This is a genomic window from Neobacillus niacini, assembly GCF_031456445.1.
GTDB lineage: Bacteria > Bacillota > Bacilli > Bacillales > Cytobacillaceae > Neobacillus > Neobacillus niacini_I.
In genome coordinates this window covers 57,672-99,304 of record NZ_JAVDUQ010000017.1, presented here as the reverse complement: position 1 = coordinate 99,304, position 41,633 = coordinate 57,672, and the positions used below count along the sequence as shown (strand labels likewise).

Annotated in this window: 41 protein-coding genes and 1 riboswitch (1 of these 42 only partly in view); of the genes, 6 read left to right on the top strand and 35 right to left on the bottom strand. The window is 34.4% G+C overall.

Annotated elements, in window-relative coordinates:
* Positions 1 to 306 precede the first annotated feature (306 nt).
* Positions 307 to 1,902, bottom strand: coding sequence for an acetolactate synthase large subunit (locus tag J2Y67_RS15215; protein ID WP_310175446.1), 1,596 nt, complete (start codon positions 1,900 to 1,902; stop codon positions 307 to 309).
* Positions 1,903 to 2,028: 126 nt separating this feature from the next.
* Here J2Y67_RS15215 and J2Y67_RS15210 point away from each other — a divergent pair, with 126 nt between their 5' ends.
* Entirely contained in the window at positions 2,029 to 2,916 is an 888-nt protein-coding gene (locus J2Y67_RS15210) for a DUF2935 domain-containing protein (protein ID WP_310175445.1), read from the top strand.
* Positions 2,917 to 2,924: 8 nt separating this feature from the next.
* On the opposite strand, the gene J2Y67_RS15205 is transcribed toward J2Y67_RS15210, so the two are convergent.
* From J2Y67_RS15205 to J2Y67_RS15195, 3 genes are all read right to left on the bottom strand, one after another.
* Entirely contained in the window at positions 2,925 to 3,344 is a 420-nt protein-coding gene (locus J2Y67_RS15205; RefSeq protein ID WP_310175443.1) for a disulfide oxidoreductase, read from the bottom strand.
* A gap of 4 nt (positions 3,345 to 3,348) precedes the next feature.
* A complete protein-coding gene (locus J2Y67_RS15200) occupies positions 3,349 to 4,059 on the bottom strand; it encodes a DsbA family protein (RefSeq protein ID WP_310175442.1) in 711 nt (236 codons plus the stop codon).
* A 130-nt stretch (positions 4,060 to 4,189) separates the two neighbouring features.
* Entirely contained in the window at positions 4,190 to 4,957 is a 768-nt protein-coding gene (locus tag J2Y67_RS15195) for a DODA-type extradiol aromatic ring-opening family dioxygenase (RefSeq protein WP_310175440.1), read from the bottom strand.
* Positions 4,958 to 5,080: 123 nt separating this feature from the next.
* On the opposite strand from J2Y67_RS15195, the gene J2Y67_RS15190 reads away from it, so the two are divergent.
* Together J2Y67_RS15190 and J2Y67_RS15185 are read left to right on the top strand one after the other, a co-directional pair.
* Positions 5,081 to 5,401: a winged helix-turn-helix transcriptional regulator gene (locus tag J2Y67_RS15190; protein WP_310175438.1), complete on the top strand. Its 321-nt coding sequence runs from the start codon at positions 5,081 to 5,083 to the stop codon at positions 5,399 to 5,401.
* Positions 5,402 to 5,519: 118 nt separating this feature from the next.
* Positions 5,520 to 6,581 carry a lactonase family protein gene (locus tag J2Y67_RS15185; protein ID WP_310175436.1) on the top strand — a complete coding sequence of 354 codons (1,062 nt, stop codon included), beginning with the start codon at positions 5,520 to 5,522 and terminating at the stop codon, positions 6,579 to 6,581.
* 139 nt (positions 6,582 to 6,720) lie between these two features.
* Here J2Y67_RS15185 and J2Y67_RS15180 read toward each other — a convergent pair whose 3' ends face one another.
* Positions 6,721 to 6,840, bottom strand: coding sequence for an anti-repressor SinI family protein (locus J2Y67_RS15180; RefSeq protein ID WP_310175434.1), 120 nt, complete (start codon positions 6,838 to 6,840; stop codon positions 6,721 to 6,723).
* A 32-nt stretch (positions 6,841 to 6,872) separates the two neighbouring features.
* Positions 6,873 to 6,956, bottom strand: a riboswitch (cyclic di-GMP riboswitch).
* A gap of 273 nt (positions 6,957 to 7,229) precedes the next feature.
* Between J2Y67_RS15180 and J2Y67_RS15175 the strand changes: the two genes are divergently transcribed.
* Complete coding sequence (locus tag J2Y67_RS15175; protein WP_310175433.1) at positions 7,230 to 7,934, top strand: DUF421 domain-containing protein; 705 nt, start codon at positions 7,230 to 7,232, stop codon at positions 7,932 to 7,934.
* Between the two features lie 138 nt (positions 7,935 to 8,072).
* On the opposite strand, the gene J2Y67_RS15170 is transcribed toward J2Y67_RS15175, so the two are convergent.
* From J2Y67_RS15170 to J2Y67_RS15155, 4 genes are all read right to left on the bottom strand, one after another.
* On the bottom strand, positions 8,073 to 9,872 hold the full coding sequence (locus tag J2Y67_RS15170) for an ABC transporter ATP-binding protein (protein WP_310175431.1): 1,800 nt from the start codon (positions 9,870 to 9,872) through the stop codon (positions 8,073 to 8,075).
* A gap of 70 nt (positions 9,873 to 9,942) precedes the next feature.
* Positions 9,943 to 10,884, bottom strand: a complete 942-nt coding sequence (locus J2Y67_RS15165) for an aldolase (protein WP_310175429.1) — start codon at positions 10,882 to 10,884, stop codon at positions 9,943 to 9,945.
* 78 nt (positions 10,885 to 10,962) lie between these two features.
* Positions 10,963 to 11,136 carry a paeninodin family lasso peptide gene (locus tag J2Y67_RS27995; protein WP_396954082.1) on the bottom strand — a complete coding sequence of 58 codons (174 nt, stop codon included), beginning with the start codon at positions 11,134 to 11,136 and terminating at the stop codon, positions 10,963 to 10,965.
* A gap of 15 nt (positions 11,137 to 11,151) precedes the next feature.
* Complete coding sequence (locus tag J2Y67_RS15155; RefSeq protein ID WP_310175458.1) at positions 11,152 to 13,107, bottom strand: asparagine synthase-related protein; 1,956 nt, start codon at positions 13,105 to 13,107, stop codon at positions 11,152 to 11,154.
* Between the two features lie 308 nt (positions 13,108 to 13,415).
* Between J2Y67_RS15155 and J2Y67_RS15150 the strand changes: the two genes are divergently transcribed.
* On the top strand, positions 13,416 to 14,291 hold the full coding sequence (locus J2Y67_RS15150; protein WP_310175427.1) for a metallophosphoesterase: 876 nt from the start codon (positions 13,416 to 13,418) through the stop codon (positions 14,289 to 14,291).
* 21 nt (positions 14,292 to 14,312) lie between these two features.
* On the opposite strand, the gene J2Y67_RS15145 is transcribed toward J2Y67_RS15150, so the two are convergent.
* From J2Y67_RS15145 to J2Y67_RS15120, 6 genes are all read right to left on the bottom strand, one after another.
* Positions 14,313 to 15,377, bottom strand: coding sequence for a nucleotidyltransferase family protein (locus J2Y67_RS15145; protein WP_310175424.1), 1,065 nt, complete (start codon positions 15,375 to 15,377; stop codon positions 14,313 to 14,315).
* An 18-nt stretch (positions 15,378 to 15,395) separates the two neighbouring features.
* Positions 15,396 to 17,198, bottom strand: a complete 1,803-nt coding sequence (locus J2Y67_RS15140) for an ABC transporter ATP-binding protein (protein ID WP_310175423.1) — start codon at positions 17,196 to 17,198, stop codon at positions 15,396 to 15,398.
* A 22-nt stretch (positions 17,199 to 17,220) separates the two neighbouring features.
* A complete protein-coding gene (locus J2Y67_RS15135) occupies positions 17,221 to 17,676 on the bottom strand; it encodes a signal peptidase I (RefSeq protein WP_310175456.1) in 456 nt (151 codons plus the stop codon).
* Positions 17,663 to 17,941, bottom strand: a complete 279-nt coding sequence (locus tag J2Y67_RS15130) for a PqqD family protein (RefSeq protein WP_310175421.1) — start codon at positions 17,939 to 17,941, stop codon at positions 17,663 to 17,665. The genes J2Y67_RS15135 and J2Y67_RS15130 overlap by 14 nt, the downstream gene beginning before the upstream one ends.
* Positions 17,938 to 18,723, bottom strand: coding sequence for a hypothetical protein (locus J2Y67_RS15125; protein ID WP_310175418.1), 786 nt, complete (start codon positions 18,721 to 18,723; stop codon positions 17,938 to 17,940). Before J2Y67_RS15125 ends, J2Y67_RS15130 begins: the two co-directional genes overlap by 4 nt.
* Before the next feature lie 79 nt (positions 18,724 to 18,802).
* Positions 18,803 to 19,060, bottom strand: a complete 258-nt coding sequence (locus J2Y67_RS15120) for a hypothetical protein (RefSeq protein ID WP_310175417.1) — start codon at positions 19,058 to 19,060, stop codon at positions 18,803 to 18,805.
* A 474-nt stretch (positions 19,061 to 19,534) separates the two neighbouring features.
* On the opposite strand from J2Y67_RS15120, the gene J2Y67_RS15115 reads away from it, so the two are divergent.
* Positions 19,535 to 22,204 carry a right-handed parallel beta-helix repeat-containing protein gene (locus J2Y67_RS15115; RefSeq protein ID WP_310175415.1) on the top strand — a complete coding sequence of 890 codons (2,670 nt, stop codon included), beginning with the start codon at positions 19,535 to 19,537 and terminating at the stop codon, positions 22,202 to 22,204.
* 71 nt (positions 22,205 to 22,275) lie between these two features.
* Here the strand turns inward: J2Y67_RS15115 and J2Y67_RS15110 are convergent, their stop codons facing one another.
* The 20 genes from J2Y67_RS15110 to J2Y67_RS15015 form a co-directional block, all read right to left on the bottom strand.
* Complete coding sequence (locus J2Y67_RS15110; protein ID WP_310175413.1) at positions 22,276 to 22,794, bottom strand: metallophosphoesterase family protein; 519 nt, start codon at positions 22,792 to 22,794, stop codon at positions 22,276 to 22,278.
* Between the two features lie 20 nt (positions 22,795 to 22,814).
* A complete protein-coding gene (locus tag J2Y67_RS15105; protein WP_310175411.1) occupies positions 22,815 to 22,991 on the bottom strand; it encodes a metallophosphoesterase family protein in 177 nt (58 codons plus the stop codon).
* Positions 22,992 to 23,046: 55 nt separating this feature from the next.
* Positions 23,047 to 24,123 carry an acyltransferase family protein gene (locus J2Y67_RS15100; RefSeq protein WP_310175409.1) on the bottom strand — a complete coding sequence of 359 codons (1,077 nt, stop codon included), beginning with the start codon at positions 24,121 to 24,123 and terminating at the stop codon, positions 23,047 to 23,049.
* 982 nt (positions 24,124 to 25,105) lie between these two features.
* A complete protein-coding gene (locus J2Y67_RS15095) occupies positions 25,106 to 26,200 on the bottom strand; it encodes an acyltransferase family protein (RefSeq protein ID WP_310175407.1) in 1,095 nt (364 codons plus the stop codon).
* A gap of 54 nt (positions 26,201 to 26,254) precedes the next feature.
* Positions 26,255 to 27,436 (bottom strand): leucine-rich repeat domain-containing protein, encoded by a 1,182-nt coding sequence (locus tag J2Y67_RS15090; protein WP_310175405.1) that lies wholly within the window; start codon positions 27,434 to 27,436, stop codon positions 26,255 to 26,257.
* A gap of 89 nt (positions 27,437 to 27,525) precedes the next feature.
* A complete protein-coding gene (locus J2Y67_RS15085) occupies positions 27,526 to 29,061 on the bottom strand; it encodes an oligosaccharide flippase family protein (RefSeq protein ID WP_310175403.1) in 1,536 nt (511 codons plus the stop codon).
* Positions 29,062 to 29,065: 4 nt separating this feature from the next.
* Complete coding sequence (locus tag J2Y67_RS15080) at positions 29,066 to 30,259, bottom strand: glycosyltransferase (RefSeq protein WP_310175401.1); 1,194 nt, start codon at positions 30,257 to 30,259, stop codon at positions 29,066 to 29,068.
* A 20-nt stretch (positions 30,260 to 30,279) separates the two neighbouring features.
* Complete coding sequence (locus tag J2Y67_RS15075; RefSeq protein WP_310175399.1) at positions 30,280 to 31,539, bottom strand: glycosyltransferase; 1,260 nt, start codon at positions 31,537 to 31,539, stop codon at positions 30,280 to 30,282.
* Positions 31,487 to 32,482, bottom strand: coding sequence for a glycosyltransferase family 2 protein (locus J2Y67_RS15070; RefSeq protein ID WP_310175397.1), 996 nt, complete (start codon positions 32,480 to 32,482; stop codon positions 31,487 to 31,489). Before J2Y67_RS15070 ends, J2Y67_RS15075 begins: the two co-directional genes overlap by 53 nt.
* Positions 32,483 to 32,485: 3 nt before the next feature.
* Positions 32,486 to 32,908, bottom strand: a complete 423-nt coding sequence (locus J2Y67_RS15065) for an FAD synthase family protein (RefSeq protein ID WP_310175396.1) — start codon at positions 32,906 to 32,908, stop codon at positions 32,486 to 32,488.
* Complete coding sequence (locus J2Y67_RS15060) at positions 32,889 to 34,064, bottom strand: CDP-glycerol glycerophosphotransferase family protein (RefSeq protein WP_310175394.1); 1,176 nt, start codon at positions 34,062 to 34,064, stop codon at positions 32,889 to 32,891. The genes J2Y67_RS15065 and J2Y67_RS15060 overlap by 20 nt, the downstream gene beginning before the upstream one ends.
* 67 nt (positions 34,065 to 34,131) lie before the next feature.
* On the bottom strand, positions 34,132 to 35,163 hold the full coding sequence (locus tag J2Y67_RS15055; protein ID WP_310175392.1) for a glycosyltransferase family 2 protein: 1,032 nt from the start codon (positions 35,161 to 35,163) through the stop codon (positions 34,132 to 34,134).
* Between the two features lie 90 nt (positions 35,164 to 35,253).
* A complete protein-coding gene (locus J2Y67_RS15050) occupies positions 35,254 to 35,592 on the bottom strand; it encodes a helix-turn-helix domain-containing protein (RefSeq protein ID WP_310175390.1) in 339 nt (112 codons plus the stop codon).
* Between the two features lie 59 nt (positions 35,593 to 35,651).
* On the bottom strand, positions 35,652 to 36,767 hold the full coding sequence (locus J2Y67_RS15045; RefSeq protein WP_396954081.1) for a DegT/DnrJ/EryC1/StrS family aminotransferase: 1,116 nt from the start codon (positions 36,765 to 36,767) through the stop codon (positions 35,652 to 35,654).
* Between the two features lie 48 nt (positions 36,768 to 36,815).
* Complete coding sequence (locus tag J2Y67_RS15040) at positions 36,816 to 37,463, bottom strand: acetyltransferase (RefSeq protein WP_310175386.1); 648 nt, start codon at positions 37,461 to 37,463, stop codon at positions 36,816 to 36,818.
* The gene (locus J2Y67_RS15035; RefSeq protein ID WP_310175384.1) at positions 37,460 to 38,074 is read right to left on the bottom strand and encodes a sugar transferase; all 615 of its coding nucleotides are present in this window, start codon (positions 38,072 to 38,074) and stop codon (positions 37,460 to 37,462) included. The genes J2Y67_RS15040 and J2Y67_RS15035 overlap by 4 nt, the downstream gene beginning before the upstream one ends.
* Positions 38,075 to 38,095: 21 nt before the next feature.
* The gene (locus tag J2Y67_RS15030; RefSeq protein WP_310175383.1) at positions 38,096 to 38,239 is read right to left on the bottom strand and encodes a hypothetical protein; all 144 of its coding nucleotides are present in this window, start codon (positions 38,237 to 38,239) and stop codon (positions 38,096 to 38,098) included.
* Between the two features lie 24 nt (positions 38,240 to 38,263).
* On the bottom strand, positions 38,264 to 39,337 hold the full coding sequence (galE, locus tag J2Y67_RS15025) for a UDP-glucose 4-epimerase GalE (protein WP_310175381.1): 1,074 nt from the start codon (positions 39,335 to 39,337) through the stop codon (positions 38,264 to 38,266).
* A 16-nt stretch (positions 39,338 to 39,353) separates the two neighbouring features.
* A complete protein-coding gene (locus tag J2Y67_RS15020) occupies positions 39,354 to 40,556 on the bottom strand; it encodes a glycosyltransferase (protein WP_310175454.1) in 1,203 nt (400 codons plus the stop codon).
* Between the two features lie 30 nt (positions 40,557 to 40,586).
* Positions 40,587 to 41,633, bottom strand: the 3' portion of a protein-coding gene (locus J2Y67_RS15015) for a glycosyltransferase family 1 protein (RefSeq protein ID WP_310175452.1). The gene runs 45 nt beyond the window's last position; the window shows 1,047 of its 1,092 coding nt (coding positions 46-1,092); its start codon lies off the right edge, out of view — the gene reads right to left on this strand; it ends in the stop codon at positions 40,587 to 40,589.

Sequence of the window (41,633 nt, the reverse complement as noted above, 5' to 3'; positions counted from 1 at the left end):
GCCTATGGCCTTTATTGGCGACACTTTTAAGCAGATGCCTCTCTTTTTTGTCGCCTATGGCCTTTATTGGCGACACTTTTAAGACGTAGCCTCTTTATTTTGTCGCCTATGGCCTTTATTGGCGACACTTTTAAGACGTAGCCTCTTCATTCTGTCGCCTATGGCCTTTATTGGCGACACTTTTAAGACGTAGCCTCTCTTTTTTGTCGCCTATGGTCTTTATTGGCGACACTTTTAAGACGTAGCCTCTCTTTTTTGTCGCCTATGGTCTTTATGGGCGACACTTTTAAGACGAAGCCTCTTTATTTAACCTTTTACCTGCATGATCGCATCTATTAAAAAAATTTCATTCGAATCTTTCACTGCCCTTGTAAGAACTTCTTCAAATTCAGCGATATGCCTTGCTCTAATCCCTTTTATCCCGAAGCTTTCAGCCAATTCCACAAAATCAGGATTCGAAAAAGTTACCCCAAAGCTTCCACCAAATGTTTTATTCATCGTCTCTACCTCGAGCTTTAACATAGAATCATTTAATAAAATAATGATAAATGTTAGCCCTAAGCGTTTGGCTGTTTCAAGTTCGGCAAAATTCATTAAAGCTCCCCCATCCCCAGTCAACACAATCACCGTTTTTTCCGGCGCTGCCAGTTTCGCCCCAATCGCTCCAGGAATCGATATTCCCATTGAAGCTAATCCATTGGAAATCACAAGCTGCTTTGCCTGTTTCGGTTGAAAGGTTCTCGCTACTGCAACTTTATGAGATCCTACATCTGAAATAACTACTGTTTGTTCAGATGATAGTTTTTCGATTACATGTAGAATGTTTTCAATTGTTAAATTAGCAGGTTTAGGGCCATTTTCGCTAATAAAGTAGGCGTCTTCGATTCGCTTCTTTAATTCTCCGCCCGGCTGCCAAGGCTTAGGAAAAACCTCTTCTTCTAAAATTAAACGAAGCGTTTCCTTGAGATTTCCTACTAATTCTCCCGCCACTGGGTATCCTTCATCGACCTCAGCAGGTAATGGGTCAATATGAAGAACGGGTACTTGTTTACTGTTCCATTTCGATGGCAGATCTTCGATCAAATCAAAGCCAATTACTACGAGCAAATCAGATTCCTCAATCCCACGAAGGAGATAATCCTTTTCCTTAAAACCAAAAGTATAATAATTTTGCGGATGCTCTTTTGGTAAAACTCCTTTAGCCATAAAACTATTGGCAGCCGGACAGCCTAACCGCTCAATAAATGTCTGTACTTCCTTTACGGCATTTTGCCTAATTACCCCGTTTCCAAGAATAATAAAGGGCTTTTTACATTGATGAAGCAATCGGCCGGCTTCTCTTAAGGGTTCCCCTGCAGGCACACTGATAGGCAATGGGGAAATAGGGAAAGGTTTGGTTGTTGAATTGGCTTTTCCGATATTCTCCGGTAATTCAATTACGACAGCTCCCGGTTTTTCGGATACTGACGTCCGAAATGATTGCCTGATGATTTCAGGGATTGTACCCGCATCCTTTATTTGCACCGACCATTTTGCTGCTGGTTCAAAGACCTTAACTATATCAACGTACTGATGAGCATTTTTATGCTGGACATCCAGGCCTTTTTGACCGGTTATCGCTACCACAGGTGAATGATCTAAATTGGCACTTGAGATTCCAGTTAATAGATTCGTCGCTCCCGGACCAAGTGTTGCTAAACATACACCAGGCTTTCCACTAAGACGGCCGTATACATCCGCCATAAAGGCCGCACCTTGCTCATGCCGAACCGGTATGTATTGTATTTTTTCTGATTTTGATAAAGAATCGGCCAAATTGATGACCTCACTCCCTATAATTCCAAAAATATATTCTACCCCTTCATTTTCTAAGCAGTTTACCAATAAATCCGAGGCTTTCATTTTCTCCCTCCAAAAAAGTTTTACTTACTTTTATTCTTTACCTAAATATATTTTTCAATGAATCATAACAAGAAATTACCACTAATACATATAGAGTGTATGAGTTTGTTTGAAGGGGGACTTATGATGGTAAATCAAGGTTTTATGGATTCAAACAATCAAATGTTAATTGCCCCAGAAACATTTGCCGCACAACCGGAATCATTAACTGAACAACTTTTCATTGAGCGTTCGTTAACCGAAAATAAATTTTGGCTGCGGATTATGAAAGAGCATTCTTATTTCCTAGGCGAAGGCTTTAGCCGCCATGATAAACATCTGATTCAGCAAACAGACCGCTTTTATCATTTTTTTGAGGAACAGGAAAAAAGAGCCTACAATACTCCCAATACTGTAACTGCTGTCCGAAAATTAAACGAAGACTCCATTCAATTGGTATTAGGATTACGGAATTTTAAACGCAATCTCCTCATTATGATCATTAATTGTCAGGTAAGAGGATTTAACTTTCCCCTTCTTGTCGACCATATTGCAAGAGAAGCGGAATATTTTATGAGGACGTTAAAAAAATTTAATGAAGGAATCTTGGATCCGATTCAAGACGCGATTATTAAAGAAAATGTATTTTGGCTCAGAATCATGATGGAGCATTCGCGTTTTATTGCTTCCCTATTAGATCAATCAGAACGAAATTTAGTAAGAGCGGCATTGAAATTTGGTGATGATTTTGAAGTTCTTCTTAATCAGGCAAGAGATGTTGAATCAATGCTCTATAAGAAACAACCAACCTACCCGATTATCGGAAAGTTGAATAAAGACAGCGAAAACGCTGCACAAGAAATTCGCAATTTTAAGCAGGCAGGTTTAGATTTTATTAAGACTTGTCAAATCAAAAACGTCATTGATCCATTATTGGCTGACCATGTCGTGAGAGAGGCAGACCATTTCCTTCATATGGTGCGTGTATTAGAGGAAAGGTTGAAGGTAAAGCAGGCAGAGGCACAGAACCAGTAAAAAAGAGACTAACGAATAGTCTCTTTTTTACTGCCTCGGGCAAGAACCGTTAAGCATATAGTAATAATGGTAAACGCAACAAAAGCCATCATTGGAATTGTAATGAAACCAAGCCAATTTAGATAATCCTTTGAACAAGGAACACCTGTTGTACACATTTCAAACTGCTGCAAGTAGGGAATTTTTTGCAAAACCGTATGATATCCGGAAATAAGCATCCCGATAATCGACAGTGGCAAAACATATCGATAGATAGTGAGATCATTTCGATAGACGGCAATTCCAAGAATTATCACTAATGGGTACATAAAAATTCTTTGGTACCAGCATAGTGTACATGGGATAAAATGACGAACTTCACTAAAGTACAAACTTCCAATTGTGGCGATAATCGCAGCAACCCAAGCAAGTAATAAGGATTTATTCATTTACCTATTTCCCCTTTGCTGCTTTTTCGACCATATCCTTCAAATCATCAAGAGTTTTGCCTTGGAACATCTTTCCATCAACAAATATCGTTGGAGTTCCCGTCACCCCAAGCTGTGTAACATAATCCATATCTTTTTTAAAGGCAGCATCAGCCTTATTTGCATCAAAATAAGCTACTACCTTATTGACATCTTTCTCAGATGCAACCTCTTTAAGCGTGTTCACCAAGAATTTCTTATCATAAACATCCATTTTTTCATATTTAGGATCTTCCGGTTGCTTTTTATATAGAAGTTCATGGAATTTCCAGAAAGTATCATTCCCAAGCTCGTGATATACGGCTTCAGCAAATTTGGCAGCTCGCTTTGAGTCTACATTAATAAAAGAATCATTAAAGAAATACAGTTTTGCCTTCCCAGTATCCACTAACTCTTTTTGAATAACTGGAATCACACTCCCGGCAAAGTTTTTACAGTTTGGACATTTATAATCGCCAAACTCAATAATTGATACAGGTGCTGAGCTTTTTCCAAGAAACGGCTGTCCAGAATAATCAATAGCTACTTTCGATTTGGATGCAGGCTTTTCCACCTTTTTGTTGTGATTTCCTAGAAAAATAAAGCCAAGAATACAAACCGCTATTAAGCCGATTATCCAGAAGGTAAACTTGGATGAATTCCCCTGTTGCTTCGTATTTTTTTTGTTATTTGCCATAAATTAAACTCCTCTTATATTCTCTTTGATAAATTTAATTTTACTAAACTTGTCTCCTTATGGGAAACGGAAAAGGCAATCCTTCACAAATTGTTAATAAAACGGCAAAAGTGCCATCGAAAAATGGCACTTAAAATTCCATACAAAGATAGCTCAGTGTTCCAAATTCATAATCTCGGTAAATTGGTTTTGCTTGGTCCAAACCATTACCGCTGCCCATTGCAATGAAAAAGGGAACAAAGTGTTCTGGTCTTGGTACGGCAACCTTGGCATTCGGTGCAAGTTTTTCATATTGGAAAAGACTAGGTAAATCCTGCTTTTCAATTTTTTCTAAAAGCCAGTCGTCAAATGCGACAGCCCATGGTTCATGTTCTTTTTGTTCCCAATGAACGATTCGTAAATTGTGGACCGTTACACCACTTCCAATAACAAGAATGTCTTCTTGTCCAAGCCCATTTAATGTCTCGCCAATTTTGTATTGCGTCTCAGGAGATAAAAATGGATGAACAGAGACTTGAACAATCGGAATATCCGCATTTGGATACATTTTCGATAACATTGTCCAAGAGCCGTGATCTAACCCCCTCTTAGTATCCAAATTAGAAGGAATCCCCGCTTGAGCAAATCGTTCCTTTAATTGTTGCGCCAGCTTCGTAGAACCTTTTGCGGGATACTTAACTTCATATAGCTCCGGCGGAAAACCATAGAAATCATAGATGGTTTCATACGATTCATCTGAAGAGGAAATGGTTAACGTTTCAGCCTCCCAGTGAGCAGTAAAAATCACTATCGCTTTTGGCTGATATTGCTGTCCTAAATTCTCTAAAAAACGTGTATATTGATTATCTTCAATTGCTAACATAGGTGATCCGTGTGCTAAAAATAAAGATGGAAGCATTTATTACACCCCTTTACTTACTTTATGTAACTAACTATAATATTGTAATATATTTACGTCAAGTAATTAATTGAAAATAGATAATCACAATAGGTATAATGAAGATTATAGAGGTGAAAGAGTATGGATCAATCATCATTATGCCCTAAATTTGAGCAGGCCATGAAATTACTCAGCCAGCGTTGGACTGGCTTTATTATTTATCAACTATTATCTGGACCGCAGCGTTTTTGTACCATTGAATCCTCCCTTCCCATTAGCGGGAGGCTTTTATCAGAAAGACTAAAAGATTTAGAACATGAGGGAATTGTGAAGAGAGAAGTTTATCCGGAAACACCGGTCAGAATTGAGTATTCTTTAACGGAAAAAGGGATGGCGATGGAGCCGATTATAAGGGAAATTGAAAAGTGGTCGGGGGAATGGGTTGAGATTATATCCGATTGAAAAAGCATGCAAAGCTTGTATGTTTTTTTAGTTGAATTAGAATTTAAACCACTAAAATAAATAACCTTTCGTAATTATGATAAAATAAAACGAAAAATCATTCCCAAGGAGTAAAAAAATGCACTCTAACAATAAATACACTGGATACATTGGTACCTATACAAAAGGTGACAGTAAAGGAATTTACACATTTACACTGGATACTAAAAATGCAAAAATTACAGATATTAAAGCGGCTGCTGAACTAGGGAACCCTACTTACCTTAACATAAGTCAGGATAATCGATATCTATATGCCGTTATTAAAAAAGGTGAAGAAGGCGGAGTGGCTTCTTTTTCCATTGATAACGAATCCGGTGAACTTACTCCAATAAATACCCAATTATCACCAGGTTCCTCTCCATGCCATGTCAGTATGAACAGCAAAAATCAATTTTTATTTAGTGCAAATTATCATATGGGAACAGTTGTGTCTTATTTACTTGATTCTGAAACAGGTTTCATTCAGCCCCCTGCTTCCGTTATTCAACATGAAGGAAATGGCCCAGATCCAAGACAGGAAAAGCCCCATACACATTTTGCCGGAGTAACTCCTGATGAAAAATATATTGTTGTCGTTGAATTAGGCACGGATTCCCTTCTTACATATGAAGTAAGCCAGGATGGAACATTAACAGAGGTTAGTCGTTTATCCACTCCTCCCGGCAGCGGTCCAAGACATATTACCTTCCATCCAAATGGAAAATTTGCTTATGTGATGACGGAGTTTAGTTCAGAAGTTATTTTCCTAACCTATCATGCTAAAGATGGCCATTTTACAGCGAACCAATTTATTTCTACCATTCCCGAGGATTTTACGGAAAATAATCAAGGCAGTGCCATCCAAATTTCCGCTGACGGCAGATTTGTCTATGCAGGGAATCGCGGACATAATAGCATTGCGATGTTTAGTGTGGATGAGAGCTCAGGTGAGTTAAGCTTTGTTGAACGTGTTTCATCGGAGGGGGATTGGCCGAGGGATTTTTCAATCGACCCAACAGGTCGGTATTTGGTTGGATCTAACCAGGAATCAGGTAATCTGGTGCTGTATAGTCGGGATGTTGAAACCGGGAAACTTACATTGATAGAAAAAGATATCGAAGTTCCTTATCCTGTTTGTGTGAAGTTTTTGCATTATTAATGGCTTGGAAAATGGTTCTTTTATAACGCTGTAAACCAACAATATCAGACCTACTCGTAATTTTGAGCAGGTCTTTTTATATTAATCCAAATAACGGTAACCAATTTTTATACAAATGAAAAAAGACCAAAACTTGGCCTTAGGAAATTTTTAGGTAATCTTTCACCTCTTCAATGGATATTCCTAAATTTCGTGCTTGAAGAATGAGTTCTATCCATTCTTTGTCTAGTTCTTTTTCATCAATCAACGAATCTTCCATTGCCCTATCTATCCTCCTAAAATATAAGTATTTTAGGCAACTCAGCCGTCATTGTACATTACTTTAGACCTGTAGCTTTGCGTCCCACCCTTTCGAGAGGTTTGCCTTTATCTATTTACACGTTATTCTCTATGAAAATATTACCATAAAAGTTCACTATACCGAACAACAAAAATTCCAAAAATTTCGACACTTTTTTTTACGTTAATAAGTTAGTAAAAATCCGAACGCAAATCTTCCTTTAGTTGTTATCTATTAGCAAAAGACAAATGATATTATTCCAACAATTTACAGACGGAACCCCACTAAACTCCACTCATTCTTTTATTTTTCCACCAAGAAGGCATAATAAATTAAAAACAGTTTTAATTTTTAACGAGGTGGTTTTGATGGAATTTTTACATGGGCAGGATTCATTAACAACGATCGAATGGAGTTTGAGAGCAACCATTACCTTCTTTTTTATGCTATTTTCGGCAAAGATTATGGGAAGCCGCGCCATTTCCCAGTTAAGACTATTAGATTTTATCATTGCATTAATGTTAGGAAATATCATCGCCCATCCATTATCAGACCATACCATTGGGATGAAAGGTTCAATCATCTCCACAATCATTATCGTTGTCTTATATATGTTATGCGTCTACCTTACCCTAAAATGGCCCCGCTTTCGAAAATTAATGGATTCTGATCCCTTTCCGTTAATAAAAGATGGTGAAATTCTATACAAGGGATTATTAAAAGCGAGAATTTCAATTGAATATTTATTAGCAGAATTACGAAAGGAAAAGGTGGAAGACGTAAAAAAGGTAGCTTTGGCTTTATGGGAGGCGGACGGAAAAATGTCCATTTTTCTCGATCCTCAGTATGAATCGATTTCCCCCTCCACTTATCAAATAAAAACGGAACCGTTTGATTTGCCGAAAACAGTTATTACGGAAGGAAGAATTAATTATCAAATTTTAAAGTTACTTCAAAAAGATGAAAAATGGTTACATAATAATCTAAGAATTCAACATCAAACCAACGTACCCAATGTTTTATTGGCGACAATCGATGCAAAAAATCAGTTAAGCGTCTTCCTATATAAATAATGTTACAAAACAAGCTCCACCTATTTCTAATCTATTTCCAGTAATACTTTTAAAAAATTTTTTAAGAAAAGTAGATGAAAAGCCATCTTTTATGTAGAGCAAGATGGCCTTTCTGGATTAAATTTCTATTCTCAGCTATCACATCACACTACCTTCTAATTGATTTCTTAATAATCTACTAAACATCCCCTGATTTTCCTTGGTAAGCTTAGAAAATTCCCCCTTTTGGATAATTTCCCCGTTTTCTAAAACAAGCACTTGATCAGCACTTCTTATAGTTGAAAAACGATGAGCAATGGTAATAATGGTCATTGATCCTTTTAATCTTTCAATTGCTTCCTGTATTTTAGCTTCATTTTCAGTATCTAAGGAACTAGTAGCTTCATCTAAAATAAGAATAGTTGGTTTCCTTAAGATGGCACGTGCCAATACAAGCCGTTGCCGTTCACCGCCCGAAAGCCGTATTCCCCGATCCCCAATAAGGGTATCTAAACCATCCGGCAGTTTCTTAACAAACTCAGCTGCAGAAGAAAACTCTAATGCTTCCCAAATTTGATTTTCATTGGCATTAGGTTCAACAATTAATAGATTCTCCCTAATTGTGTCATTAAATAAAAAGGGTTCTTGTGGAACATAGCTAATGGCGCGCCTTAAGGCCAAAAGATTTTGATTCGAGAGCGGGGTTCCATCAATCAAAATTTCCCCTTTTTCCGGTTTGTTTAGACCCATTAATAGATCGATCAAAGTGCTTTTCCCTGCACCAGAACGGCCGACAATGGCTGTCATATTGTTTGCTGGAATATAAAGATTAATATTTTTCAGAGTAAATTCCTGGTAATCTTTATTATATCTGAAAAAGATGTTAAAACATTCAATCCCGCTTTTAACCTGAAGTGGTTCAGACTCAGTTATATCCTTTTCGTTAAATTCCCGAGCAAGTTTACACTCGTTTTGCAAGGCAATTACAGCTTTATAGGAAGGAATCCTCATAGCTATTTGCTCCATTGAAGCCTGGATTCCAGCAACTCTTGGCCATAATCTCGAAAAAATGATAATAATTAAGATCAATTGTCCACTTTGAGCATGAAACGTGTTCATTGCAATTAAAAGGAAAACAGCAATTAGGATCGAAGAAACAGTTTTATAATATAATTGCGATTTGGTACTCAACTTGGAATATTCCATTTGCTCTTTCTGCATATTTAATGTAACAAAACGGAACCAATTCATACGTGATTCTTCTATGCTATTACTTTTAATATCCTTGATTCCATTGATTTGGTCAGTGATGCCGGCTAGATATGCTTTCCCTGACTCGTACGTTTTGCTTCCAAGGGCTAGTGATCTTTTAAGATAGCTTCGTGAAAATAAAATGAGTACTCCTCCGCTGATTAAAACAAAAATGGTGATTTTAGGTGAAAGCAAAAAGGCTATCCCTATTTGAATCAATGTAAAAATGAGTCCGGCAATGAACTGAAAAAATGAATTTGTTCCCGCGCTAGCGGTTGCAATCTCGGCAGTTAAAAAGTTAAGAAGGTCAGATTTTCTTTTATTTATAAAAAAGTTCCAATTTGCATGAAGCAGGGCATCATAGGTTTCAATTCGTAATTGACGAAAAAAACCATGCTGAATCATTGTATTTTGAATAGTAATCTGACGCTGTAGTATACCTTGACCAATGACAAGTAATACATATATCCCCAAAATAAGTGACATCCCCATTTGAACAGGAATAGTTTGAAAGAAATCAAGAAACCCTATAAAGGGTATTCCACTAGTTTTAATGTTCATCATATTGCTCATACTTATCATAGGAATTAAAAATAAAATCCCAACCCCATCAAGTAAACTCATTACAAGCGTACCAATTAGGTTTAGATAAAGTTTCTTTCCTGCATATATGTGTAACTTTTTTATAAAATAAAAGACTTCAGTCATAAAACATCCTCCTGGAATGTTGGACATCTTCTCATTTCCCTACATACCGCAAAGTTGAAAATAAGGTTGTCTACACTACTGTTTCTTCCTTTGATTTCTTGATCATTTGTAAAACTAAATCCGGGAGTTCATGAGCAGTAAAATACGAATTGGGACGATTCAATTGAAATAGATTAATTTTATTTACAATTTGAACTAGTGAATGAAAATGCCATTCCGTTAATCCGGCTGGTGCAATCATAAAATTGCGATACGTATGATAATACAGGGTCTCCAGTCTTTTTACCCCCTGAATTGGAAGAATTTCAATCTCATCATGATTGGTTTTAACGATTTCAAAGACACCTGCAAGCGGATATGATTTATGCAAAAAATTTGAAGGTACAGGAACCGCATATTTCGTTTCTCTTTCTACCAGAGGCCGAAATTGTTGATGGTCCATGCCAAATTGATTTAAACTTTCTTGCCATAGCTTTTGTTGCGGGTAGGAAGGTGTTACTACTGGAATGCCATGTTTAGATAGTGTTACGGCAATGACATCATCAGTTAAAAGTGAGTACCCCTTATGTATAAACGCAGAAGCAATGGTTGATTTACCTGCACCAGAATCCCCAATAAACCCATAGACTTTTCCATCAATAACAATGGCACTTCCATGCAAAGGCAGTATTCTCCTTTGTAATAAAATTGCTCCCATACATGTACCTAGTATGTAAAGGCGGGCTTCATCTTCATTGAAACTGCTTAATGGTGAAACGATAATTTGTTTTCCATTCTTTATTGAAAAAATAGCTACTTCAGGGATTTGAAACATAATTATATTTTCTTTTATATAAAATTGATTAATTAACGCACCTGTTAATGACCATTCTTTTTCTAAATCACCAATACTAATTTTAGTATCGAAAAAAACTTTTCGTTCAGCAAACCTTGATAATTCTGGGAGAGCTATCTCGCTTATTATATTTAAGCCGAAGGCACGATAAAAACCTATTTTCGTTTTATTTAGCATGGGATCCTCCAAATAAATAAATCGCCCCTATGCCTTCCTTATAAAGACATAAGGGCAATAGAAAGTACAACCTTCATGTTAGCTGCCCAAATTTACACTTGGGTCCTTACAACTTGCATTTGACATTCCGTCATGATTTTCATGTCTTCCATCCGATACATCAAAACAATCAGGATTTGCATTCCCCGGTCCATTCATGGTCATTCGAATATCAAGAATCTCTAATTGTGGCATTGTCCATTCTTTCTTCAACCTTCTCACCCCCTTTCAGCAAAAATTCTTTAAAAATCTGTAAACAATCAAACTTCTTGTTAAAATCTTAAATTCATCACTAAAAGTAAAACCCGGATGTGGAAGGTCTTCCCCCATTTTTGAAAGGATTTTTTTAATCATTCCGATATCTATAAATTCGGCAACTAAGTGGTCATGAGAAAGCTGTTGAAGTTCCGAGTAAAAACTTTTCCACTTCGAAGACATCCGATGGATAGTATCAGCACCTTGTAAGCCTCTTGTATGATGATTGAATCTAACTTTATCAGGAAGTAAGTTTTTTGTTGCTCTTCGTATAAACGAACGTTCCATGCCACCTTGAATATATTGTTCTTCTGGTAACGATAAACAAAAGCGAATAACTCTGATATCATTGGTTGGATCACGGTCCCATAAGGAATACCGTAATGATAGTTTAGTAGTGGCTGTACCACTTTTGTTCCAAACATATGGTTGATTATAATGGTTCATCCTATGTTCATTTAAATTTTTGGCAATTTCCCCTGTTATATCAACTCCTTGATCTTGTAGTTTTTCAAAAACATTCATCTTCTCTGCAAAAGACGGGTTTATAAAAGGAGGAAATGGTTCAACACTATGATTCTGCTTTGAAAACAACGATGAGATAGCTGGAAAAGCCTGCTTTGCTACAATCGGTAACATAACCGATTTTCCAGTTTTAAAATTTTTACAATAGGAATCTAGTTCATTGAATAAGTGAATCCATTTAAATTTCTTAAGTAATGTAGCATAATAATCGATGGATAGTTTCCACGACCCCCAGGAAATGGAGTGATTTCCCCTTGCACCGTTTAAAAGGATTTTAATTCCCTGCTGATTGGCTTCCTCATTTATTCCCTTCAGCCAAAATGTATTTTCAAAAAATTTGTAGGGCATTTCCATGATATTCAGAAAATCATCTACTTCCGATAAAGGACTTTTCCCCTCAAAACTTAAATATTGGTCATCTATATTTCCGACATGCTTAATGGTTTCTTCAATGTACGGTCTTTCATTAGGTAAATAATATTTAGCCGTCCAGTCTCTAAAACTCTCTTCAGGTACATAACTAAACGTATGTAACCGTTTATTCTCTTTATTGAGTGCTTTTGCAGCAAAACTTACAACTGTACCTGAATCCAATCCTCCACTTAAATGAGAGCCAACTTTACCGTGGGTCCGAATCCTGCATGCAACTGCTTCATGGAAAACTTCCTTAAATGCTTCTATATATTCTTCATTTGAATTAAGCTTTAATGGCTCCCCTGCCTCAACTTTTGAATATCTAATAAATTTTACACTTCCATCTTTTACACTAATGGCATATGAAGGTGGAATTTGATAAATATTTTTATAAACTGTTGATTGGGTATCAACTGCCTCAGTCATTCCTGGTATTGCAAGAAATTCAGCTAACCATTCCTCATTAAGTCTTTTATCAATATATGGTAAACTGAATAATGGTTCTATTATTGTTGAAAAAGCAAAATGACTTTGATTGTTATAAAAGTAAAGCGTTCTTGCTCCTGAAATATCCCTAGCTCCAAATAGCTTTCGTTTTTTTTCATCCCATATCATAAAAGAAAAATCGCCAATTAAATATTTAGGGGCTTCGTTCCCCCACTTATTATATGCTAGTAATATTAGTTGACTATCTGGAATGTTTTCACGTTGTGTAAGGTTAACTTGTAACCTATTAAACAATTCATTTCTATTATCGATTATGGCATCTGCTGTGATTGCTAATCCCTTTTCATAATCATAGTAAGGAAGTGTTTCTCCTATTGATTCAGGAGTAATCCATTGGGCATGGCATCCAAGGAAAATTTGATTCTGACTCCATGTCGAAACTTTATCAACAGGATATTGTTCGTATGCCATCATTAAGCTTTTAGAAAATTCAGGGTCTAAAGATTCTTCATTAAAGTGAATGATTCCAGTTATAGCACTCATCTTTTTCTCCAATCAAATTAGTTCTTAATCAAGAACGATTATAGGTCAAAAGTACCATCTTTTGTTTAAGGTGTCAATCTAATTTCGCAAAATATTTTTTATAAAAATAATTAAGTAGGGTCAAATATTTAAGCTGAAAAAGTGCAATGAAACCAAGTATTAGATAAATTTCAATAGAGTGCATATCAAAGTTCGGCTTGATTTTCCCATTGGTATTGAGTAACCAAATTATATCATTTATAATGTTCATTAAAAAGAACATTTTTCACAAATATTTAAATAAAAGAATTTCATAGAGGGAGTTATATATGGGTGAATTCCAATCAAAATTACAGCCATTGACACGAAGGGCCTTTTTAAAAAAATATGGAAAAATGTATTTAGGCGTGCTAGCAGCAGGACTTATAACGGGAACATACTCATATAAAATTGAACGATTTTGGTATCAAGTTAAAGAAATAAAACTAAAAATAAAAAACCTCCCTAAGGCATTTGAAGGTTGGCGCATTGTTCAATTTAGTGATGTTCATTTGGGTTTCCATTATGGTGTAGACGATTTTCAACACGTCACCAAATTGATAAATGGATTAAATCCGGATATAATTTTCTTTACGGGTGATCTAGTGCAGATTGGTAATTATCACCCGGAAGCTGCTATTCCTTTACTTCAATCGTTAAAAGGACTTCGCGGTGGAAAATGGGCGGTAATCGGGAACCATGATTTCTATACAAAGAGCCAAGTGATTAACGTGCTACAAACTTCACAATTTAAAGTCCTGGACAATAGTCACGACTTTATTGAGGTCAACCAGCAGCGCCTATATATTGCCGGAATTGATGATCTTATGTATGGAAGTCCAAACATTGAAAAAGCTGTAGAAGGACGAACGGAACAAGACTGTGTGTTCCTACTTGCCCACGAACCCGACATTGCGGATGAAAGTATTAAGTATCCAATCAGTGCGCAATTCTCAGGGCATTCCCATGGTGGCCAAATACGATTGCCTTTTTATGGTCCCATTATCAAACAAGTTCTTGCCCGTAAATATTCGGATGGGTTATATAAGGTTGGAGTAAATAAAATGCCGTTGTATGTGAATCGGGGAATCGGGACAACTAAACTCGCGGTTCGGTTTCATTGCCGACCAGAAATTACAGTATTCCATTTAACAACAGGAGGATGACCACTTTGATGTCATCCTTTTTTAATTAGAAAATAAGGACTTTATCATTCCGGCAATTCTTTTTTTATATAAGAAAAAATACATTTTTGGGCCTTCCCCATCGACAGGTACCTCGTCCTTGGATGGCCAAATCCAATGAATAAATTCGACAAAACCATGTTTAACCGTATCAAACCCTAAAAATTGATAATCAATAAAATCAAGATACTTTTTAAAGCCCTGGGCATAGCGATACTGCCATAATGGAAAATCCCTTTTATGATGAAACGGTTTGATTTTATCCAAAAAAGGAAACTGCAGATAAAGGATGGATAAAGTTCTAATCATTCTCCTATGCGTTTGGTGTTTTGCTGCTAGTTGTAATATTTCTTCATAATCAACGTCCTCGTTGAAATAATAAAGAGCTTGAATTAAATCTAAAAAATATTTCATTGAATCTAAATTATGCCTCCAGCCATGTAGACAAAGCATGTAAAAAGTATGATTAGGGATTAATTCCTTAATATACTCATTGCCTTTAACCGGTTTTGCATGTTTCCATAAATCAGCAATGTCAAACTTCGATGTACTCTGTTTCACTAAACTCCAATGTAACTCTACTACTAACGGCATAGTAGAGTTCGGCAACTCCTTGCTAAAGCTACAATGAAAATGCCCGGGAATCGGCGCTTCTTCCACCGTAAAGCCTAGATAATGGACAACTTCAATTGCAATTTCTAGATCCTCTATCCGAATTAACAAATCAATATCAGATGTTGCTCTTGCCCCTACATGCCCGAAAACCTTTTCTGCCAAATGAATCCCTTTCAACGGAATAACATTAATACCATAATCCTCAAACCGCTGAAGGATATCCTCTTGTTGACTTTTTATAAACAGATTTTGATAGAAGGACCTTTCATAGCTTTGTTTTAAAAAATCCTGGAAGAAATCCGGTGTTTGTTCCAACTTTCCTTGCTTTTTTAACAAAAAGTATATTTGAGAGGCAATTCCATCCTCTTCAATTTTGTCTATTGCACTATGATAAAAGAATTCGTCTTGAGGTAATGGTCCCTGCCCATAAATGGCCTTTATTAATTCAATCATCACAGTACCACCTCTTTTTTACGATTTTGACACTAGGGACAACGGTCTTGGTTTATTAAAGGAAGTTTCATTTAATTTACGATATAGTCCATGCTGTCTGATCAACTCTTCATGTGTACCCTGTTGAACAATTTGGCCATTATCAACCACTAAAATAAGATCCGCATTTTGAATGGTGGTAAGGCGGTGGGCAATAACAATGGTGGTTCGCCCTACCATTAACTGATCAAGTGCTTCTTTTACATAATATTCAGTTTCCCCGTCCAAAGCGGACGTTGCCTCATCCAATAATAGAATCGGGGCATCCTTTAAAATAGCCCGGGCAATGGCCATCCGCTGTTTCTGACCGCCGGATAATTTAATTCCATTTTCACCAATTTCCGTATCATATCCTTTTGGCAATGATAGGATAAAATCATGAATCTCCGCATGGAAAGCAGCTTCGACCATTTCTTTTTCAGTAATATTCGGCCGGGCAATTAAAAGATTTTCCCGGACAGTTCCGGCAAAAAGAAAGGTTTCCTGTGGAACATGGGCAATTGAGCTTCGTAACTCTGAAGCGGTTAGATTCTGAATAGATTTCCCAGCAATTCGAATCTCCCCTGATTGTGGTAGATAAAACCCTTGTAAAAGATTAAACAGCGTGCTCTTCCCTGCTCCACTTGGTCCCACAAGTGCCACAACTTTTCCAGAGGGAATCGTCATATTAAATTGTTCAAATACATTTGTATTTTTTACATATCCAAAGGTAACATCACGAAATTCTATTGATTCCACATTATTGATTGGCTGCGAAAAAGCTGGCAGTTCTTCAGAAGCTGCTGGCTTATCTAGAACATCCAGCACCCGCTCAAGGGCAGCAACTGACCGTTGAAAACCAGCCCAAACGTTAGCCATTCCTGTAATCGGATAAAATAAATGGGTAACCAGATTTAAAAACGTTAACAAGGCACCAACCGTTAGCTCTCCTTTGGAAACAAATAAGGCCCCAATCGAAAGATTAAGAATAAAAGTGATAGAACCGATAATCTGCTCGCCAGTATTATAAAAGCTTTGAAGTTTTGTATTTTCTAATTCTAATTTTAGTAATTGACGATTCTGTTTAACGAATTTCGAATAATAAAGTCTCTCCAATGTAAAGGAACGAATAACCATAAAACCATGAAAGGTCTCACTTAAATGGTGATTAATATTTCCAATTAACTGGTGAATTGATCTACCATTTTTCCGGAGTAATAATCCAAATACAATACCAGATAAAGCAGCGATAGGTGCAACAATCAGACTCACTAAACAAAGCGTCAAATTGATTTGTACCAAATAAATGAAGACCACAATATAGATTATTGGCAGGCGAATAAGACTGATGATGCTGCTGCCAATTACACCATCAACGCCGTGGATATCATTAGAAAAGTGGGACATTAATTCACCAGAGCGATAATTAGAAGCATCCCCTGCCGGGAGTCTTAAAACATAATGAAAAAAGTGATTTTTTAAATCCATTTTCACTGCGTTGGTTGCAAATAAATTGCAGTATGTATATGACACACTGGAGGCAATACTCGCAAGAATTAGGAATGCGCCATATGGAACTAACGATAAAATCTGATGGTATCCACCATGAATCGCTGCATCCGTCAAGTCACCATAGTATTTTGCGAAGGCAATTGTTAGGTAAATATCTACCCCTAACAACATCAGAATCACGACATATGCTTTCCAGCGTTTCAAAATATAGGGCATGACGAAGGATAACGCTCGGCGAATGTCCTTCATAGTAAAATATTGTTTTATGAGTGATTCAATCTGTGCCTTCATATATGGACACTCCATACTTTTTTTAATATTGCAAGTTCAACTTCCGGTTTAGGTATTTTCGTAGAATACCTGAAAGGCCAGGAAAGGTAAGGATTAACTTCCCCCACAGTTTTGTTGTGAAAGCATCTGGTGAAATTTTATGCAGATGTTTTTGGACACAAACTAGCTTTCCAAGGATTCTTTCTTTCCCAATGGGTTGGTCGAAACCTAGGTTTGTGTCTCCTTTTAGGAAAAATTGTGGTTGGTGGTCAATATTTTTCGTCCTAATAAAACGATGAGCAATTAACCGACCATCTTGCGATTGGAATAAGATCACATCGCCCTTTTTTACCAATGATGGGTCACACGGCTCGAATCTACAAAGATTACCTTGTTGGATAAATGGATACATGCTGTTCCCATACGCCGGAAGCTCCAGCCACCCATCTTTTTCAATCGTTCTTTTAAGAAGCATAAAGGTTTGGTTATCGACTAACATGCTCAATCAGCCCGCACTCATTAAGATGGTATAAGAATTCTTCCATGTCCTTTTTAATTTGATCTTTATCCCCAGTTGGTTGAAATCTTTCAGAGATAGCTTGTGCTAGGGATTCCCCTGTTTGACCATTGTTCAATAATGACCAGCACAGACCACCTATTTCGTTTAATTTGGTAACGGTTAATTGGTCGGTATTTAGAAGAATCCATTCACCATCCAGCTCAGTGGCTTCTACATTTTCTTTTTGAATAAATTGAGTCATCATGATATTAACTCCCAAAATGTATTATTTTTTTGAAAATGAAGCTCATATACAGGTACTTGTCTTACCAGTAATGTCAGTAAGCGCATAATTGTTTGTGTTTCTTCCTTGGTGTGGGGCCAAAAAAACACTTTATCCATTAAATGAAGAAGGGCATCCGACTTTTCTAATCTTTCGCGTTTATTTTGTAGTGCTTGGATTAATAATTGGATACTTGCCAATTCAATATTCCCCTCAAATTTTTCTGCTTCAAGTTCACTGCGGAATGGGGAATTAAAGACTTGGATTCCCTCGGATGTAATTTTTACTAGTGTTGCTTCATCAGAAAGAAGTTCCCTGGGATAGGAGAGTTTGGCCGCCGTTGATTTACCTGCCCCCGATTGACCGGAAAAGATATGTGCCTTTCCATTATCGATTGCACAGGAGGAATGGATTAACAATCCCCAATGATGATGGACGATGAATGCACTATAGAGATTAGTTAGAGCATGTTTTAGGGCAAGTTCATCATGGGCAGAAATGATGGCAGCGGTATAATCAACATCGACCTCAATTAAATAATCAGCTCTTTTATAAAGGATTTTTTGATTCTGCTTGGTTATCTCTACTTTATAATCTTTAAAAGGAATACCGTATCCGTCCTTAATTTTGATTGTAAGATTAGGTGGATGATCTTCAGCATTTAAAAATGCTGGAAAGCTTCTTTCGAAAAATTTATTGAGTTTTCGGGAATCTATAAAGATGCGGATGTTACGATCGCCAATTTTCGTTGTTAATTGCCTCATATGGGTCTCCTTAAAAAATTATACGAAACACGGGGAGTCAATCAGACATGCCCGTTGACTTCCCGTTGCTTTTTACCTTTTAGTTAACATTAGGGTTACATTGGCCTACCCCAACATTTCCATTTCCATTTCCGTTTCCAGTGTTATTTCCATTTCCAGCGTCACCGGCTCCACAAGGTTGTGAATTTTTATTATCATCACCTTTGAATCGGATACCACCATTCCCATCCTCATCAGGACTATTTCCTTTACCTGGATTCCAACTATGACGGGTTTCAAATTGGATGGGTTGATGGCTTAAAACTAGCGGCCTTGTATAAACCTTATCTGCTATCACATTTTCACCTCCTTATCAAAATATGTTCATTATAAAGAACACAAGTTCAAAAAAAAATAAAAACCTTGCTATTTCATATAATTTAATCATAATAATTCCAATTATTTTATCTTATTTAATAATTATAATCTAAATGTTGTTCCTATTAAAGAACAATCATTCGACAAAATCCTTCCTTGCGTATTCTACGCTTTAAATAAAAAAGGCCTTTTTTGAAGGATTTTGTCTATACATTTTTATAATTTTTGAATAAGTATAAATGAAAAGTCACATTAAAAATTCGTTTGCAAAGAGAATAGTACAAAGGTTCTATTAATTTCTAAAAGTGGACAAGTTTTAACTTCTGATTTAATAAAATTTTGATCCATTAATAACTTCTATTAATTTTATTTTCTCTCCGATTGTTATCAACTCCACCTAAATTCCTATTGTATGTGACTTTCTAAATTCGGAAATAATTGGAGGCATGGATTTATGTCTACTCTTCCCAGTGGAAGTTACGTCTTAGATTTAACTCAATGGGGTGTTTCAAATACTGTTTCTGATTACGGTGATAAAACATTAGCAACCAATAATTCAAATGGAATCAATAATGCAATTGTATGGGCATCTCAACAGGGATATACAGAGTTTGTATTACCAAAAGGAACATATCTAATCGATGAAACCATCCCCATTCAGCCGCAAGGTTTTATGACCCTTAATTTAAATGGAGCTACTCTAAGAATTCGAAACAATGGGTTAGCTTCTTATTCTGTAATATGTTACAAACAAAATCAAATGTTTTCCCGCGTCACAAACGGAATTATTCAAGGTGACCGATATAATCATAACTACACAACACCTGGACAAGCTAGTACACATGAATGGGGAATGGGTGTCTTAGTTCCCAATATAGTAAATACAGCAAAGGGCGAAGGAACGAATACCCGCTTTATTACAATTGATAATATTGAATTTCTGGACTTGACAGGGGATGGTGTATCTTTATTTGCAACAGGTGGAGCCATTTATACTACTACAACTCCGACTAAAACTTATGCAATCACATTTGAGTCAGGTTCAATCAACACCACTAATGGTAACTTAATAGCAGATTCAACAAAAATTCGTTCTAATATTTTCATAGATTTAACTAATTCTCAAATAGTAAAATGGAAAACCTTTGGTATATACGGAGATATTAGTTATCAATCCGTTGGTTCAGAGATTGATGGCACATTACCATTTGATATTATTTTTTATAACGCTAACGGCACATTTAATTCTTCCTTAACAAACATTGATTTTTATGATGAGATCCCACTGCCGGATGGGGCAACCAGTGCAAAAATAGTACTGCATCAATCAAATATTCCTTCACCATCAGGAAACGGACTAACATTAAGAAGTATGGAAATACCAAAGTTTACCTTCATAGAAAAATGCCATATCCATCATACCCGCAGACTAGGCGTTACATTACAGGGAGCTAAGTTTGTTTGGGTTAAGAACAATGATATCCATCATATAAGCGGTACTGGTCCATCTGCTGCATTAGATGTTGAAGATAACTATGCGTTAAATCAAAACCTTTGGATTGAAGATAATTTTCTCCATGATAATAAGTTACAATTAATATTTGTAAAGGGGAAAAATTTCCACGTAAGAAATAATAAAATTGAAAGAGGTATTGGGATTACAGGATACCCTGGTGTAAGAAAAATATTTATCGAAGGAAATTATTTTAAAGATACTAGTACTAACATCGATGGTGAATGTGTAATAAGCAACAATCACTTGCATAGGTCTAGTGTTTCCCTTGGTAATGGAACAACAGAACCAGCACTTGTCGATAATAACACGTTCTGGAATAGCTCACTAAGTGTAAACAGACCTAAAGCTTATTGTGTTTCAGTATCAAACTGCAGATTCACTGTTGATTCTGATTATAATAATGCTATTTCAGGTGCTGGTTTTTATGCTGGAACTTATCCGCAAACAATGACAGGTTGTATGTTTGAAGGAGCTTTAGGATCATCAAGTTTAATATTAAATGGCGATGTAAATGCAACAGAAGGATGGTCATACAGCAATATTTTATTCCTTAACACCAAGAAGATATCGAATAATAATGGTGGGATAAAAATATTAAGGGGTACCTATACAAATTGTAGATTTAATAATACAGGAATGTTATACCTTGACAAACCCGTAGATTTTATAGGCTGTACATTTACCTGGGATGGATATAATCTTTTTAGTTTCTCTAATAATGGGTTAGCAAGATTTATAAATTGTTTATTTAATGGAGGGTCCAGCACAGCTTTTTATTTTTCAGCCCTAACCCAAGTTCGGGTTGAATTAATAAATAACTTGTTCCAATATCCCAATGCCACTTCCACTTCTTCCGGCGTAATTGATGGATATTGGAATAATGTTACTGGTGGAAAACTAATCGTTGATGGGAATACTTTCAAATCCAATTTAGCCTTGAAAGCAATAAACTGTCCTAGTTCGACTCCAGATCAAGTTCAAATAACCTTTATTAATAATACCTTAGAAGGTAATGTTACTTTTTCGGTTGATAATACGCAAATACCGTCATTCCAAAATAATAACATAAACGGTGTGATTGATCCCTATAACTGGTCGACCTCTATTCCTAAATCCGGTTATTTCAAGTTGGGGAAAGAGATTCTAAATAGTAATATGGCAGCAGACGGATTTATAGGCTGGATATGCACAGTAGAAGGTTTTGCTAATACCTACCCTGGCTGGCAAGCTTTAAAGGTGTATAACACTGGTGAAAGAATCTCGGTAAATGGATATGTTTATTGCTCTACTGTGTGGAATGCAAAAACCTCAACTATCATGCCAAACTTTCCAACCTCCCCGCTATATACTACCGTCAAGGACATTGTTGGTATACCTGTGTGGAAAGCGAACACGACTTACAATGTAGGAGAAAAAGTCTTACCATCAAATATTTCAAATAGCTACTATGAGTGTACTACAGCTGGATCGAGCGGCAGCACTGAACCGGCATGGGGCACTTCCTCTACTGTAACGGATGGTACTGTCGTTTGGATAAAAAGGGATTTTCAAGTATGGAAACTGCTTGGAACAACTGCTGTATTTAAAAAGTTCGGTACTTTAAGCTAATACAATTTGAATGATTACAAGCATCTATTAAGTAGATGCTTGTATTTAGTATAAGCAAAAATAGGAATCCTTCATACTTGAGCATTCTTTAAAATCTTTACCATTTGTTCCGAATTTGGATAATCTGAATCATTATATTGGTTTATAACTTTATTTAAATTATAATCTACTCTTATAATAGCTATTTCAACACGATTCTCTTCTAGATCTAGTAAAGCATAAGATGATTTAGTTAGACCATCAAGCGGCAATCCTACGCTTCCTGTATTGATCACACTCTTCCCATTAACATATCTTATAAACGGCTTATGAATATGAGCATAAATATATAGATCTGCTTTCGTTCTCATCATTTTATCTACAAGTATCTGATCATTTTCGTTTGGCAAAACAACTTCCAACAAGCTGTCAGGTGTTGCGTGAAAGGCATGAATTTTCAATCGACCAATTTTTATGATTAATTCAGTTGGTAAATTCCGTAAATATTCGAGACTGTCTACATCTAAATGCGCAACTGTCCAATCCCTATCTATCTTCATTATTTCTAAGGCACTGTCTGGAACCTCGCCGCTTCGAACACCACGCAACACCCATTCATCAGCATTTCCCTTTATAACTTCAGTATAAGTCCCCTAACCATATCAAGCGAACGTTTTGGTTCAGGACCGCGAAAACATAAATCTCCTAATACGTAAACTTTATCAACGTTCTTTTGACGAATGTCATTTAAAACTGCATTCAAAGCAATTGCGTTCCCATGAATATTGGAAATAAATGCTAAACGCATCTTTTCATCCCTTCTCTCAAAAATTTTGTAATTATTATTTATATTTATCCAAACATTACCCTAACACTTTTTCACTAGATTTTATATATACTGCCTTTTTATCAATGATCCTTAATAGTGGTTTATAGATAAAATAAATTAAATATGATGAAATTAAACACAGGATGATGAGCCATCCAAAAATAAGTATTGGATATTTTAGTGCAAAAACAATGCTTGGAAAAATCGTCATATAAAAGAACATATGGGTTAACCAAAGATTAGTTGAGTGAGTGCCTATATAATCTAGAACTTTTATTAGCCGGCGACCTTTATTCATTAAGTTAAATAAACAAATAAACGCAATTCCTGTAATGGGTGAAATGATCATTGATTCGTATTGTGAATGAATAAGGACCAGTAAAATAATTCCGATAATACATATCAAGTTTTTTTGCGAAAATCGATTAAACAAGTTTAACAACTTTGAATATGTCTTTTCCTTTGCAAAAACAGCACCAATTAGAAACGGTAGCTGGGATGTTCCCACTAGTACGATTGCATTTACAATAGTTGTTAAGGCTGTGTGATTACCTAAATCAATAACATGTTTAATTCTTTGAACATAAGTTGCTAAATAGATAAGGAAAGAAATAAATAAAAGGAGTTTAGAATTATATTTATTAACAACCTTAAAAAGATATGGTGTAATTAGCACCAGGATAATATAGGTTTGAACAAACCACCATGCACCATTATATGAATTTGATAATACCAAAAAGTTGAGGATAAAATTAATAGGACTTCCTGGTAAAATATCGGATTTCCCTGCCAGAACACCAACGATAACAAATAATCCAAAAACAATCCAATAATTTATTAACAATTTGAATATCCTTATGAAATTTTTCCAAAGGAGCGAACCTTTTTCATTGCGAAGGCTAATGAATAATCCATATCCGCTCGCAAAACAGAATATTGGAACACATGCATCGCCAAATAAGCCGATATAATATACTAAAGGAACTCCGTTAATCTTGGGAAAAGTATCATACAATCCTTGGACATCCTTTCGGCAAAAAAGATGAAGGAGCAGCATAAATAATATTGCCACTCCTTTTGTTATTTTCATATCTTGTTTTGTGAATTCCATTATATTGTAGCCCTTTCTTGAAGTTTTTTGCTTCTGCGCTATTTAAAATGACAAAAAACATGAGGATAAAGCATTCAAAATTTTTAATTCTAGGTGATCATATATTAATAGTAATTAGTAATTTTGAATTTGCGTTATTGCATTTCCCTGAACCATGTTTATAAATAGTAGTATTTTTAATGAAGAAATAAAACAATTAGGCATCTTCGTTAAAATCCTTGAAGGAGGAATATTAACCTATTGGTGTAGAAGAACTGCCTATACGCATGGCTATCTAACAAAACTTCATTACATCTTATTATATGTATACATGGTACATTCATGCTGAATAATTACGTATATTAATTTTCAAATCTGTGTAAGTACATGTATTATTTCACAAGTTTTATTAAAAATTTTTACAATTATCTACTAACCCCTTTCCTCCACATATAACAATCTCTATGGTTAGGCAGGAGCTTTTCTTCTTAATATTCCACTAGGTTTGTTTTCAGGTAATATTTTGGCATCATATTATTGAAATTTTTGATAATATATTTTTAATGTTAATGAAGGGGCAAAAAGATATTTTCATAAAGATTATTAAATGTTATTCAAAATGAAATATAGAATATCTTTATAGAATGGGGAAGGGTATGAATCAAAAAAATAAACCAAAAAAAGCGTTTTAAAAGTATTTAATAACATTATACTTATTCCATTATATTGTTTTGACCATGTTTCCTTATAATATTTGTTAATCACTTCTTTCTGAATCAGGTAACCATTTATCCTATCGTTCGATTACAATCTACAACTGGTAAATATTCATATAATCATCTATTATTCTGCTTTTTGTAGAGATAATAACTCCCCGCAGAAACAAGATATTGTACATTATTGAGGAGTATTTTTCTTAAAATCCGATGTATAACTTTAAAGAATCTTGACATCTGTCAGTAGGGTCTACTTTTTATTCAAATTTTTCTATACTCTTACATTACTAATTTGTCCTATTTGAAAATGTTTTTTGTTTATTTTTCAACTGTAAACGCATTAAATTAAAAAACTGTGATACCTTTAAACGAACCTTACTGGTATGCCTCTCCGTTAATTTTGCCACTAGCCAGGAATACAGAAGAACAAACATTGCGATTGATAACTTAATAGTCAGAGTAGTATATTCAAAAGGCCAAAGAGGAGATACCAACCATACCATAACAAAATTTGCAATTGGATAATGTGCTAAGTATAAAGTATAGGAAATACTTGCTAAATGATTAGGTATATTAGTTTTTGAATTTCTTTTGACATTGTAAAAAGAAATAACAATATAAATTAAAATCGAAAATGAAAGTCCAACGCTTAAATCATGCCCAAAACTATACCAACTAACACTCCAACCGATGGTACTATATTGTGTAGAAAGAATGGCTATTAAAGTAACTACTGTTAATATAGTATAACTTGCATATTTATTGGAAATTTTTAAAGGATTTATTAATGGGATTATCGCTCCCAATAACCAAACAAGAAAATATATAGTGATTCTTTGACCTACTAAAAAGCTAATACTAATCAATAAAAAAGCATAAAATACCTTTAGTCTTATCTTTTTAGCCTTTATTGTAAGAACTAGGCAAGGAAACATTATATAATACCAAAATTCATAACTTAAACTCCATAATGGACCATTAAGCCCGTACGGTTTTACCAAAATTCCCTGCAAAAAAAATAGGTTTCCAATAAGAGTTTCTAAATTTAAAACATTTAGTAATTTTTCATTTTTGCCAAATAAGTGCAACTGGAAATTAGCCCAAACTAGGGTTAGAAATAAACAAGGGATTAATACAACCCATAACCGAGTGATTCTTTTTATAAGATAGTCGCTCCAGCTCCATCGATTTTCGGTAACAGATTTTAAAACTGTAGAGGAAATAAAATATCCACTTAAAACAAAAAAAATCATTACTGCTTGATATCCTGGAAGAGGAACATAGAAATGAAACAAAAAAACAATTAGAGCAGATAGAAATCTTAAAAAATCTAAGATGCTTGAAGCTCTACTATTAGAATCAATTAAATTAATTGATAGCAAAATGGTACCATCCTCCTATAGATGTGATGTAAAGTTATAACAATTTCATTTTTGTTAATAGTTGATGTTACTTATTTTTTCTTTTAAATCATTCCCAAAGTTTATTTTTTTTAACTTTGGCAATTTCTTCAAGAGTCTAAAATCCGTAATATTATTCCCACCTAAATGAAGTTTCTCTAAATTAACACAGTACTGAATTCCATCTAAATTGGAAATTCCTTGGTTGCTTAAATCTAATTCTACAATTGGACTTAATTCGGATAACGGTATCCACTTTAAAGAAGGATTAGAAATTAGCTCTCTAATGCATTTTTCAAAATTATGGTCAATGAAAGTTGCAATACCAGCTATTTCAGAAGTTGTATAGAATTCCAAACCTATTTCTCTTGCCTCATTGATTATAGTCTGAATCATTTGGGGTGTTATTCTCCATGTTCCAGATTTCTTTGCTTCCTTACCCCAGCCATAAACATCCCAATCAAATTCTTTAGGTAATATAGAATGGCATGTAAAAATCAAATTTTTCCCTGATTTTTTGACTAATCTCATAATCTTTTTTATATAATGAAGATTATAAGAATAATAACCATCTAAACAAATAGATGGTGTAAAACCAGAATGATTAAATGATATTAAGTTTTCCTTATATAAATGACCCCTAACTATCTTAAAATATTTCGGAACTAGCTCAGAAACGTGTTTACTGTCAAAAAGAAAGTGAGGAAAAGCAAAGGAAACTGGTTTTTTAAATTTCTCTAATGTCTTTGAGTGTGATTGTTGATCCATCCAATCAATTAAAGTCACGATTTCATCTTCGATCCAGCTGTCTAACCCGAAATCATTAGAATAATCCGTTGCTTTTTTATGTTTAAAACCGTGATGCCCAATTTCATGCCCCATTGATTGTAATTCCAGAAGCATATCTATTTCTTTTTGTGTATGTTCTCTTTTTCCTTTAAAGTGGTGAATTGCATTTATATTAAAGGTGACTTTTACGTCGTAATAGCCAAATATTTTATTTCCATATTTATACCAATCATTAATTCTAAAACTGTCATCGAAAGATAATGCTATACCTGGTTTATTTTTATATAGAAGCATATAACTCTTATCTTTTGAAGCTAAAGATTGGGTATACTTCATCATATTTTTATACACATTATTCCAATATCTCCAATTATAATAATTCCTCTTTATTGAATTTAGGGTAATCAAGATTTTACTTTTTAATTTCATTATTAGCACCCTTACATAACTTTTATTATTTGTTACTTAATAATTTAAAAAATTACAAAAAAAGAATGACTAAGTAGTCATCCATGTTTTTATGCCGTATAATCTCTAATTTTCAATCTCTGAGTGAATTTTTTAAATGGAATTATAAACAAACTCTTTTCATATTTATTTATTGCTGTAAACCACATTAGAAAAATAAAGGCTGCTGAAAAAATAATTATTTTTATTATCAATAGCCCCCATGAATTTGCTGGTATTATTTTATTTATTGTTTGTCCATATATAAAGCTTATGATAAACGGAAAACTCATACATAAAATATTCATCCAAAACTTAGGTATATTTATTTTTATCCTTTTCCAGTAATAAACGTTGATTATGAATATATTTCCAATTGCAAACGCAATTGCCGTGGCAAGAGCACATCCAATAGCTCCCCATAATTGGGCAAAAATAATACTTAAAGGTACGTTTACAATTGCAACTAAGGCACTTATAATCGTTTTAAATTTCTGTATATTTTTTGCTTGAAGTATTATTCCCCCCATGCTTTGAATAAGGGAAACTATCATTGGTATTAAAACTATTAATGCAACAATAAATGAATCTAAAAATTCCTTTCCTACCCATAAAAGAATAAATTCCCGCCCAAATACGACAAAGCCACTTAATGCAAACGAAATTATTATATATTGAATCCTACCTACCCTTATAAATAGAGCTGACAATTCATAATCAGGTACTTCTTTAGCAACCATACCAGTAACTTTGCTTAAAAACACATTGGAAATTGAAGAAGAAAAACCTGAAAAATATCCAGTAAAAGTAGTTCCTATGGTATAGATTGAAATCGCTATAGTGCCGCTATATATACCCAAAATAACCTGATCAGTTGAATCATATAATTTACTAATTACTAAATTTAAAAATACATAGGAAGAAAAAATGATAATTTCTTTAAATAAATTTTTTTCAACTTTTTTAAACAGAATTTTTATTTTAAGAATTTTAAAACAATAATAAATATTAGTAAGGATGGATATAAATGTAATACATAATGAAACCACTGACATGGTTATTGATCTATACCCCATTAATAATAGCGGAAACATAATGAGTGGGCTAACAATAGAGCTAATGATAACCATAATTCTTTGAAAAATAAACCTTTCGTGTGCTAGTACAACAACACTAAATAATCCAAATCCTATTCCTAAAGATAAATTCAATGTTACTATTCCCATTAAAATTTTTAACTTTTTAACCTCTTCAACATTTAATGAATTTGAAAAAAGTAAATGTGAATTTAATGTTAAAATTATACCTGCAATCAACGCAATAGAACCTAAAATTCCATACATAATAAAGAACGTGCCATATATTTTTGAACAACTTTCTTCATCTTTTAATGCTTTATATTTTGCCGTATATCTAATTACTGCATTACCTAATCCGAAATTTAGAACCCCAATGTATCCTGCTGCAGAGTTAGCTAAACTATATAATCCATACTCCGACTGCCCCATCAGATTAAGCATTGTTGGGGTATAAATTATTGATATCGCACTATTTAAAAATAATGCCAAATATGATAATACCGCTCCGGCTTTTAGTTGATTTCCCATACTATTATCCTTCCAATATATTAAATAACTTTTTCATCTCTATAGTTGAGTCATAGGTTTCATAAAATAAATTATTGGAGAATTTAGTTCGAAAAAACTCATTATCGATTAACTTTTTTAATGCTAGATATATTTCATTTTCATCAATATTAACAATTAGACCTGTTTTTCCATTTTTAATTTGTTCATTAGCTCCATTTACATTTGTTGTAATAATAGGCTTTAGAAGCTGTTTCGCTTCAATTACAGTAATACAGTAACCTTCATATCTTGAAGGCTGTACATATATATCGCATTGTTCTAAATAAGGGTAAGGGTTCGTATCTGAACCTAACAATATAAATTTCTCCCCCAAATTTTTTTCAAATATTAATTTCTCACATTCCTTTCTAGAATTTCCTTCTCCAACGCAGTACCATTTTACATTGTATCCCTCACGATTTAATTTAGCTAAAACACGCACTGCTAAATCTTGACCTTTTTCCTTTGATAACCTTCCTATTGTCAGAATTCTTAATCCGTTAAAGTCATCTTCAAATCCCTTTCCTTCTTTAGTACTAGATTTAATATGACTTGGGGAAACAATATTATAAAACACCTCAGTTATTCCACTTATGGAAGGAACAAGATTTATTAGTTTTGATTTTGCCTCCTCTGAAACAATAAAAATTTTATCGAACTTTTTATATATTTTATTAACCATCCTTTTATTGAATCCGACTTTTGTGACATCAAAATGAATCCACTGGATCTTCTTTTTTGCCTTTATCTTGTTAATAACAAAATAGCTTATGAAGTCCATTGGACCTGCATAAGCTACTGCTATGTCATATTCAGTTTCAATTTTTTTATAGTTTTTTAAAACATAATTAAAAACAATACGTCTGTCATCAAAGACCTTAGAAGTGAGGTAAAGAAATATTAAAATAAATGCATTAATAAAATTACCTATTCTAAAAGCATTAACCGCTGCTTTGTGAAGTGGTTGATTTATTATAGCTTTAATCTGATTGTAGCCAACTAGATATTTAACAGTAACATAGTTTGGAATATATTTCAAAAAATCCCCATACTCTTCTAGCATGAAAAGGGTAATATCGTATTTTTCTTTTGGTATCTCAGAGATCATGTTTAGTAATGCTTTTTCAGTCCCACCAACATTCATATTAATCAACATAAAGAATATTTTTTTCTTCATTCGCTTAACTCAACCTTCTTTTATCCGATTAATTTATAAAATTTTTCAATCTCTTCAACATTCCCTTTCTTTTCAAATCGCAAATATTGAACAATGTTTTCCTTCAAGTACTTATCCTCGATCAGCTTTAAAATCCCTTCATAAACTGCTTTGGCGTTCATATCAACGACTAATCCATTTTTCCCGTCAACCATTTGATTGTATACAGCATCAAATCTCGTCGTAACTACTGGTATGTTCAGCATCCGAGCCTCTGCTATCGCAAGTCCAAAACCCTCATACTTTGAAGTCTGAACGTAAAGGTCAGCATTTTTTATATACGGATAAGGATTTGCTTTTACACCTAACAATATAAAGTGCTCAGATAGATTATTTTCTATAATAAATTTTTTAATTTCCTCTTTTAACGGACCTTTTCCCAAAGCATACCATTTAAATTGAATACCATTTTCTTTAAGTTTTTTACAGGTTTCAAGTGCAATATCATAACCTTTTTGTTGAGCTAGTCTTCCAATTGTTAAAATCCTAATTCCATCAATTTTATCCTTATATCCCCCCTCCAATTCAGCCATTTTAGAAATAAAAACTGGATTATTGATATCGTAAATCACCTCAACTTTATTTGAGTATTCTGGAAATGTCTCTAGTAAAATTTCTTTTGTAGAATCTGAGACAGCTACAATTTTATTGAATTGTTTATAATATTCTTCTTGAAATCTCTTTTCAAATTCATCTAAGCGATAGCTAACATTAACCCATGCAAATTTCCTTTTCGCCTTTACTTTTTCAGCTACATAAAAAGTTGGAACACCTTGAGCATAACTAATAGCGATATCGTATTCTTTCGGATTATTCTCAATTACATTTGAAACACTTTGCCAGTAAATCCTTGCCTTCTGAGCGTTGCTATATTTTTTCTTTCTAATACCAACAGAATACTTCATCCTAGAAGATAGTAATTTAAAGTTAAAATTTCCCGCAGTATGTTTTAATGCATCAAACAAGTTTAAAGCAGCAAATCCTGTATACTTTAGCGGTTCTAAAATATTCACCTCTTTTGGAACAAGTTCCTCCAACACACCGCCGTGTCCAAATAACATTAGGTCAACTGAGTAATTAGAGTAATCTAATAGTGATAAAAGTGTGACTAAACTCTTTTCTGCACCTGCACAATCTAATGAATCTATAACAAATAATAATTGCATCTTCATAACATTGTTTATCCCTTCACTTTGATCTAAAAAGTTTATTAATCCTATTTGATAGTAGTAATAACCCAATGCTATAGTTTAATAAAGTTATTAAATATTTATATTTTATGGTTAAAGAATTATTAGTTAAAATTAACTTATAGTATTTTTGAACATAATGTTGAAGATTTGTAATGTACCTTTTTACATCCTCTTTATTCTTAACTTGATCTAAGATGTAGTAAATATTATCAACACATCCGTATACAAAACTTGATATATACTCATTTGATAATTGAGGATAGTGCTTCTCCATAAATTCTAAAATTTCATCCCATCCAATAAATGCATCTAATCTTTTTTCGTGATATTTTGTAGTTAATATGCTATTTTCCCGCTTTACATATATATATCCGATATTATTCGTGTAAACTACTTTTTCAGCATTGGCAAAAAACCTATATGTCGTCGATAAATCTTCATGAATACGGTCCTCAGGAAAATGAATATTTTCAAAGCATTTTCTTTTAAAAAGTTTATTACATAGTGAAAACCTGTATAAGACTCCTTTAAAGAGCTCACGCATTGCTTCCTTATTTTCCATCTCCTTAATAAAAGAATCTTGACCCTCATTTATTAATTTTCCATTTACTTTTCTACCCAATTTACAGATTGAAATATCACTTTTAGTTTTTTCGCATAAATCGTAAAGCTCTTTGTACATATTTTTATCAATATAATCATCACCATCAACAAAGCCAATATATTCCCCTTGTGCAAATTTCACCCCGGTATTTCTTGCCGAACTAACTCCACCATATCCTTTGTGAATTACTTTTACCCTACTATCCAACTCGGCATATTTGTCACAGATTGCTCCACTTTTATCAGTCGATCCATCATTTATAAGAATTACCTCAAAGTTTTCAAAGGTTTGTGTAAGAATACTTTCTAGACATCCGCTAATGTAAGCTTCAGTATTATGGACTGGTATAATAATACTAATGGCAGGTTTCATAGTTTCTATTCCCACTTCTCATAATGTTATTTTTTGTTTAACTATGGTTGATGAAACGCCCTCCGTATAAGGAAAATAAATTACATCAACCCCCACCTGTTTAAACTTCATTTCAACCCCACTAAAAAGGGAATTACCTTTCCAATCGTCACCTACAAACATAGCATCGAATTGTAAGACCTCCCATGCAGAAAACTTATCTCGATTAATCTGTGGGACAACCCGGTCAACATATTTTATACCTTCAACGATTTCAATTCTTTCGTGATGAGGAATAACTGGCTGCTTATTTTTGTATTCCATAACTAATTCATCTGTACTTACACCAACGATAAGATATTCGCACTGTTCCTTTGCTCTTCTTAAAATATTTAGATGTCCAACATGAAATAAATCAAATACACCTGCTGTATATCCAATTTTATATGGCTTTTTTTGCATTATAATTCCCCCCATTTTTACCAAAGCAAATTTCCTCTAAGTGCATGATCAATTTTTGACTTGCATTTCCTTTTTCAAATGACCCAACACTCTTTAAAAATCTATTTAAGAATTGTTGATATTCTTTTTCATTAAAATGTTCAATTTGAAAGAGTAGTTCTAGGTTATTTACAGAGCTTAGAAAAGGAAGTTCCTTAATTTCAAAATATAAATCTCTATCATTTTTTTCATATTCCTTGATATCAGGTATATATAAGAAGCACGGTCGTTTTGTTATTAAAAAATCAAACATCAATGATGAATAATCCGTTATTAAGACATCTGTAATACTTAAAAGTTCCTGTATGTCATCATAAGCAGTCACATCAATTACATCATCACCCATTACTAATTCATAAGATTTCGATAATAAATGTGGGTGAAGTCTAACTAAGAAGATCCATTCTCCCTTAAACTTACTTTTCAATTTTTCTAAGGCTTCTGAGTAATTTAAGTTGTAAACATCTAAACGATTATCCTTTCTAAAGGTAGGCGCGTATAACACAATTTTTTTATTACTTTTAATCTTTAATTCAGAAAAGACTTTTTCCCTTAAATAAGAATTTCTACTAAACAAAACATCATTTCGGGGTGTTCCATGTTCAAAGATTTTACCTTTATACCAAAATGCTCGCTCAAAAATTCGGGTACTAAATTCACATCCTGATAGCAAAAGGTCACATTTTAATGAATCCTTTTTTGCCATACTGATATATTCCGTTGGTAAAGAATTCAACGCATCCTGTTCGATTTTTTTTAACCGTAAAGAACTGTGCCAAGTTTGTATGTAATATTGATGTTTTCTTTTAATATATAAATCCGTGGTTCTAAAATTGGTAATTACTACTTTCGATGTGCACAATTCATAAAAATATCTTAAAGACATCGTCTTTACCTTCCGAAATCCGTTTAATTGCTCTTTATTTTGCATAGTATTAAAAGCCCATACTATATCAAACATATTATTTGAGTAATTTCTAAGAATGTATTCAGTAATGTATTTCGGATTGCAGCCATATTGACTTCCATAATAGCTATATAAGAAGATTTTATTTTTCTTTATTGGAAAACAATTAAATAAATACATAACAGCTAACGCCAGATATTTTTTTAACAATTAAAACGCCCCCGTTACAAAAAAAGCATCTCCAATCAACTAGGAGCTGCTGACTTTATATCTTTACTCAATGAAGATTTATTTTCTCTAATCCACTAGGGCGAGAAGGTACCCTTAATTTAAGTAACACCTTATAGAGAAAAAGGTATAATACGTTAAGGTAAGGGTTGATTTTAAATAAAACTAGCTGTTGTTTTAAGTGTTTTTCATCCTCCACAGCTTTTAATAATGCAGGAAAATTCCTTTTAATATATTGTTGAATTTCCTTTCTACCCAAAGCACCTTGATCTTTTTTCCTGTTTTGTAACAGAAGATTATAATGAACTAAAGATGTTTTAAGGAGTAATTTATACGACTCTTTTGTAAGATCACTATAATTTTCTTCAATAAAGCTATGCCTTTCTTTTAGACCTTTGATAATATCCAAATTCCTTATCGAATAGTTTGCAACAATACTATCATCACGCTGGTAATAGTAATACAGCGGTGTATTTAGGATGACGAAAATGTTAACCCTTTGCATAACTTTATGCGCCCAAAAAACATCTTCAAAAAGAACGCCCTTTTTAAAAGCAAGATTTTTTATCATTTTCGTTTTATAAAGTTTACCCCAAGCGAAGTTTTTAACCGTTTCATTAATAACAAGCTCCCTCATCAATGCTTTATTATCCAAAACAACAGGAGGATCATTTTGAGAATAAATACGATTATCAAAAAGCAGGTGTTGATCATATGCATAATAAAAAGCTGATTGCACTACATCAGCATTGTACTTCTTACTTGCATAAACCATATTCTCAACCATACTTTCCTTTAACCAATCATCACTATCCACAAACATCGTGTATTCTCCCGTTGTAAATTGCATTCCAAAATTCCTTGCATCGGATAAGCCGCCGTTTTTTTTGTGGAACACTTTTATCCGTTTATCCCTCTCGGCATATTGTTCTGCAATTTTACCGCATTGATCGGGTGAGCCATCATCTACTAAAATAATCTCCAAATTTGTATAGGTTTGCTTTAAAATACTTTCAATACATCTCGAAAGATATTTTTCTACCTTATAAATTGGAACGATAACACTTACCTTTGGATTCACATTTATCCGCCCGCCTTCAATTTTTTTATATAATTTATTGTTGAAAGTCGGTCAGATTCAGAAAGGTTTAAGAAAGACATCTTTTAATACCTATTTTTTTGTTTCAAAATTCTGATTCTGCCACTTAATAAATTCAATTAGTGTTTTATATTCGTTTTTTTCTATTCCAGATTCTTTCAGTTCGTTTACTAACTCGATTAATTCCTTATCATGGAGCGGTTCTTTCTCATCGCCGTTTTCTTGTAATAATGTCTTCATATCCACATTCAACACCTGGGCTATTTTTCGTAAAACTTGTATGGATGGATTTCGATTTAAATTCCTTTCAATATTACTTAAATAAGATTTAGAGATATTCGCCTTCTCCGACAGTTCGGAAAGAGAATATCCCCTTTTTTTCCGTAAATCATAGATAATTTCTCCTAGCATTCACACATACCCCGTTTTTTCCAAAAATATTGGTGAAGTTAAAAAGCACACCTCTTCCTTTATACTCTTTGTTTTATTGCCTTCTTAATACAATGGATCGTTCTTGTTTGCTCCTCTTCCGTCATACTCGTTCCAGAAGGTAAACAAATCCCGCTTCTAAATAAATCTTCTGAAACATTTTCCCTTTCATTATGTGGATAATAGGTAATTCCATGAAATATAGGCTGCAGATGAAGCGGTTTCCAAACTGGTCGAGCCTCAATATTTTCTTCCATTAACCTACTTAATAAATCTTTAACAGATACCCCGGCTTCTCTCTCGTCAATTGTTAGTGAAGTTAACCAGCGGTTAGATTGTGTGTCATCTAATTCATGCATGAAGTATACTCCAGGTACCGAGGCTAGCTCTTGAACATATCTTTTAAAAATATCTCTCTTTGCATTTACCCTATCTTCCAATACCTCTAATTGCCCTCTGCCAATCCCCGCTAATATATTGCTCATTCGATAATTGTAGCCAAGTTTACTGTGTTGGTAGTGTGGTGCTGGATCCCTCGCTTGAGTTGCTAAAAAGCGGGCTTTATGGATCGCTTCATGATCATTGGAAATAAGCATCCCACCACCGGACGTTGTAATGATTTTATTGCCATTAAATGAATAAATCCCAAACTTCCCAAAAGTCCCGCTAGGTTTTCCTTTATAACTCGAGCCAAGAGATTCAGCAGCATCTTCAATAATAGGAACCTCATAATAATTACAAATGGATATAATTTCATCCATTTTGGCACTTTGACCATATAAATTCACTACAATAACCGCTTTGGGTAACTTGCCCTCCCTTAAAGCATCTTGGAAAGCTTTTTCAAGAGCTCGAGGAGACATATTCCACGTCTCTGGTTCAGAATCAATGAAAACCGGTTCTGCTCCCTGATAGATAATCGGATTTGCACTTGCAATAAAAGTAAGGCTTGAGCAGAAAACTTTATCACCCTTTTGTACATCCAATAAAGAAAGAGCCAAATGAATCGCTGCAGTTCCTGAACTAACGGCAACAGCCTCATTGGCTCCTACATAATGTGCTATTTCTTTTTCAAAAGCATCAACATTGGGTCCTAATGGCGCAATCCAGTTTGTTTCAAATGCTTCTTGAATATACTTTTGCTCGTTTCCGCTCATGTGGGGAGCAGATAGATAGATCCTCTTTTTAAAGGTTGTATTTAACAATTAATTCACCTTCAGACTTAAATTATTGTTTACTACTTTTGCCGGATTCCCCACCGCTGTACAATAAGATGGAACATTTTGAATAACCGTTGCCCCTGCACCAATGGTGGCCCACTCACCAACTCTTATATTTGGAATAACGGTTGCCCCTGCTCCAACAAAGGCTCCTAGTTCAACATTGACAGTACCTGTTAAAGTCGCCCCTGGGCACACATGAGTAAAGTTACCAATAACACAGTCATGTTCAATGACAGCACCTGTATTGATAATGGAATGATCGCCGATTTCAGCATCAGCGTTTATGACTGAGCCAGGCATAATAACTGTACCATTACCAATCTTGGAACAATTGCTTATAATAGAAGATTTGTGAATAATCGTTACATAATACTCATTAGTGAGATTTAGTTTTTCCACAATTAATTTCCTCGTTTTATTGTTGCCTATCGCGATGATGAATTTAATATTTGGATCATATTTTAATAGTTTATTTATGGATGAAATCGGCCCGCAAAAGATATTTTCCATTAATATGACATTTTCATATTTATCATCCAAATAGGCAACAATCTGATAATTTTCGTTTGTACGGATCATTTCGGAAATTACTTTACTATGCCCACCTCGGCCAATCATTGCAATCTTCATCCGTGCCCTCCTCTCTCCGTTGATTTTGAGCCGGTGAAACTTTCCATCGTTGCGTTTCCAGGTTGGTTTATCCCTTCAGACTTAAGTACTTTAAACAATGTTAAAAATAATATTTTCATATCCAAGAAGAAGGAGTGGTTGCTTACATACCAGACATCCAATTGAAACTTTTCTTCCCACGAAATGGCATTACGACCATTTACCTGTGCCCATCCGGTTATTCCAGGTCTGACATTATGGCGTTTTGCTTGTTCTTTTGTATAAAGCAGGAGATACTCCATTAAAAGCGGCCTAGGACCAACTAAACTTAAATCCCCCTTCATTACGTTGATTAACTGGGGATATTCGTCCAAGCTGTATTTTCTTAAGAATTTGCCAAAAGGAGTTAATCTTTTATCGTCAGGCAATAATCTCCCTTTCGCATCTTTTTCTTCTGTCATGGTTCGCAGTTTATAAAGGTAAAAGGGTTTTCCATATAGTCCTGGACGCTGCTGTTTAAAGATGATCGGTGAACCTAACTTAATCCTTACTAATAAAGCAAAAATAAGAAAAAAGGGGAAAAATAAGAAAAATAATAAAAATGAAACCATAAAATCAAACAATCGCTTCATTACTGGCTTTCCCCCAAAACATTATTTTCCCTCCGCTAATACTTGTTGTTTTATTTCTTCAATAAAATCAGTTATGTTGATAGTCTTTGAATCCTGCCCTATTTGATAAACCATGGTTAGGATCTCTGCAAATTTCTGTTGTGTTAGTGTTTCGGATAATGCCATGTTTCAAACCTCTCTTACTGCTTATTAACTTTTAATAAAAAAATCCCCACTTTTGGATTCGTGGAGATTTTTTACTTGCGCTATTTTATTTTCATATCCATTTGGATTGTTTTCCTGCCACCGCCAGGAATCTGCACACATTTCTTCAATCCCTTTCTCCGCTTCCCATTCAAGATCTAATTTCGCTTTTATTGGGTCTGCATAACAAACCGCAACATCACCTGGCCTTGGCTCCACGATTTTATATGGAACACTTTTCTTAGATGCTTTTTCAAAAGCATTTATCATTTCTAAAACACTATATCCTTTCCCAGTTCCAAGATTATAGGCTTCAATCCCAGTTGTCTTCGAAACTCTTTCCAATGCTTTTAAATGCCCTTTAGCCAAATCTACTACATGAATATAATCCCGGACACCCGTTCCATCAATCGTTGGATATTGAATTCCAAAAACATTTAATTCTTTTAGTTTTCCAACTGCTACCTGTGTGATATATGGCATCAGATTATTGGGTATGCCATTTGGATCTTCCCCAATTAAACCGCTTTTATGAGCCCCTATTGGGTTGAAGTATCTTAATAATGCAATACTCCATTCATGGTCAGAAACAAATAAATCCTGAAGAATATCTTCAGTCATTAGTTTTGTTCGACCATAAGGATTCAATGCACCTAGAGGAAAATCCTCTGAAATGGGAAAACGCTCCGGCATTCCATAAACAGTTGCTGATGAACTGAAAACCAAATTTTTGACATTATGGCTTTTCATTGTATTACACAGGACAAGGGTTCCCGTAATGTTATTATGATAGTATTTAAGGGGAATGTTGACTGACTCTCCAACCGCTTTAAGACCGGCAAAGTGAATGACCGCTTCAATATCATTCTCAGTAAATATATTTTGAACCCTTTTCTCTTCAAGAAGATCAACTTGATAAAATTTGAAGTACTTTCCAGTAATCTCGCTTATCCGTTTTAATGACTCTGGTTTACTATTAATGAAATTATCAATAACAACAATTTCATAACCAGCATTCAATAGTTCTACACATGTATGGCTGCCTATGTATCCTGCTCCTCCGGTAACTAAAATAGCCATAAAATCACCTCCCTATTTATGTTTCAATTACCTTATACAATTTTTCAATCTCGTTTTCGTTTCCATAATCCATCGACAGAGTGTTTGTGATCAGTTTATTTTTCAGCTGATCATCATCCAGTAATCTTTTAATTCCATTTATAATTCCAGGTACATCTTGTGTTGTAATTAGTGCATCAATGCTATCTGTTGCTTGGCTTTTAGCAGTTGGAAAATTCGTTATTACAACCGGCTTCCCTAATATTTGCGCCTCTCTGATCGTTACCGCTTTCCCCTCATACCTTGAAGGCTGAACATAAATATCACAGGCTTTCATATAAGGATATGGATTTGTTTTTTTACCTAATAAGTGAAAACGGTCTGACAAATCTAATTGTTTAATAAGTTCTTTAAGTTCATTCTCTAAAGGACCATAACCAACCACATACCATTCGACATCATATCCTTCTTTCACCAATTCCTTACATGCTTTGATAGCATGATCTAAGCCTTTCGCATAGGAAAGCCTGCCCACTGTTAACAAGATTGTTTTCCCCATTGTCTTTTTTATTTCTTTCGGTACTTGTTCATTTGCCTGCTTCCTAACAAGTGCTGGTGAAAGAATGTTTTCGATTACTGTTGTTTTCTGTCTTAACTCAGGAAATATATTTATAAACGTATTTGAACATTCATCTGAAACCGCAACGATTTGATCAAGCTTGTTCCACATCCTGGATTCCAATTTTTTATTTAAACTTATATTAGAATAGTCCGTATGAATCCAGCCAATCCTTTTTTTGGCTTTTACCTTTTCCCCGATAAAATGATGTGGCCATAGGAATCCTATGGCCACATCATATTCTTTATTTAATTTAGGCAAGAATGTGTTCGATATTTCCCAGCCATATTGAATAACAAGATAGCCTGGTTCATCGAAATTTTTTATTTTTCCATAAAAGGAACCAATTAATTTTGCCATTGTTCTAGAAATAGCAATTTGATAATGTCCTTTTTTTGCAATCTGAGCAATTGGCATTCTAAAGGTTGTATAGGCTGCCATTTCCGGAAGCAGATTGGGACCAGCCGGCAGAAATGAAAGGAATTCCCCCTCATGCTTAAATAACATTAAATCAACATCATATTTGCTGTAATCAATTTGACATAATAGGCCGATAAGACTTCTTTCCACACCGCCAATTGCTAAATCAAAAGATGAAATTAAAATTTTTTTCTTCATTATGTAATCCCTCGCCTAAATTGAATCAAAAAACTAACTAGCACCATATAAATCAATCCACTCATTAACGTTACTTTGAATGTTATAGCCCTTTTCAGATATCGTTTCCATAATAAGTCCACTATTAGGTCGTTCCTTATTAATCGATTCCTTTACCTTCTGGCACCAAACTTCAAGACTTTCTTTAAGATCAACAAAAGTCGTTAAGCCTAATCCCATATCCGTCATTTTAGGTACAGCCGCGGATAAAACACATGGAGTACCGGCAGATTGGGCCTCCAAAACAACAATCCCGAATCCTTCAAATTTCGATGGAAAAAGAAAAACGTCAAAAGCTTTCATAAGCCTTGGAATATCTGTTCGGACTCCCATAAATTTTACATGCTTAATAATTCCCAGCCTCTCTGCTTCAGCTTCCATTTGTTCTTTTAATGGGCCATCACCAATTAGCAATGCACAATATCGTTCGTCATCTTCCAGTAATTTCTTTAATAGGTTTAATACAAAAATTTGGTTCTTTGAATCAGAGAACCTTCCAACATGCCCTAAAATTTTTGCATCATTCGGGAGTTTTAATTCACGAATAACACTATTTCTTGAATCTGCTTCTATTTTAGTAAACTCACTAATATCAATTCCATTTTTAAAAATCCCAACTTTTCCACTATCGACCAGCCTGTTTCCAAATAAAAACTGTGCTGCTTCTTTGCTGCAGCTGCAATAGTTCGTTGCTGAAAACCGAATGATTTTTTGCAAAACCTTTAATGACATCTTTTCACTAAGCTGACCTCCATTTGGCCAATTGTTGCTGTGGGAATGGCAAATACGTTTTTTTATCCCAGATAATTTCGCTGCTAATGCCGGGAAACCACTTTGATAGTCTGTATGGGAATGAATGGCAATATAATGATTAGACTTCATAATCTTCATTAGATCTTTTATATAGTTAACAGGACCAAGCTGCCCTAAACTTGGTATTTTAAATATTTTCCCGCCTAATTTTATGATTTCCTCTTCAAAATCATTGATTTTATTTGAATGCACAACAAAGTCAAATTGTAATTTTGTCCGATCCAAATT

Coding starts and splice junctions, on each gene's coding strand:
- J2Y67_RS15210 (WP_310175445.1), top strand. CDS start 2,029: ATGGTAAATCAAGGTTTTATGGATTCAAACAATCAAATGTTAATTGCC.
- J2Y67_RS15085 (WP_310175403.1), bottom strand. CDS start 29,061: ATGGGAAATCAACTAAAAGCCGGAGCGGTATTATCATATTTGGCATTA.
- J2Y67_RS15190 (WP_310175438.1), top strand. CDS start 5,081: ATGGATCAATCATCATTATGCCCTAAATTTGAGCAGGCCATGAAATTA.
- J2Y67_RS15065 (WP_310175396.1), bottom strand. CDS start 32,908: ATGCAAAAAAAGCCATATAAAATTGGATATACAGCAGGTGTATTTGAT.
- J2Y67_RS15090 (WP_310175405.1), bottom strand. CDS start 27,436: ATGAAATTAAAAAGTAAAATCTTGATTACCCTAAATTCAATAAAGAGG.
- J2Y67_RS15030 (WP_310175383.1), bottom strand. CDS start 38,239: ATGGCATTATCCGAAACACTAACACAACAGAAATTTGCAGAGATCCTA.
- galE (WP_310175381.1), bottom strand. CDS start 39,337: ATGGCTATTTTAGTTACCGGAGGAGCAGGATACATAGGCAGCCATACA.
- J2Y67_RS15185 (WP_310175436.1), top strand. CDS start 5,520: ATGCACTCTAACAATAAATACACTGGATACATTGGTACCTATACAAAA.
- J2Y67_RS15115 (WP_310175415.1), top strand. CDS start 19,535: ATGTCTACTCTTCCCAGTGGAAGTTACGTCTTAGATTTAACTCAATGG.
- J2Y67_RS15035 (WP_310175384.1), bottom strand. CDS start 38,074: ATGAAGCGATTGTTTGATTTTATGGTTTCATTTTTATTATTTTTCTTA.
- J2Y67_RS15195 (WP_310175440.1), bottom strand. CDS start 4,957: ATGCTTCCATCTTTATTTTTAGCACACGGATCACCTATGTTAGCAATT.
- J2Y67_RS15040 (WP_310175386.1), bottom strand. CDS start 37,463: ATGAAGATTGCAATGATTGGCCGAGGTGGGCATAGTAAAGTAATTTCC.
- J2Y67_RS15175 (WP_310175433.1), top strand. CDS start 7,230: ATGGAATTTTTACATGGGCAGGATTCATTAACAACGATCGAATGGAGT.
- J2Y67_RS15100 (WP_310175409.1), bottom strand. CDS start 24,123: ATGGAATTCACAAAACAAGATATGAAAATAACAAAAGGAGTGGCAATA.
- J2Y67_RS15135 (WP_310175456.1), bottom strand. CDS start 17,676: ATGTTAGTCGATAACCAAACCTTTATGCTTCTTAAAAGAACGATTGAA.
- J2Y67_RS15045 (WP_396954081.1), bottom strand. CDS start 36,767: ATGAGCGGAAACGAGCAAAAGTATATTCAAGAAGCATTTGAAACAAAC.
- J2Y67_RS15200 (WP_310175442.1), bottom strand. CDS start 4,059: ATGGCAAATAACAAAAAAAATACGAAGCAACAGGGGAATTCATCCAAG.
- J2Y67_RS15155 (WP_310175458.1), bottom strand. CDS start 13,107: ATGAGTGCTATAACTGGAATCATTCACTTTAATGAAGAATCTTTAGAC.
- J2Y67_RS15080 (WP_310175401.1), bottom strand. CDS start 30,259: ATGAAGAAAAAAATATTCTTTATGTTGATTAATATGAATGTTGGTGGG.
- J2Y67_RS15145 (WP_310175424.1), bottom strand. CDS start 15,377: ATGATTGAATTAATAAAGGCCATTTATGGGCAGGGACCATTACCTCAA.
- J2Y67_RS15130 (WP_310175421.1), bottom strand. CDS start 17,941: ATGATGACTCAATTTATTCAAAAAGAAAATGTAGAAGCCACTGAGCTG.
- J2Y67_RS15180 (WP_310175434.1), bottom strand. CDS start 6,840: ATGGAAGATTCGTTGATTGATGAAAAAGAACTAGACAAAGAATGGATA.
- J2Y67_RS15215 (WP_310175446.1), bottom strand. CDS start 1,902: ATGAAAGCCTCGGATTTATTGGTAAACTGCTTAGAAAATGAAGGGGTA.
- J2Y67_RS15205 (WP_310175443.1), bottom strand. CDS start 3,344: ATGAATAAATCCTTATTACTTGCTTGGGTTGCTGCGATTATCGCCACA.
- J2Y67_RS15170 (WP_310175431.1), bottom strand. CDS start 9,872: ATGACTGAAGTCTTTTATTTTATAAAAAAGTTACACATATATGCAGGA.
- J2Y67_RS15140 (WP_310175423.1), bottom strand. CDS start 17,198: ATGAAGGCACAGATTGAATCACTCATAAAACAATATTTTACTATGAAG.
- J2Y67_RS15050 (WP_310175390.1), bottom strand. CDS start 35,592: ATGCTAGGAGAAATTATCTATGATTTACGGAAAAAAAGGGGATATTCT.
- J2Y67_RS15150 (WP_310175427.1), top strand. CDS start 13,416: ATGGGTGAATTCCAATCAAAATTACAGCCATTGACACGAAGGGCCTTT.
- J2Y67_RS15125 (WP_310175418.1), bottom strand. CDS start 18,723: ATGAGGCAATTAACAACGAAAATTGGCGATCGTAACATCCGCATCTTT.
- J2Y67_RS15165 (WP_310175429.1), bottom strand. CDS start 10,884: ATGCTAAATAAAACGAAAATAGGTTTTTATCGTGCCTTCGGCTTAAAT.
- J2Y67_RS15105 (WP_310175411.1), bottom strand. CDS start 22,991: ATGCGTTTAGCATTTATTTCCAATATTCATGGGAACGCAATTGCTTTG.